This is a genomic window from Pseudoalteromonas sp. (assembly GCF_036960685.1).
GTDB lineage: Bacteria > Pseudomonadota > Gammaproteobacteria > Enterobacterales > Alteromonadaceae > Pseudoalteromonas.
Window position 1 is genome coordinate 1 of record NZ_JBALXK010000028.1, and the last position, 54,515, is coordinate 54,515.

At 41.0% G+C, this 54,515-nt stretch carries 48 protein-coding genes; 28 read left to right on the forward strand and 20 right to left on the reverse strand.

Annotated elements, in window-relative coordinates; translation table 11 throughout:
* Positions 1-398 precede the first annotated feature (398 nt).
* From V7783_RS18225 to V7783_RS18255, 7 genes are all read right to left on the reverse strand, one after another.
* The gene (locus tag V7783_RS18225) at positions 399-1,265 is read right to left on the reverse strand and encodes a sugar phosphate isomerase/epimerase family protein (protein ID WP_335679927.1); all 867 of its coding nucleotides are present in this window, start codon (positions 1,263-1,265) and stop codon (positions 399-401) included.
* A 71-nt stretch (positions 1,266-1,336) separates the two neighbouring features.
* Positions 1,337-2,089: a gluconate 2-dehydrogenase subunit 3 family protein gene (locus tag V7783_RS18230; protein WP_335679928.1), complete on the reverse strand. Its 753-nt coding sequence runs from the start codon at positions 2,087-2,089 to the stop codon at positions 1,337-1,339.
* Positions 2,089-3,768 carry a GMC family oxidoreductase gene (locus V7783_RS18235; protein ID WP_335679929.1) on the reverse strand — a complete coding sequence of 560 codons (1,680 nt, stop codon included), beginning with the start codon at positions 3,766-3,768 and terminating at the stop codon, positions 2,089-2,091. The genes V7783_RS18230 and V7783_RS18235 overlap by 1 nt, the downstream gene beginning before the upstream one ends.
* Before the next feature lie 2 nt (positions 3,769-3,770).
* Positions 3,771-4,463, reverse strand: a complete 693-nt coding sequence (locus V7783_RS18240; protein WP_335679930.1) for a 3-keto-disaccharide hydrolase — start codon at positions 4,461-4,463, stop codon at positions 3,771-3,773.
* A 36-nt stretch (positions 4,464-4,499) separates the two neighbouring features.
* Complete coding sequence (locus V7783_RS18245) at positions 4,500-5,717, reverse strand: MFS transporter (RefSeq protein ID WP_335679931.1); 1,218 nt, start codon at positions 5,715-5,717, stop codon at positions 4,500-4,502.
* A gap of 15 nt (positions 5,718-5,732) precedes the next feature.
* Complete coding sequence (locus V7783_RS18250) at positions 5,733-6,788, reverse strand: sugar phosphate isomerase/epimerase family protein (protein WP_086996723.1); 1,056 nt, start codon at positions 6,786-6,788, stop codon at positions 5,733-5,735.
* Positions 6,789-6,795: 7 nt separating this feature from the next.
* Entirely contained in the window at positions 6,796-7,956 is a 1,161-nt protein-coding gene (locus tag V7783_RS18255) for a Gfo/Idh/MocA family protein (protein ID WP_335679932.1), read from the reverse strand.
* 162 nt (positions 7,957-8,118) lie between these two features.
* On the opposite strand from V7783_RS18255, the gene V7783_RS18260 reads away from it, so the two are divergent.
* Positions 8,119-8,844 (forward strand): AraC family transcriptional regulator, encoded by a 726-nt coding sequence (locus V7783_RS18260; protein ID WP_335679933.1) that lies wholly within the window; start codon positions 8,119-8,121, stop codon positions 8,842-8,844.
* On the opposite strand, the gene V7783_RS18265 is transcribed toward V7783_RS18260, so the two are convergent.
* Positions 8,841-9,716, reverse strand: a complete 876-nt coding sequence (locus tag V7783_RS18265; RefSeq protein WP_335679934.1) for a BadF/BadG/BcrA/BcrD ATPase family protein — start codon at positions 9,714-9,716, stop codon at positions 8,841-8,843. The two genes, V7783_RS18260 and V7783_RS18265, sit on opposite strands and share 4 nt — an antisense overlap.
* Entirely contained in the window at positions 9,709-10,449 is a 741-nt protein-coding gene (locus V7783_RS18270; protein WP_335679935.1) for a copper homeostasis protein CutC, read from the reverse strand. The genes V7783_RS18265 and V7783_RS18270 overlap by 8 nt, the downstream gene beginning before the upstream one ends.
* 400 nt (positions 10,450-10,849) lie before the next feature.
* On the opposite strand from V7783_RS18270, the gene V7783_RS18275 reads away from it, so the two are divergent.
* Entirely contained in the window at positions 10,850-13,642 is a 2,793-nt protein-coding gene (locus V7783_RS18275; RefSeq protein WP_335679936.1) for a TonB-dependent receptor, read from the forward strand.
* A 137-nt stretch (positions 13,643-13,779) separates the two neighbouring features.
* Here V7783_RS18275 and V7783_RS18280 read toward each other — a convergent pair whose 3' ends face one another.
* Positions 13,780-14,130, reverse strand: coding sequence for a DUF2200 domain-containing protein (locus tag V7783_RS18280; protein ID WP_335679937.1), 351 nt, complete (start codon positions 14,128-14,130; stop codon positions 13,780-13,782).
* Positions 14,131-14,316: 186 nt separating this feature from the next.
* Between V7783_RS18280 and V7783_RS18285 the strand changes: the two genes are divergently transcribed.
* The 4 genes from V7783_RS18285 (at position 14,317) to V7783_RS18300 (ending at position 17,348) form a co-directional block, all read left to right on the forward strand.
* Positions 14,317-15,594 carry an RNA polymerase sigma factor gene (locus V7783_RS18285; protein ID WP_335679938.1) on the forward strand — a complete coding sequence of 426 codons (1,278 nt, stop codon included), beginning with the start codon at positions 14,317-14,319 and terminating at the stop codon, positions 15,592-15,594.
* A gap of 106 nt (positions 15,595-15,700) precedes the next feature.
* Complete coding sequence (locus V7783_RS18290) at positions 15,701-16,561, forward strand: YciI family protein (protein ID WP_335679939.1); 861 nt, start codon at positions 15,701-15,703, stop codon at positions 16,559-16,561.
* Between the two features lie 29 nt (positions 16,562-16,590).
* Positions 16,591-16,962 carry a YciI family protein gene (locus V7783_RS18295; RefSeq protein ID WP_335679940.1) on the forward strand — a complete coding sequence of 124 codons (372 nt, stop codon included), beginning with the start codon at positions 16,591-16,593 and terminating at the stop codon, positions 16,960-16,962.
* 32 nt (positions 16,963-16,994) lie between these two features.
* Positions 16,995-17,348, forward strand: a complete 354-nt coding sequence (locus V7783_RS18300) for a DUF1428 domain-containing protein (RefSeq protein ID WP_335679941.1) — start codon at positions 16,995-16,997, stop codon at positions 17,346-17,348.
* A 42-nt stretch (positions 17,349-17,390) separates the two neighbouring features.
* Here V7783_RS18300 and minE read toward each other — a convergent pair whose 3' ends face one another.
* The 3 genes from minE to minC are packed head-to-tail and all read right to left on the reverse strand — an operon-like array spanning position 17,391 to position 19,181.
* Positions 17,391-17,660, reverse strand: a complete 270-nt coding sequence (minE, locus tag V7783_RS18305; RefSeq protein WP_335679942.1) for a cell division topological specificity factor MinE — start codon at positions 17,658-17,660, stop codon at positions 17,391-17,393.
* Position 17,661: 1 nt separating this feature from the next.
* Positions 17,662-18,471 (reverse strand): septum site-determining protein MinD, encoded by an 810-nt coding sequence (gene minD, locus V7783_RS18310; protein WP_064664930.1) that lies wholly within the window; start codon positions 18,469-18,471, stop codon positions 17,662-17,664.
* Positions 18,472-18,476: 5 nt separating this feature from the next.
* Positions 18,477-19,181, reverse strand: coding sequence for a septum site-determining protein MinC (gene minC, locus V7783_RS18315; RefSeq protein ID WP_335679943.1), 705 nt, complete (start codon positions 19,179-19,181; stop codon positions 18,477-18,479).
* Between the two features lie 155 nt (positions 19,182-19,336).
* Between minC and V7783_RS18320 the strand changes: the two genes are divergently transcribed.
* Both V7783_RS18320 and V7783_RS18325 read left to right on the forward strand, forming a co-directional pair.
* Complete coding sequence (locus V7783_RS18320) at positions 19,337-19,618, forward strand: YcgL domain-containing protein (protein WP_335679944.1); 282 nt, start codon at positions 19,337-19,339, stop codon at positions 19,616-19,618.
* Between the two features lie 4 nt (positions 19,619-19,622).
* Positions 19,623-20,639, forward strand: coding sequence for a lytic murein transglycosylase (locus V7783_RS18325; RefSeq protein ID WP_335679967.1), 1,017 nt, complete (start codon positions 19,623-19,625; stop codon positions 20,637-20,639).
* A 577-nt stretch (positions 20,640-21,216) separates the two neighbouring features.
* Here the strand turns inward: V7783_RS18325 and V7783_RS18330 are convergent.
* On the reverse strand, positions 21,217-21,894 hold the full coding sequence (locus V7783_RS18330) for a hypothetical protein (RefSeq protein ID WP_335679945.1): 678 nt from the start codon (positions 21,892-21,894) through the stop codon (positions 21,217-21,219).
* 427 nt (positions 21,895-22,321) lie between these two features.
* Positions 22,322-22,930 carry a TetR/AcrR family transcriptional regulator gene (locus V7783_RS18335; protein ID WP_335679946.1) on the reverse strand — a complete coding sequence of 203 codons (609 nt, stop codon included), beginning with the start codon at positions 22,928-22,930 and terminating at the stop codon, positions 22,322-22,324.
* 94 nt (positions 22,931-23,024) lie between these two features.
* Between V7783_RS18335 and V7783_RS18340 the strand changes: the two genes are divergently transcribed.
* Complete coding sequence (locus V7783_RS18340; protein ID WP_335679947.1) at positions 23,025-23,906, forward strand: SDR family oxidoreductase; 882 nt, start codon at positions 23,025-23,027, stop codon at positions 23,904-23,906.
* A 230-nt stretch (positions 23,907-24,136) separates the two neighbouring features.
* On the opposite strand, the gene V7783_RS18345 is transcribed toward V7783_RS18340, so the two are convergent.
* Complete coding sequence (locus V7783_RS18345) at positions 24,137-24,679, reverse strand: GbsR/MarR family transcriptional regulator (protein ID WP_335679948.1); 543 nt, start codon at positions 24,677-24,679, stop codon at positions 24,137-24,139.
* A gap of 229 nt (positions 24,680-24,908) precedes the next feature.
* Here V7783_RS18345 and adhP point away from each other — a divergent pair, with 229 nt between their 5' ends.
* A complete protein-coding gene (adhP, locus tag V7783_RS18350; RefSeq protein WP_335679949.1) occupies positions 24,909-25,919 on the forward strand; it encodes an alcohol dehydrogenase AdhP in 1,011 nt (336 codons plus the stop codon).
* Positions 25,920-25,975: 56 nt separating this feature from the next.
* Here adhP and V7783_RS18355 read toward each other — a convergent pair whose 3' ends face one another.
* Positions 25,976-28,387 carry a TonB-dependent receptor gene (locus tag V7783_RS18355; RefSeq protein WP_335679950.1) on the reverse strand — a complete coding sequence of 804 codons (2,412 nt, stop codon included), beginning with the start codon at positions 28,385-28,387 and terminating at the stop codon, positions 25,976-25,978.
* Between the two features lie 189 nt (positions 28,388-28,576).
* The gene (locus tag V7783_RS18360; protein ID WP_335679951.1) at positions 28,577-29,845 is read right to left on the reverse strand and encodes a Xaa-Pro dipeptidase; all 1,269 of its coding nucleotides are present in this window, start codon (positions 29,843-29,845) and stop codon (positions 28,577-28,579) included.
* A 146-nt stretch (positions 29,846-29,991) separates the two neighbouring features.
* Between V7783_RS18360 and V7783_RS18365 the strand changes: the two genes are divergently transcribed.
* From V7783_RS18365 to V7783_RS18375, 3 genes are all read left to right on the forward strand, one after another.
* Positions 29,992-31,809 (forward strand): DUF885 domain-containing protein, encoded by a 1,818-nt coding sequence (locus V7783_RS18365; protein ID WP_335679952.1) that lies wholly within the window; start codon positions 29,992-29,994, stop codon positions 31,807-31,809.
* 90 nt (positions 31,810-31,899) lie between these two features.
* Positions 31,900-32,397, forward strand: coding sequence for a YcgN family cysteine cluster protein (locus V7783_RS18370; RefSeq protein WP_335679953.1), 498 nt, complete (start codon positions 31,900-31,902; stop codon positions 32,395-32,397).
* Complete coding sequence (locus tag V7783_RS18375; RefSeq protein ID WP_335679954.1) at positions 32,397-32,912, forward strand: RNA methyltransferase; 516 nt, start codon at positions 32,397-32,399, stop codon at positions 32,910-32,912. Before V7783_RS18370 ends, V7783_RS18375 begins: the two co-directional genes overlap by 1 nt.
* Positions 32,913-32,947: 35 nt before the next feature.
* Here V7783_RS18375 and V7783_RS18380 read toward each other — a convergent pair whose 3' ends face one another.
* Positions 32,948-33,703, reverse strand: a complete 756-nt coding sequence (locus V7783_RS18380; RefSeq protein WP_335679955.1) for a hypothetical protein — start codon at positions 33,701-33,703, stop codon at positions 32,948-32,950.
* A gap of 196 nt (positions 33,704-33,899) precedes the next feature.
* On the opposite strand from V7783_RS18380, the gene V7783_RS18385 reads away from it, so the two are divergent.
* The 13 genes from V7783_RS18385 (at position 33,900) to V7783_RS18445 (ending at position 53,008) form a co-directional block, all read left to right on the forward strand.
* Complete coding sequence (locus tag V7783_RS18385) at positions 33,900-35,171, forward strand: sugar MFS transporter (protein WP_335679956.1); 1,272 nt, start codon at positions 33,900-33,902, stop codon at positions 35,169-35,171.
* A 391-nt stretch (positions 35,172-35,562) separates the two neighbouring features.
* Positions 35,563-37,452 (forward strand): methyl-accepting chemotaxis protein, encoded by a 1,890-nt coding sequence (locus tag V7783_RS18390; protein ID WP_335679957.1) that lies wholly within the window; start codon positions 35,563-35,565, stop codon positions 37,450-37,452.
* A gap of 225 nt (positions 37,453-37,677) precedes the next feature.
* A complete protein-coding gene (locus V7783_RS18395) occupies positions 37,678-38,298 on the forward strand; it encodes a DsbA family protein (RefSeq protein ID WP_335679958.1) in 621 nt (206 codons plus the stop codon).
* A 215-nt stretch (positions 38,299-38,513) separates the two neighbouring features.
* Entirely contained in the window at positions 38,514-39,266 is a 753-nt protein-coding gene (locus tag V7783_RS18400; protein WP_335679959.1) for a DUF3450 domain-containing protein, read from the forward strand.
* Between the two features lie 9 nt (positions 39,267-39,275).
* Complete coding sequence (locus V7783_RS18405; protein ID WP_335679960.1) at positions 39,276-40,643, forward strand: MotA/TolQ/ExbB proton channel family protein; 1,368 nt, start codon at positions 39,276-39,278, stop codon at positions 40,641-40,643.
* Between the two features lie 3 nt (positions 40,644-40,646).
* Positions 40,647-41,174 carry a MotA/TolQ/ExbB proton channel family protein gene (locus V7783_RS18410; RefSeq protein ID WP_182717242.1) on the forward strand — a complete coding sequence of 176 codons (528 nt, stop codon included), beginning with the start codon at positions 40,647-40,649 and terminating at the stop codon, positions 41,172-41,174.
* Between the two features lie 50 nt (positions 41,175-41,224).
* The gene (locus V7783_RS18415) at positions 41,225-41,635 is read left to right on the forward strand and encodes an ExbD/TolR family protein (protein WP_064664908.1); all 411 of its coding nucleotides are present in this window, start codon (positions 41,225-41,227) and stop codon (positions 41,633-41,635) included.
* Positions 41,636-41,644: 9 nt separating this feature from the next.
* Positions 41,645-42,250, forward strand: coding sequence for an energy transducer TonB (locus tag V7783_RS18420; RefSeq protein WP_283709268.1), 606 nt, complete (start codon positions 41,645-41,647; stop codon positions 42,248-42,250).
* A gap of 18 nt (positions 42,251-42,268) precedes the next feature.
* Positions 42,269-43,576, forward strand: coding sequence for a tetratricopeptide repeat protein (locus V7783_RS18425; RefSeq protein WP_335679961.1), 1,308 nt, complete (start codon positions 42,269-42,271; stop codon positions 43,574-43,576).
* A gap of 309 nt (positions 43,577-43,885) precedes the next feature.
* Positions 43,886-46,684, forward strand: coding sequence for a hypothetical protein (locus V7783_RS18430; protein ID WP_335679962.1), 2,799 nt, complete (start codon positions 43,886-43,888; stop codon positions 46,682-46,684).
* An 80-nt stretch (positions 46,685-46,764) separates the two neighbouring features.
* Positions 46,765-49,398 (forward strand): TonB-dependent receptor domain-containing protein, encoded by a 2,634-nt coding sequence (locus V7783_RS18435; RefSeq protein WP_335679963.1) that lies wholly within the window; start codon positions 46,765-46,767, stop codon positions 49,396-49,398.
* Between the two features lie 227 nt (positions 49,399-49,625).
* Positions 49,626-50,768 carry an aspartate-semialdehyde dehydrogenase gene (gene asd, locus V7783_RS18440; protein WP_335679964.1) on the forward strand — a complete coding sequence of 381 codons (1,143 nt, stop codon included), beginning with the start codon at positions 49,626-49,628 and terminating at the stop codon, positions 50,766-50,768.
* Positions 50,769-51,049: 281 nt separating this feature from the next.
* Positions 51,050-53,008: a methyl-accepting chemotaxis protein gene (locus tag V7783_RS18445; protein ID WP_335679965.1), complete on the forward strand. Its 1,959-nt coding sequence runs from the start codon at positions 51,050-51,052 to the stop codon at positions 53,006-53,008.
* A 35-nt stretch (positions 53,009-53,043) separates the two neighbouring features.
* Here the strand turns inward: V7783_RS18445 and V7783_RS18450 are convergent, their stop codons facing one another.
* A complete protein-coding gene (locus tag V7783_RS18450; protein WP_335679968.1) occupies positions 53,044-53,853 on the reverse strand; it encodes an ion transporter in 810 nt (269 codons plus the stop codon).
* 102 nt (positions 53,854-53,955) lie between these two features.
* Between V7783_RS18450 and V7783_RS18455 the strand changes: the two genes are divergently transcribed.
* Together V7783_RS18455 and V7783_RS18460 are read left to right on the forward strand one after the other, a co-directional pair.
* Positions 53,956-54,177 carry a hypothetical protein gene (locus V7783_RS18455; protein WP_064664900.1) on the forward strand — a complete coding sequence of 74 codons (222 nt, stop codon included), beginning with the start codon at positions 53,956-53,958 and terminating at the stop codon, positions 54,175-54,177.
* Positions 54,170-54,442, forward strand: a complete 273-nt coding sequence (locus V7783_RS18460; protein ID WP_335679966.1) for a hypothetical protein — start codon at positions 54,170-54,172, stop codon at positions 54,440-54,442. Before V7783_RS18455 ends, V7783_RS18460 begins: the two co-directional genes overlap by 8 nt.
* Positions 54,443-54,515: the final 73 nt, after the last annotated feature.

Genomic DNA, 54,515 nt, shown 5'->3' on the forward strand with positions numbered 1-54,515 from the left:
GTGACCAAGGTGATTATTATGCCTTGATCTGATCACTACATATTCTATAAGTTCAATTTATAATGATCTTGCCGTGGATGTGTAAATAGATTTTAGGAACTCGTGTATTAAGCGAGTTCCTAGGGTCTGTTTATCTTTGCGGATTAAAATTTGTTCAAACTAGGAGCGGTTTAATCACGGCGCGAGGTTTGTAACCTAGTGGGCTAAGTCAAAACCGAGCAACAAAGAGTAAATCGCCCCTAGGCAGAACCCGAAGGGCAGTGCCTGTTTGGCATTGATGCTGCGTTATCGCCTATTTATGGGGAATAACCACACCACATAGGCGCTGCCTTGCCTGAATACCAAACAGGCTGCTGCAAATTTAACCTTGAAAGGTAAACAGACCCTAGTCTTCAGTCTCACATGCTGTGAAGTATTTTATCTAAGTTGGCTTTTGATTTAGCAACGCTTTGTAAAGGCGTTAAACCAGCAGGGTATTCTTCTTGCTCTACAACCAACCACTGCGTGCCGCCATCGGTTATGAGTGCCTGAATTATTTTTTGCCATGGATAATTATTTTCCCCGAATATAGGGCTTAAGCCGTCATTTTCGTGGGTACGAACTTTTAAATGTGTCGCGTAGGTTCTACCTGCGTATTTCTTGATGAAATAAAGCGGTTCTTTGCCTGCGTAATGCACCCAGCCAATATCAAGTTGTAATGGCAAATTAGTGGGGGTATTACTGGCAATTGCATCCCAGTAGGTTGCGTTGTTAAATTGTTCGAACTCTCTATTATGATTATGAAAGCCAATTTGCATCTCATATTTTTGCGCGATTTCGTTCATTGCTGTTAATTGTTTTGTTAGTGACATAATACCTTTAGGATCCCATGCACGCTCATCCCACGGCACGAATAAAGTAGTGACACCGAGTGTTTTATAAAATAATAAGGTTTCCATCAAGCGGGTGTCAGTTAAAGCATCAAAGCCAATATGCGCACTGCTGGCCACTAAATCTAAGCTTGCGAGTTTGTTTTTAAGCGCCCGAGGGTTATTTTCATAGGGGCCAAAATCACCAGCAAACTCGAGTCCTTGAAATCCCATGTCAGCAAGGCTTGTGATGGTTGCGTTAAAGTCTGCTTTTAATGCCTCTTTAACCGACCACAATTGAACGCTTACTTTAACGGAGTCGCTCGTATTAGCGGTGGCAGGTGAAGATTGTAGTGCGAGTATGACTAAAATGCTTGCGACAGCATTAATTAAGAATGAATACATGGCTTTAAACATAATAAAATACCTAAAAATAAGCAGAGATCACTCCCTGCTTTGGTCTGGGCTAACTAACAATGTGTTGTGGATCAATCCTCTTTGTAAGCATATTCGCTTAAGCCAAGCTCATCTAAAATATGCTCTAAATGGGCTTTAGCCTCGGTTGAAGGGCCAGGGTAATCACCTGCAATCGGCACATTGCCTAAATAGCCGATATCTTTACAACCTTGTGGCGTACAAAAGAACGCAGCCAAAACTAATTCCTTAAAGCGATTGAATGCTTTAGCAATACGCTGGAAATGCTCTGGCGTATCGTCATTATAATAAGCTATATCATCCAATATAGCGTGTTGCTGTGCGTTATTGAGGGTGCTGTAAAGCTTATCGAAACGGATTTTAGATTCATCATCAATCCACGCTAATGCATGTAAAATAGTAACACGATCTTTTTGTTGGCCATGATAGGGCGCGCTGACCCACTCATCGATAACACTTGGCACATTAAGCTCCGATGCGCTTGGGATATTGCCTTCTTTAGGCACTAGCAGATCAGATAAAATAGCCACTAAAGTCAGCTGTGACTGAGTTAAAGTTAACGGCCAAGGCGATGCCGGTGGCATTACTAGGTTAGGGTCGGTGCCATAGCCTTTTGCTGTAATGGGGGCTATTTCAATATCAGGCCAATGTCCTGAACTGGTTGGCGTATCTTCAAGTACTTTAGTACAACCTGTGGTTAAACCAACAGTTGAACCTGCAGCAAGTAAGCCCAACCACTTAAGTGATTCTCGGCGTGTCATACCAGAAATATATTTGTATGAATCCATACGGTCGTTGGTGTTCATTACAATACTCCTTCACTGATCTGTTTAGCTAACCAAGTTGAATTACGCATCGCCAGTGTCATAATCGTTAAGGTACAATTTTTATGCGGGTTAGAAGCGAACACGCCGGCATCCATAACAAACAAATTGTTGCAATCCCAGGTTTGTCCCCACTGATTAGTTACCGAGTCTTTTGCTGAGCTGCCCATACGGGTTGTGCCAACTTCATGGATAATTTCGCCGCCCTTTGAAATCGCTTGCTCAGCAGAAGGTAATTTGCCTACTTTGGCACCCATGTTTTCAAGGATTTGCTTCGCTGTTTTTAAACCATGCTCAATTTGCTTAAGTTCTCGATCAGACCACTTAAAGTGAAATTTAGAGACAGGGATACCCCATTTATCTTTTACTGTTTCGTCAATTTCCATGTAGGTATCTTTATTAGGTAGCATTTCGCCGCGCAGAGCAAAGCCAACGTATGAGCCATAAGCATCACGTATTTGTTGCTTTAATTGACTACCATAACCTTGCTTATCACCGGATACACCGGCTCCTGGTTGGTTAAAGCCACTGCCTATTTCAAAGTGATAACCACGCGGGAAATCAAGTTCTCCTTTGGCTTGGGCTTGGTGTCCCCACCAAGGAATAAATAAATGATTGGCGGTGTGGCCATCTTCGTTATAACGCGGGCGGCCTTTTAGTGCAGGAATTTGCGCGCCTAACCAAGCACCAGTTGAATCCATTAAATTACGACCTACTTGATCACTTGAATTAGCTAAACCTTTAGGGTGCTTTTTGTGTTTAGAATTAAGTAGAATTCGTGCTGATTCACAGGCGCTGGCCGCCAAAATAACGACATCGGCATCAATAGCGTGTTCTTGCGCAGAGTGCTTGTCTATATAACTTACACCAGTAACTTTGCCATCATCATTCACAGCCACCGATTTTACCATTGCATCTGTGATCACTTTTAAATTACCTGTGGCTTGTGCCATCGGTAATAAAGATGTGGTGGTTTGAAAAGCGGCACCAATTGAGCAACCCGCGCCACATGGAGTGGCGTAAAAGCAAGCCATCCGATCATCTTTAGGGCGAGTTAATACCGCGCGATGCATAGGAGCGGCGGTAATGCCAAGCTTCTTCGCTGAGGCTGCAATTAATAATTCTGGCACGCGGGGCTTCGGTGGCGGCTGTAATACACCCTCAGGTGAAGGAGGCATGTCATCTAAGCCGGTGTTAGTGCCACAAATACCGACTAACTCTTCGGTAATATCGTACCAAGGAGCGATATCTTCGTACACAAATGGCCAATCAGCACCTTGGCCGTCACGGCTTTTACCTTTAAAGTCATGTTCACTAAAACGAAGTGAATAGCGACCCCAATGGTTAGTACGTCCGCCGAGCATGCGTGCACGCCACCATAAAAACTCTGAGCCTTTCGCGCTAGTATAAGGCTCATCGGGTACCTGCCAACCGCCATCAACAGTGGCATCATAAAAACCAAAATTTTTATCTTTAGTACTGGTTGCCATTAATGGCGCTTCACTGTTGCGGCGAAACATAGGGCTTTCTGTTTTCGGGTCGTAATTACGGCCCGCTTCGAGTAATAATACTTTGTGGCCAAGCTTTGTAAGAGTATAGGCGGCCATTGCACCACCGGCACCTGAGCCGACAACTAACACTTTATGGTCAAATGTTGACATAATTACAGCTCCTTAATTTTTATATTTTTGAACCACACTTTGTCACCATGATCTTGCAGGCCAATACGGCCTTGTTTTGCAGTAGCAAAATCTGACCATGTTGCAAATTTACTGTTTTTAACTAAGGTATTCCACGTGCTGCTGCCCACTACAATACTGGCCGCGCTTACTCCATTTTGCCAAACCTGTAAATGGTTGTTGAGCATTTTGATGCGCACAGTATTCCATTGCATTGCAGGTTTATGCGCTGCTGCAGGAGCTGTTAGCAAGTCATAAATTGACCCCGATAAATGAGAGTCGATTTTGGTATCTGAATGGCGCTCATTATCAATAATTTGGATTTCAGGCGCATGCGAGTAAATATATTTACCCAGTTCATCGGCTAGAACAAAAATGCCGCTATTACCAACTTCACTGATTTTCCAATCAAGCTTTAAATCAAAGTTTTTGTAGTTCTTTTTAGTTAATATGTCACCACCGCCTTTGGTAAGTAACATAGCACCATCGTCGATAGTCCATTTTGGGCTGAGTGTATCGCTTTTAAAATTGCGCCAATGAGACATATCTTGGCCGTTGAATAGTAATTGCCAACCAGCATTTTGTTCTTCTTTAGAAAGTTGGTTATCAATATTCTTAGCAAATGCAGTGCTAGTGAAAGCTAAAGCAATTGATAATGCTGAAAGTGATTTAAGCATAAAGTACCCCTTTATTTTGTGTGCGATGTATTGCTATTAAACGTATTTTTCTACATTTTTATGTTTTGTTATAAACAGGTGAAGCCCGATAAATACAACTATTAATACAATTGGAAAGATTAATAGGTTTTGCAAAACAGCCTGACCGGCAACGACTTCTATTTGCTCTGCTGAGATCTGTGTTTGTTGAGCTTGCTGTTTCGCAGTGTCAATCCAATAGCCTATTACTGGGTTCCACAGACTCATTGCGAACATGCCTGCGCCACCGATTAATGACATGCCTAACGCCCCCGTTTTTGGTGTGTACTCAGCAACACAGCCAATCATGGTAGGCCAAAAATAAGTAACGCCGATGGCGAATAGGGCGGCGGCAAAGTAAATTGCGCTGCCTTGTGCTTGGCTCATTAAAAATATGCCAATAGTTGAAAATACAGCTGAACCTAGTAGCACGCCCGACGGGCTAAAGCGATGCACAATAGGGCCTGCAAAGAAGCGACCCAGCGCCATTAATCCGGTGATTAGCGCGAGAATAACCATAGGTGAGGCACCCGACGAGCCGAGGATTTGTTCAATCCACTGCTGAGTACCAAACTCGGTCACTGCGGTTAGGGTCATGCAAATAATTAAAAACAGATATAAAGGCGAAAGTAAGTGTTTTAAGTTACTCGAAGTTGAGTTTTGTTGAGCATCAAATTGTGGAAACTGCGCTTTTACCATCATCAGGCCATAGATAATGGTTGGTACTAGAATTAACGCCACTTGCCATTGCCAACTCAAACCAAAAGAGGTCATCGCGTTTGACGCCAGTGCACCGATGACAATGCCGCCAGGGAACCAAACATGGAAGCGGTTTAGCATAGTTGTGGTGTTTTTTGGGTACATTTGCGCAATAAGCGGATTACATCCAGCTTCAACTGAGCCATTGGCAAAGCCAATTAAAAAGGTTGAGATCAGTAGCCCCCAAAAACCTTCGGCGATGATAGTTAAAAGCAGCCCCGCTAAGTGACAAACAAATGCTAAAGCCACTAATTTCTTAGCGCCAATGGCATTGTAAATAATGCCTCCGAGCATAGTCGCAACCGGAAAACCCAGAAATGCCATCGCATTGACCCAGCCTAACTGAGCGCCAGTTAAACCAAACTGCTCGCCTAATTGCCCTAAAATTCCGGCTCTTATTGCAAACGTCATTGATGTAACAATGAGTGCAATACAGCAAAGCCGAAAAATAATACGGTGGTTATTGTTATTATTCATTGTGTGTGTTCCTGTTTATTTAATGCCTAATATCCGCTTATTACGCTCATCATTGGTTGCCAGTGCAGTAAAGTCATCAAATGCTTTAGCTGTTGGGCGGATCAGATGATCTTGAATAAATTTAGCGCCTTCACGGGCGCCATCTTCTGGGTGTTTAATACAGCACTCCCACTCTAAAACGGCCCAACCATCAAACCCATATTGGGTTAATTTGCTAAAAATACTCTTAAAATCAATTTGGCCATCACCTAACGAACGGAATCTGCCAGGGCGGTCTTGCCAATTTTGATAGCCGCCATAGACGCCGCTACGACCATTTTGATTAAATTCCGCATCCTTGACGTGGAATGCTTTTATACGCTTGTGATAAATATCAATAAACGAAAGATAATCAAGTTGCTGTAATACAAAATGGCTTGGATCATAAAGAATATTTACCCGAGGATGGTTATTGGTCGCCGCTAAAAAGCGCTCAAAAGTAATCCCATCATGTAAATCTTCACCAGGATGCAACTCGTAACAAACATCCACTCCCATTTCATCAAAGTAATCGAGTATTGGTAGCCAGCGATTAGCCAGTTCAGTAAACCCAGCCTCGACTAGACCTTGTGGTCGTTGCGGCCAAGGGTAGAAAGTATGCCAAAGCAACGCGCCAGAGAAAGTAACATGGGTGTTCAACCCTAACTGTTTACTCGCTTTGGCGGCCATCATCAGTTGAGATATAGCCCACTTTGTTCTGTCAGCGGGGTTGCCGCGTAATTTCTCGGGCGCAAAGTTATCGAACATTTCATCGTAAGCTGGATGTACGGCAACTAATTGACCTTGTAAATGCGTAGATAGCTCTGAAATTGTAAGCCCTGCTTGTGCTGCAATACCAGTCACCTCATCGCAGTAATCTTGGCTTTGAGCTGCTTTTTCTAAGTCAAACAGCTCGGGATTTGAGGTGGGGAGTTGAATTGCTTTATAGCCTAAACTTGCCGCCCACTGACAAATACTTTTAAAGTCGTTAAAAGGTGCCTCATCACTGATAAATTGGGCTAAAAATATTGCCGGGCCTTTTATGTTATTCATAGTTTGCTTATCCAATTTTAAATGTTTGCCATTTCGTGTCTTGGCTTGATGCCTCTACAGCATTTTCAATAAATGCCATGCCACGAATGGCTTCTTTAATACCCGGTACGTCATAGTCAGCGTTACTTGCTAGGCCACCTGCTTTTTTCGCGTCGATCTGCTTTGCAAAATTGACATAGATATTGGCAAATGCCTCAAGGTAACCTTCGGGGTGACCGGCGGGGGCACGTAAAGCACCTTGAGCGGCTTGGCTTTTTAGCGCCACTCCTGCTCGCAGCAAAGTTGTTGGCGCATTATGACTTTTTAGCCATAAACTGTTGGGTTCCATTTGCGACCATTCGATACTGGCTTTATCGCCGTAAATACGCAGAGTAAGATTATTTTCTTCGCCAAGAGCAACTTGGCTGGCTAATAACACACCTTTGCAACCTGTGTTAAAACGCAGTAATACCGTACCATCGTCATCAAGGGTGCGCCCTGGTACAACGTGGTTTAAATCTGCGCATAACGCTGTTATTTCCAAGTTACTGACATATTCAGCTAAGTTTGCAGCATGGACACCAATATCAGCTATACAGCAGCTAATACCTGCTTGTTGTGGATCTAAACGCCATTTTGCTTGTTTAGCTTGCTCGTCTTCATTGCTCGAAAGCCAACCTTGACTGTATTCCACAATTACTTTACGAATAGTACCCAGCTCACCTTGAGCAATACGATGACGTGCTTCTTTGATCATCGGGTAACCCGTATAAGTGTGGGTTAAGCCATACAAGCAATCACTTGATTGCACGATTTGCTCTAATAACAAGGCCTCTTGTAAATTCAAGGTCGCGGGTTTATCTGATAAAACATGAAAGCCGCTTTCAATGGCAAGCTTTGCGATGGGAAAATGCAAATGATTAGGGGTAACAATGGCGACAAAATCAATGCGTTGATCTGCAGGTAACTTAGCTTCTTCAATAAACATTTGCTGATAACTGTCATAACAGCGGCTGGGATTAATACCTAACATCGCTGCTGTTGCTTGGCTACGGGCTGGATCTGAACTAAAAGAACCCGCAACTAACTCAATTAAGCCATCTAAACGCGCTGCAATACGATGAATAGCACCAATAAATGCACCTTCAGCACCACCAACCATGCCCATACGGATCTTTGTTTTATTCATTAAAAGTTCCATTTCAGTCACTGACAACTGAAGTTAGTTAATATCATGTTATTAATAATAGGGAATGCCTGGCAGTAGGGCTAATATAAATTCGGTTGACAATGCAATAAAATCGGCGTTTTATATATTAGTAACAAATTCTGATTTTTAGAGATTTATAGTATGGATGTTGAGACGATTATTGATAAGGCAGGTGTAAAGCAATTGATTGCTGCATTTGATTTATTACCTGATATTCTATTTTGGGTAAAAGATAAAGAAAGTAGAATTTTACATGCTAATCAGCACTTTATTGAGCACCAAGGCTATAAATTATTAGAGCAAATATTACTGAAAACCGATTTTGATTTTTCTTCAAAGCACCTTGCATTTCAATATGTGAATGACGATAAACGCGTTATGAACGGCTATATTGTCACCGATCGATTGGAATTAAATCAGACCTCAAATGGTGAATTAGCTTGGTTCTCAACGTCTAAAAAAATGATCTGTGATGATGACGGCAATCTACTCGGTACGTATGGCATTACACGCCATTTACAGAAAACCTCCAAGGCGCTTTCTCATGTAAGAGCCATTGAAGGCCCGGTTAATTATATTCGAGAACACTACCATAGAAATATCTGCGTTGAAGAATTAGCCGAACTTGCGCACTTATCCGTAAGTGCACTAGAGCGCCGTTTTAAAAAGCACTTAGCGAAAACACCGAATCAATTTATTAATGAGATCCGCCTCGAAAATGCACGTAAGTTATTAGTTGAAACACGTTTACCTATTTCACAAATAGCGTATCAATGTGGTTTTGCTGAACCTAGCTATTTTAGCAAGCAATTCAGACGCTTATTTGGTGAAATTCCATCGCAAATGCGTGCACATATTGAGCGTTAAATGTGCATTTTGGCTAATTGAATTGCACCTTGCTCAGGAGAATACTGTGCATCACAAAGATAGCGTTGTGCTTTACTTGATAACCAAGGCGTAATTACTTTTGCGGTGCCGCCCATTAAGGTAATACGTTGATAGCCAAGCTGAGCTAAATGGTCGATATAGCGGGTAATAAATTGCGCGGCTTGCGTTAATATAATATGTGCTACGGGATCATCTTGCATCTTGAACACCAAAGGAGCAAAACTTGCAAAGTAGGCCGGTTTTTCGTTGAGTGCAAGCTCAGTAAGCGAGCTGCTAGTGTCACAACCCAGCTCGGTAAGTAGACATTTAATTAATGGGCTTGAAGGAGACATCGCGTCTAATACTTCCAGTGCATACCTAAATAAACTTAAGCCAATCCAACCACCGCTAGCTCCATCACTTAAGAGTAATCCATGACCTCCTAATTCAATGACAGCATTATCTTTTATAGCGCCTGCACAAAAACCTGTGCCTAATATGATAATTGCACCACTGTTATCGCCATGCGCACCTTGGCAGGCGATATGTAAATCAGTCGAAAAATTAAACTGTGCAAATGGGGGTTGCCATTGCGCCATTGTGTTTTTTGCGCTATTGATCCCCGCACCAGCAAGACCTGCATAAGCGTTAATCCTAGCAATGGCAGTGGCTGGTAAATTGGCTTTTTGCAACGCAAGTGCCGTAGCCGCAAGGATTGATTGTTGAGCAACAGAAACTGAAGTGGCAATATTTGCAGGGCCACTTTGCGCATGCGCAAGTAATACACCGCAGTCGTTTTCGAGTCTTACCTGGCATTTAGTGCCGCCGCCATCAATACCTAAAAACAACGGGGTATGAGATTGATTAGTCATGTTTAGTCTGCTCGTTATGCGATTTTTGTAAAATTGAGTTAATTAATACTGGATCCACTAAAGAATCACTATTAAGTACGCCTGAGTAAGTATGCAATGAGAGTGAATCTTCACTGCCAAGCTGCCATAAAATATGCGCGTTTTGTGGTGTTACACCGCCGCCTATTACTATCTCGATTTGTCCTTTAGCGTCAGTAATGATGAACTGTAACTGCTCGATCCCTTGCATTACATTTTTATTTTCAATCCAGGGGGTGCCATTGGTTAGAATACGGTCAATCCCGAGTTCGCTTAAAATGCGGATCGCTCTACGTCTATCAGCAATACAATCGAAAGCGCGGTGAAAAGTGGTGGCCAGTTGATAGTGTTTAGCGCACTGAATCAATGTTGATGTAGCTGCTACATCAAGTTGATTGCCAACAATTGCGCCAAAAACGACTCCTGTGGCACCTAATTGCGCTGCGCGCGCTATCTCGCTAGTCATCGTTTTAAGTAACGCAGCGTCAACGTTAAAGTGATCCGCGATTGGCCTAACCATGACAAGTAACTCACCATTTGCGGGCAATGCTTTTGCTGCAATTTCAATTTCACCTGCCGCTGGACTTAGCCCATCTAGATGCATTGCAGCACACAATTCGATGCGCCGTGCACCTGCTCTAAATGCTGTTTTAACATTATTCGCTAAATTTATATGATCATCTGCATTTAAACAAATTTCTAAATTTTTACCCATCGAGTAATTCCATAATCTTGAGCTGATTGATTTCGATAAATTATTTAACATTCAAATTGTAATTCAAATAATAAAATATAGCATTAAAATTCAATCGGTTAACTTTTATTTTTGCGTGTTTTTTATACTGTAAAAATGTGTAACTAACTAATTCTTCAGTTTGTAACTATAAATGAGCTGACTATAAATTGGATCTGTTTTTTAGCTAAACGCCGATTTTGTCCTGCTAGCAACCGAATTTCTATTATCACTTTCTTTAACAGAACCCTATTCTGGAAATGCACTTTAACAGGCTATTAACCCTCTGCGAAATGATCTGAGTATTACGGATTCGTTTTTCGTTAAGGGCTTTAATGTGAATAAATATAACCAAGCACACACAATAATAAAGGAAATTGGCATGAGTAATACTAGAACCAGTAATGGAGCGCGATTTAGTGATAATTTTAAAAAAACAGCACTGTGCATAGCTGTATTGGCATCAAGTAATATAGTAATTGCTCAAGAGCAAGAAGTAGATAACGAATTTGAAGTAATCGAAGTTCGTGGCATACGCTCATCAGCAGCACAAAACCTTGCAATTAAAAGACTATCTACAGCAAATGTTGATGCAATTACAGCGGAAGACATTGGTAAGTTCCCAGATAAAAACGTCGCAGATTCGTTACAGCGAGTTCCTGGTGTACTCATTGACCGTGATGGTGGTGAAGGGAGTAGGGTCAGTATTCGCGGAACTTCCCCTGATTGGACGTTAACACAACTCAATGGTAATTACCTTGCTTCATCAGATACAGGCGTACCGAGTAGAAGCTTCAATTATGCATTATTACCATCGAGCATGATCAGTAGCGTGGAAGTTTATAAAAGTGCAGAAGCTCGCATTGATGAAGGAGGTATTGGCGGAACAGTGATTTTAAATACACGTAAACCGCTAGAGATGGAGGCAAACTCTGGTGCTTTGAGTGTTGAAGCAACGTATGATGATGTTTCTGAAGATCTACAGCCACAGCTTAATATATTGTATTCATGGAAGAATGATGATGAAAATTTCGGTATTTTAGCAGGTTATACACGCCAAGATAGAACCGTTACTACGGTTTCTAATGTTGCGTCAGGCTGGCGTTTTTATTCAGATACTGTTGAAGGCGCAGACCAACCTGCAATTGTAGATCAAGCAACTGGAGAGGTTTACAACAATGTATGGGCACCATCGGGCATGCATGTAAAAAATGCTAATCAAGATCGCACACGTGATGGTTATCAGCTCGCTATCCAATGGATGCCAACCGATAACTTAGATCTAAATTTTAACTACTTTGGTGCTAAGCTTGGTTATGATCAAACTGGTCAAGAAGTGTTTTTTGCTGAATGGAATGATAACCATAATCCATATTTCGGGGTTAAGTTAGATGGAGACACTGTAGTAGCTTATGGCAATGCAGACAATGGTTTATTAAATGAAAATAATTGGGGGGATGCTGATGTTAACAATGGAGTTCCAGTAAGGCGTGGGCTTTTATCCCCCCAATTGACTGCAAGAGAACGTTTTGGTGAATCACAATCAAACTCTTTTGATTTTGATGCGACTTATTATGGAAATGGTTATTCACTTTCAGTCCAAGTGGGTCACACCGAAGCTAAAGGTGGCACATCCAAAGAAACTTACGCAAACATAGATGCTCGCCAAGGTTCTGTAAACAGTTGGTTTTTTAACATAGAAAATGGTAGACCTAGCTACGATGTTTCCACTGATTTATCAAAAGATAAACAAGCATACCAATACTATGATTGGTTTGATTCTTATTCATCAGAAAATAAAGACTCTGAAAATTACATTCAATCGGATCTTAAAATAGATTTTGATGGTGATTTTTTTACCAGTTTTTTTGTCGGAGCAAAGTATCGACAGCATGAAATTAAGGGTATCAGGAATAATTTTCGTTGGGATGATGGCATCGCTGATAACGGTGGTTACCGAGGTTATTTACCTGGCACTGAATGGTTCCATAATCCTGACTTTCACCCAGACGCAGAAAGCTTAGTAAGCGATACCATAGTTGACAACAGTGCCGGTAATACAGGTGCTTTTGATTTTCTTGCCTTTGATTTCGCTGCGTTAGACCAGTATCTTTTAAATAACTTTAGCCCAACTGTAGTTCCAACATTATCAGGAACCTATACCTTAGAAGAAGATATTTGGTCGGTCTATGCACAAAGCAATTTTCAATGGCGTGATCTTAGGGGTAACTTTGGGGTTCGTTATGTTAATACTGAACTAAGTACTTTAACGTATGATGATGTAATAGGCCAAGATAGTAATGATACAGTTCCCAATGACCGCTCAAGTGACGATGGGGAGTGGCTCCCTAGTTTGAATTTAGCATGGGACATGAACGATGATATTGTTGTGCGTTTTGCTGCAGCACGCGCTATGTCACGTGTTAGTTATTCTGATTTGAGTCAAGCTGAGTCTTACGGGCCACCAGTTAATATAAACTCCCCTGATTCTTGGACTGGCCGTGGTAGAGGCACTTCGGTTAATACAGGTTTAGATCCTATGCTCTCAGATCAGCTCGATTTAGGAATCGAGTGGTATTATGCTGAGGGATCAGCTTTAGGTGCTACTTTATTCAATAAAGATATTTCTAACCTACCTATTTCTTCTCTCGAAATTGTTCAACGCGAACATGATTGCTGTAATGGACCGATTGAGGTCGAAATGAATACTAAAGTGGGCGGAGGTGAAGCTCAGTCAACTGGTATAGAGCTCTTTTTCCAGCATTCATTCGAAAGTGGGTTTGGTGTTTTAGCTAACTACACTTTTACGGATACTAGCACCAGTGAAGTTACCAATGAGGGCCAAAAAACAGATGCTGAAATTCCTGGTACTGCCAAGCACCAATATAATTTTTCTGTGTACTTTGAGAATGATGACTTTAGCGTCAGGGCTTCGTATAACTGGAAAGATGACCGTGCTAATGGAATTCATAAAGGTTACAACATGTATACGAAAGATTATGGCCAACTTGATGTGAATGCAGCTTATAATTTAACTGAACAACTGTCTTTAACAGCTTCTGTGGTTAACTTAACTGAGGAGGTTGAAGAGGGGTATTGGAAACAAGAGAATCGGTTTACCTATAACCAGTATTCAGGAAGAAGGTTTTATTTAGGTGCTAATTATAATTTCTAAATAGCTTAACTTGGAAATGCAACAAGTTATATACTAACGGGCACTTTAAAAAGTGCCCGTTTTAACTTATATCAGCAACTTGGTTTTGTTGTAACGGGAGATGATCAGTTTGAGTATCATATGCAATGGTGTGAAAATTAAACCCGTAAAATTTTTCCCAAGGTTTTACCTTTAGCCAATTCATCTATGAGTTTGTCGAGATAGCGGATGTCTTGCATGGTGGTCTGGGTTATCTCTTCTACACGTACACCACAAATGACTCCTTTGATCAGCTTACGTGCAGGGTTTAGTTGTGGGGCTTGTTTGAAAAATGTTTCAAAATCAGTGTCGTTAGCAAGCAGGGTTAATAATTGTTCTTCACTATAGCCAGTTAACCAAAAAATAATACGATCTACTTCTGCTTTGCTCCGGCCTTTTCGTTGTGCCTTATTTATGTATAACGGATAAACCTTAGCAAACGCCATATTGTAAATTTTATGATTTTGCATGTTAATCCCCACTTTCTAATCTGTCTTGATCACTATCTCATAAATTCCGCCGTTTATGCTAGCGTGTTTTATGTTTGAAAATTGTGCTTTGCTGCGCTACTGTTTTGGGTAAATGAGTAGCTTTTCACTGGCATTAGCTGTGAAATTTCAGCGCGTCAATTTTAAGCTTAAAGAGCTAGGCGATTGATGAATATAGAAAATACACCAGCCACAAATGAAGCAGTTAAAAACAAGCTAGCAGCTATATATCGTGATGAAGGACGACGCATATACGCGACCTTGATCCGTTTATTAGGGGACTTTCAGCTGGCAGAAGAAGCACTTCATGATGCTTTTAGCACGGCGCTTACACAGTGGCAATCAGAGGGTATACCAAATAAACCAGCGAACTGGCTTGTTTCTACTGGTCGTTTTAAAGCAATTGATCAGTTACGGCGACAACATCGCCATAGTGAAATTGTGGCGCAATTAGCAAATGATTGTTCTGAACAGACAGTTGTTACTAATGAGTTTGCTCTATCAAACGAAATAGATGATACGCTGATCTCAGATGATCAGCTGCGCTTGATTTTTACCTGTTGTCACCCTGCAATAGATATAAAAGTACAAGTTGCACTAACGCTACGTGAGGTCTGTGGCTTAACAACGGAAGAAATTGCCAGTGCATTTTTAACCTCTGTATCGACCATGGCACAGCGTATTGTGCGTGGTAAACAGAAAATTCGTGACGCTAACATTCCCTTTCAACTCCCCTCAAAAGAAGAACTAGAGAGCAGAGTTGAGGCTGTGCTATCTGTTATTTATCTGGTGTATAACGAAGGTTATTCATCCTCTGCTGGTGAAAGTGTCACGCGTTCTGAGTTGACCATTGAGGCGATCCGCTTAGCACGGCTACTGCAGTCATTATTAGCCGACACAGAAGTAACGGGCTTACTTGCCTTAATGTTACTTAACGAGTCACGTAGCAATGCGCGCACTAATAAAGAGGGCGATATTATTCTGTTAGCAGAACAAGATCGTAGTCTATGGAACCAAGCTCAGATCCAAGAAGGAGTAGCGCTTGTGCAAAGCAGCACAGCTAAACGTGAATATGGCTATTATACTATTCAAGCCGCAATTGCAGCTGTTCATGCCCAAGCGTTAGATGCAAACAACACCGATTGGGGGCAAATATTGGCTTGGTATTCTTTGTTATTACAAGTTGCACCTTCACCTGTTATTGAGCTCAATCGTGCGGTTGCCGTCGCTATGCACCATGGCCCTGAGGCCGCAGTGTTATTAGTTGAGCAGCTATTACAGCAAAAACTGATGCAAAAATACCATCTTTGTTATGCAACGTATGCCGAGTTTTTAGCACAACTTGGGCGTAAAAGTGAGGCGCGCGTAGCACTTGAACATGCTTTAACTCTTACCAAACAAATCCCTGAACAGCGAATCCTAAAACGTAAATTAGCAGCCTTATAAAATATTTATAAAAAATTTTTAATACTTGTCGATTTTATGTTTTGCCATTCGATTACTACATGAAGTGCTATTTTTTATTCATGTAAGAACACAAGGAGTATGCAAAATGAAAGTTATGGTGATAGTTAAAGCAAGTAATAGTTCAGAAAATGGTGAATTACCCGATAAAGCGCTGTTAAGTGCTATGGGTGATTATAATGAACAACTCGTTGCTGCGGGTATTATGGCCTCAGGAGATGGCTTAAAACCCAGCAAAGAAGGGGTTCGTGTACGTTTTAGTAATACTGAGCGGATTGTAACTAAAGGACCCTTTGCAGAGACGAATGAGCTTATTGCTGGTTACTGGGTCTGGAATGTGAACTCGATGGATGAGGCAATAGCTTGGGTTAAAAAGTGCCCTAACCCGATGAATGAAGAGTCAGATATTGAGATCCGACCTTTTTATGAAATGGCTGATTTCGCAGCAGTAGACACTGATGGCAGTGTTGCTGAGCAAGAGCATAAATTACAACAAAGTATTGTAATGCAACGAGCTAAAGCGAGTTGTTATCTATTTTTCTCAGGTCGGTGTGAAGAAGCATTAACCTATTACCAAACTCACCTAAATGCAAAAATAGATATGATGTTTCGCTTCAGTGATAGCCCAGAGCCTATTCCTGAAGGAGCCATTCCCGCTAATTTTGACGATAAGATAATGCATAGCGAATTTACAGTTGCGGGTATGAAAGTTTTAGCAACTGACGGCTGTAGCGATACCCAAGATGATGGGGTTAATTATTCTGGCTTTAATTTAACTCTAACAATTGATTCGGAGCAGACCTTGCGCAGTGCATTTGCCGCCTTAGCTGATGGCGGCCAAGTAAGAATGCCATTAGAGCAGACTTTTTGGTCACCTTTGTATGGTCAAGTAACGGATAAATTCGGTATTGGTTGGATGCTAATGTTACCTTCGCCAGATAGTAACTAATTGAAATTATAAAATAAGCAGGTGATGATATGAAATATGTGGCATTGGTTTATTATGATGAAGCAACAATGCAAACTTTATCGCAACAGCAATGGGACGAATTAAATCAAGAATGCATTGCTTGTGGTGACGCTTTGCGTGAACGAAATTATATGCTGGGAGGGGAGGCGTTACAGCCAACCACAATTGCAACCACATTACGAGTTCGCAGTGGCCAAGTAGAAATAACCGATGGCCCGTTTGCTGAAACAAAAGAGCAGCTCGCAGGTTTTTACTTATTAGATGTAAAAGACCTAAACGAAGCGATACAAGTTGCCAGTAAAATACCTCCCGCCCGCTATGGCAGTATAGAAATAAGGCCGGTTAGAGAGCTGCAAGCAACTGATAATCTTGGTTACTAACACTGTGGGTAAGTTAATGAAGGAGAACAACGATGAGTTATATTGACGGATTTGTCTGTGCAGTTCCTACACATAGACAAGCTGAATATGCAGAGCATGCTGATAAAGCGGCAGAAGTGTTTAAACAATGCGGTGCAATTGAAGTAATTGAAGCCTGGGGGGATGACGTTCCTGATGGAAAACAGACGTCATTTCTACAAGCCGTAAAATGTGCAGACAATGAGACCGTGGTGTTTTCGTGGGTTAAATGGCAATCAAAAGCCGCCAGAGATGAAGGCATGGCTAAGTTTATGCAAGATCCAATCTGCGATTTACAACAAAACCCTTTACCATTTGACGGTAAGCGCCTTATTTATGGCAGTTTTAAGGCGATTGTTACACGCTAATCGAGTGTGCAAAATAAAAAAGGGCGCTTAAAAGCGCCCAATTTATTGTGATTTTTTCTCTTCGTCAGGTAAGGTGACGTTGAGTTCTAATACCGCTAAGTCATCTTCGTTTTGATCGAATTGAACTTGCACAGCATCAGTGTTGATGTTTACGTATTTACGAATAACATCAAGTATATCTTGCTTTAATTGTGGTAAATAATCTGGCGTACCACGCTGCGAGCGCTCATGCGCAACAATGATCTGCAATCGCTCTTTTGCTAATGACGCTGTGTTTTTCTTTTCTGAGCGGAAGTAGTCAAGTAGTGACACGTTAACCTCCAAATATCCGTTTGAATAAACCTTTCTTCTCTACATCCAAGAAGCGAAAATCAACAGTTTCGCCTAATAAACGATTAATCGCATCTGCATAGGCTTGGCCTGCATCAGATTCAGTATCAAGAATAACAGGTTGACCTGAGTTTGATGCGCTTAAAACCGCTTGTGATTCTGGAATAACCCCAAGTAAAGGAATAGAAAGAATATCTTGTACATCTTCCACTGATAGCATTTCACCTCGAGACACACGGTCTGGGTTATAACGGGTCAGTAATAAATGCTCTTTAATATTTTCAAGGCCTTCTTCAGCGCGTTTAGATTTGCTATGCAAAATACCTAAAATGCGGTCTGAATCGCGTACTGAAGAGACTTCAGGATTGGTCGTTACAATTGCTTCATCAGCAAAGTACATAGCCATCATCGCGCCAGCTTCAATACCTGCCGGAGAATCACATACAATGTAATCAAAGTCTTTTTTCAACTCGTTTAATACACGTTCTACACCTTCACGGGTTAGTGCATCTTTATCACGGGTTTGTGAAGCTGGAAGTAAAAATAACTTTTCAACACGCTTGTCTTTGATAAGTGCTTGATTAAGGTTTGCTTCGCCATTGATAACGTTAACAAAATCATAAACAACACGGCGCTCACAACCCATGATTAAATCAAGGTTACGTAGCCCAATATCAAAGTCAATAATGACTGTTTTATAGCCTTTTAGAGCTAAACCTGTGCCAATAGCAGCACTTGATGTAGTTTTGCCTACACCACCTTTACCTGACGTAACGACAATTACTTTTGCCATAAGATTTATCCTTTAACCAAAGCTGAAATTTCTAATGATTCATTTTTTTGTTGGATTTGTGCAGCGTTGCCCCAGAACTCGCCTTGCAGGGAGTCGCTTATCCAGTAATTGCCATTAATAGAAACAAGTTCTGCTTCTAATTTTTGGCAAAAAATACGGGCTTCGTTATAACCTTGAGCGCCTGCAATTGCACGGCCGCGTAATGTGCCATAAATATGTACATTACCGTCAGCAATCACTTCTGCACCATGACTTACTGCACCAAAAACAATTAAGTCACGGTCTTTAGCATATACTTGCTGACCAGAGCGAACAGTGCCATTAATGACCTGCGCGGGTAAATAAACAGTTTTCTCAACAATAGATGTATTACTTTGTTGTTTAACCTGTTCACTCTTAACGTCTTGTGAATAATTTAAAACAGAAAGCCCGGCAGCTTTAGCTTGTGCATGTTGCTCATCAGAGCCGTTACATACACCCACAGCATTAAAGCTCATTCGTTCTATTAATGATTTTAAATGTACAAAATCAACAAGACTATTTTTTATCTCGATTAAATTTACAACAATAGGTGCACCCTCAAAAAAACGAGGGGCTTGGGCTATTTTTGTATAGAGTTGTTCTGCTAAAAGGTTAATATCAGTACTATAAAGATGTAAAACTGATAACGTAAAAAGATTCCCTTTAAGCTCAAAAGTTTGGTCCGACATACACGCTCAATTGAATTGTATGATCAGAAATCAATTTTAGATAAACACAGGCTGAATAAGGCCTTAATTGAAATTTCCAATCTAATTTTTCTAACTTATTATAAGTCTCATGTTATAGTGTGCAGCACTGTTAAGCAAGATTTTAAAGGGTCAAAATGCTGACTGCGGTATATAAAAGTACGAAAAAAGCGGATACCTTCCTTTTTGTAGAAAAAAGAGATGATTTTAGTAAGGTTCCGGAGCCTTTAATGGCTATGTTTGGTAAACCACAGTATGTGATGCTAATAAATTTGGCTAAACGTGTGCAGTTAGGTGTGGCTGATTTAGAGCAAGTTAAGCAAGCGTTAACTGATAATGGGTTTTACTTGCAAATACCACCACCGCAAGCAAACTTATTAGCTGAGCATAGAAAACAAAATGGAGTTGAAAGTGACTAAACATATAATGACAAAATTGGCTGCTATTTTATGCAGTGCCTGTATTAGTACATCGGCACTGGCCAAGACTCAAGCACAGTTTGATGAATATGTAGCAGGTTTAAAACAAGAAGCTGCGCAAAAAGGCTATGATAGCCAATTAATTGAAGATGCCTTTGCCACTGCGCACTTTAAAGAAAAAGTGATTTCAGCAGATAAAAATCAACCTGAAGTAAAAGAAACCTTAGAAACTTATTTACCTAAACGTGTGCCGCAATGGAAAATTGACCGTGCACGTAAATTATACGCTGAAAATAAAGAGATCTTAGAGCAAGTAGCAGCTGAGTTTGGCGTACAAGCACGTTTTATTGTTGCTTTATGGGGCCTTGAAAGTAACTTTGGTAAAATCCAAGGTGGTCACAATGTAATTTCATCAGTAGTAACGTTAGCGTTTGATGGCCGCCGTGAAACCATGTACAAAAACCAATTATGGGCGGCATTGGATATCCTTAAAGAAGGGCATATCAGCTTAGATAAATTCAAAGGCTCATGGGCCGGCGCAATGGGGCAAACGCAATTTATGCCTACGTCGTTCAATGCTTACGCGGTTGATTACGACAAAGATGGCCGCAAAGACATTTGGACCACTCAAGCTGATGCCTTTGCATCAATTGCTAATTATTTAAAACAAGCGGGTTGGAATGACGACCTTACATGGGGTCGCCAAGTGCAACTACCAGATGGTTTTGATCAAAGTTATGTTTTACAACGTGGCACAAAAACACGCACTCAGTGGCTTGAGTATTGGGCTAAATCAGAGCGTTCATTAGCTGATTGGCAGGCACTTGGCCTTCGTAAAATGGACGGCACTGATTTACCATCGGTTGACGTCACCGCAGCCTTAGTTATGCCAGATGACATGGGCGGTCGTATGTATTTAGCGTATGACAACTACAAAGCACTGATGCACTGGAACCGTTCATATTACTTCGCCACCAGCGTTGGTTACTTATCAGACCGCATTGGTTATCCAGCGATTTAGTCAGTAATTAGGTGACTAGGTTCTAGGTACTAGGCGCTAGGGGAGATTGCTGTAAGCGTGAGTTTATCTCGCGCTTTGCTTTGTAAAGAATATATAAGTTAGCTAGGAGTGATAAGCTTTAAGTTGTAAGAAAGGTGTCAAACTTGGCTTCGTAGGTTTGATAGAGTGCAACGAAACCCAATGAGTAAATACCCTGTCAGTCCGCATGTAGGCTCTGTATTAACAAAGCTTTCTTAGCTCTTTTTTATTATGTTGAAAACCCTTAAGTCATTTATTCACAAAGAGGGCAAGAGACGCTGCGCTTAAGAGTAGACATTAAAATTTATAAGTAACAGGGTAGAAAATAGACTGCTTTGTGTCATAAGCACAGGGTTAAAAAACTTTGATGTCTGAAGACAAGATTTGACCCCTTTGTTTTACACTAGGCAATAACTACTTAGCTTCACAAGGTTTAGTGTCATTGAGGGATATTTGGATCAATATTCATTACGGGAGATGAACCGCCCATTGCACTTCCTATTAATAAAAAGCGCATGATGGGTGGTGTGGGGGCTGGAGGAGAGCTCCGGCTACCCGATTATGAATACTTTTTGATTACAGTGTCTTTACATGCATTGAATAAAGGTTTAGCCAATTCAGGTATTTCAATAAAGGGCCTAAATTTTTTATTGAATGTCATGAGAGGGTTATGTCTTTGACCTGTTACATAATCCATTTCCATACTCAATAAATACAAAGCTCTTAATGAATTACTAAAATCGTCTTCAAAATTTTGTTTTCGTTTATTAATTTTTTCCATAAAAGAGACAGGGTCAGAGATGTTCATTTCATAAGATTTATTATGAACTAAACTATTTCTCGCTTTTATCAACTGTTTAAGGGAGTCAAATGCGGCACAGGATTTATCAATAGATTTTCCACAAACTAATTTTGGAATCACAACCCACTTTGAAATGACATCTAAACTTGCTAAGTGTTTATTAAAGTAACTATCCCCAAGTTGTGCGCCTGCATAATTATTAATTGAAGCTTCTACACACATTGCTGAAAATACGATTGCTTTTATTGCTGCTTGTGTAGCTTTCCCATCTAAGATTGATTTTTCTTCTTCACTAAGCTCTTCATCATTGATCTGTTCTATTCTGAGACACTCACAATATTCAGTTTCAGCAATTTTAAAATACGTCCCTCCTAACACTTCAGTTCTGGCACTAAAATTTCTAGGATGTTCAACAACTAGCTCATCATTATTCATAGCCAGACTCCATGTATTCATAACAATTTTATAGTGCGCGTAGGGCGGCTCTTTCTGCTCCGACCACACTCATATGTATACTTTACACAGTTTTAACAAATTAGCTAAGATATTACTATCATTAAGTTTTCTAAAATCTTTAAGCAAAGCTAAATGGAACAATATTCTCGCGTCGCTCATATCTTTGAATATCTGAGCAAACAACGTTTTACTACTTAATTAGCTATTATCAATAGTCGGGTATTGCTCACAGTCGAACTTAGTTAGAGCACTATGAGTTCAGCCGAGCTTTGCTATGAATATCAAATTCGACACTAACCAAAATAAATACACATACTGATGCGAATTATTGTGCTGATTTGAGTCAGAAAGTTCTCTTTTCAACCTTTGTTGAAAAAATGTCTTAAAACTGAACTAGCTGGCGTAGTCATTCCAGCACAGAAAAAGCGACTAATAATATCTTTTTTACCGTTTCAGGGGCCACACCTCGAGCTAGTTGTGTCGATGCATTGCTTAGCTGCGCGTCAATATAAGTAGCAACAAATTCCGATGACATGTCCACAGAAAACTCTCCCTTAGTCTTTGAACGCTCTACCCATTTCTTGAAAAAAACTAATCCCTGCTTTTCAAGAAAATCTATTTGCGCTTGTGTTTCTTTTCCCAAATGTACTCGTGATTCGCGCATTTTTATAAAAAGACAGCCATTGGGAGATTCATCATGACAATTAACTGAAGTGGCAAACGATATAAGGTTATCAAGGGCCTCTCTAAATGGAACGTCACTATTTAGCATCTGCTGCACAGGCTCTAACACTTGCTCCTGATACCTAATCAGGACAGCTTTCATCAAGCCATCTTCATTAGAAAATTCACGGTAAAGACCAGGTTTAGATACACCCGATCTTCTGCAAATTTCATTAAGGGATAAATTACCTATATTGTCTTTCCAGTAAGAATCCATTGCCACATCTAAAACATGATCGCGATCTAAGGTCTTTGGACGCCCTCTAACGGGCTTAACTGTATTTGAATTCATTTGGTACCACTCGGTATTTTAATTTGACAGGCTGTTCTTTACGGTTTATTGTACCGGCTGGTATTTAATTAGGCAAAGCAAATAGGAAAGAATAATGAACGAAACACAAAAAAGCATCGTTATCACAGGTAGCAGCAGTGGATTTGGTCAAAAGTCAGTAAAAGATTTTGCTGATAAAGGCTATCTAGTGTTCGCTACTATGCGCGGCCCTGAAGGCAAAAACGCTGTAGTAAAAGCCGAATTAGAAGCGTATAGCGATTCTATTCAGGTTGTTGATATGGATGTTACTAACGACGATTCTGTCAAAATCGCTATTGCGAGTGTGCTAGATAAAGCGGGAAAAATTGATGTGTTACTAAACAATGCTGGTGTAATGTATCTTGGCATTACAGAAGCATTTAGCATTGATCAAGCTCGCGAGCAGATGGAAACCAACTACTATGGCGCTATGCGTACTATTCTGGCAGTTTTGCCTGCGATGCGTGAAGCTAAGTCTGGCCTGATCATCAACACCTCATCAATGGTTGGCCAAATTTCAGCGCCGTATTTCTCTACTTACGCAGCGACAAAACATGCTTTAGAAGGCTACCTCCAAGGTTTACGCTACGAAGTAGCACCATTCGGCATCGATGTCGCCATCGTACAACCAGGGCCATTCCCTACAGGTCTAAGTGCATCAGGGCAACAACCATCACGCACAGACATACTTGGCAGCTACGGTGAATTGGCAAACATTCCTGCCGCTATGTTCGAGGAATTCGGTAAATTTATGCAGAGCGATCAAGCGCCTAATCCACAAATGGTGGTAGATGCTTATTTAGCGCTAGCAGACATGCCTAAAGGTAAACGACCAACACGCACAGCTGTTGGTTTAGTTTGGGGTGTAGATGAAATAAACGCAGCTAAACAACCTATCCAAGATCGTGTTTTGACAGAAATGCAACTAGACAAGGTGCTAGGTGGTGTTGACGTATAATTTTAGTCATCAGGGGGCAAGTTGTTTTGCCCCTTTGCTTATCAAGTTACAATAAAATGAATTATTTATCTGCGAGCTTACTGGCACAACTTATTTTTTATTCACCACTGAGCACACAGAGGCACTTCGCGCTGCACAGAGTAAATTTTGCTTTATCATTCATTTCTCTGGCACTCTGTGGTTAAATTTTCTTGAATCTTGAACCTAGCACCATAAAGCTCGCTAACTCTTCACTTCTTCAATATCTTATCTTTAAAGTCGAGTACTTTACCTATGCCTGAGCCCAGCTTCATTAAGCTTTGTAGCTGTTCTGGGCTTAAGCGCTGTAGCTCTGATGACCATTTTGTGACTGTTTCGAGCAGGTCGTGAATTTCATGCATTTGCTGTTGAGCAAACTTTTCATCGTCATTGTTTGCAGGCTCTAGCAGGTTATCTCTGAGTAGACTTAAGGTCGGGTCTATTTCACGTTTTTTGCGCTCTTCAAATACGCGGTTGGCCATATCCCAAATAGTACCGGCTGGGGCGTAATATTCTTTACGGTCACCAGGAATATGATGCACTTTTATCAAACGCCAAGATTGCAGTTCTTTGATCCCCATGCTGACATTACCACGAGAGATGCTTAAGGCATCGGCTATTTCGTTTGCTGTCATAGGCTCTTTAGTGATGATCAATAGCCCACACATTTGCCCTATGGTGCGGTTAAAGCCCCAACGGCTACCCATCTCACCACAGTGCATTACAAAAGCAAAATTCTTATCTGATAATGTCATTGCTGCTCAAGTTTCAATAAATAATGAAAGCTATGCTAGCACGCTGGAACGCGATAGCAAGTGCTAAGCAATCCTTTAGCGTTTATCACCGAGTTAAGTAGGAAAACTATTCGAGCAAAGTTTGATTTAGATTAATATTTGCGCAGAAAGATTCAGTTAAGTTGTAGTTGAAAGCATGACAAATATTAGCCGTTATTTTACTGACTCTCTCACTAACGAAGGAATGAATATGAAAGCTGCAATTAATACCCAATACAAAGGCCGTTTAGAAATTACTGATTTACCCATCCCTGCAGTGGGGACAAATGATGTATTAGTAAAAATAGCCGCATGTGGTGTGTGCCACACGGATTTACATGCCTGTCATGGTGATTGGCCGGTAAAACCAAAGATGCCATTAGTGCCAGGTCATGAGGGCGTGGGTGTAATCGAGCAACTCGGTAGCAATATTACTCATTTACAAGTTGGTGATCGTGTTGGTATCCCGTGGCTATATAGTGCCTGTGGGCATTGTGAATTTTGTTTAGATGGCAAAGAAACCTTGTGTTTATCGCAACATAACACCGGTTATTCAATTGATGGTGGTTATGCTGAATATTGCTTAGCGCATGGTGATTACGTGGTTAAGATTCCCGAGGGGTTAGGTTTTGCAGAAGCTGCGCCGCTATTTTGCGCAGGTGTTACAACTTATAAAGCATTAAAAGTATCAGGCGCAAAACCTGGGCAATGGGCTGCCATTGTTGGGGTAGGTGGCTTGGGTCACCTTGCTGTACAGTATGCAAAAGCGATGGGATTAAATGTAATTGCCGTAGATACAGGCAAAGAGAAACTTGCTTTAGCAAAACAGCTAGGCGCTGATATCACGCTCGATTTTAAAGAATGCGTGCCGAGTGAGGCTATTTTTGAGCAAGTAGGCGGAGCGCATGCCGTAGTCTGTACTGCAGTGTCAAAAGCGGGGTTTGAACAAGCCTATAAAAGTGTTCGCCGTGGTGGCAAGTGTGTATTAGTGGGTTTACCTCCGGAGGAAATGCCATTGCCGATTTTTGATACTGTGCTAAATGGCGTGTCAGTAGTGGGATCAATTGTTGGCACTCGCAAAGACTTACAAGAGTGCTTAGAGTTTGCAGCCCAAGGCAAAGTTAAAGCGATTATTGAAGAGAAACGCCTTGAGGATATTAATGACATTTTTGACGATATGCTCAAAGGTGAAATTAATGGCCGGATTGTAGTGACTATTTAATAAGCAAGGGTGTAAAGCGCACACGTTGTGCGCTTTAAAAATATACTTATGCTAGCTTACAGTTTATAACTCAACGTTAATTTAGCATTGCGTTCTTCGCCTGGCATGCCGCCTAAAAACATCGCTTTTGAATAATACACTTTATTAAACAGGTTGTTTAAGTTTAGCTGTAAGCCCCATTTATCGGTGTTGTAACTCAGTGCTGCATCATAAATGGTATAACTTGGCACATAACCATCAGGGATGCCGAATGATGACGAGTTAGTACTGCGATCATCAACATACTTAACACCGGCACTTAATTTTAGCGGCTGAGCTAGTTCAAACCACTGAGCACTGTATGTTAACCATGTGCTTGCTGTTACATAAGGTACACCTTTTTGACGTGCAGCAAATGAGCTCACATTTGGATTTTTCTGCTCACGTGCATCTTGATAAACACCATTGATATTCACTTTCCATTGCTCATTTAAATAGGCATTTAAATCAAGCTCAACACCACGGGTTTTTTCTTCGCCATCAAAAAAGCTTTCAGGAATTGATGGATCAGGTTTCGTGTCATCAAACGCTGGGTTTGCATACTCTAAGTTAGTTCGCGCGGTATCGAATACGACTAGTGAGGCGAGTAGCTGATCGTCAAAGCCTTTCATTCTAATACCTAAATCAGTACTCAGTGACTCAGCATCTTCACGGTCGGCTTCATTACCTGCCACAGAGCCTAAAACGCTATACGCAGTGCGGCCTTTTGAATGATTAATGAAAATAGAAACATCATCGCTTGGTTTATACGTCGCGCCTAAGTTATAGGTTAAGCCGTTATCTGAAGTGCTAGCTTCTGGGGTTGCAGCAGCTGCACTGGCGCGGTAACGGGCATCAACACCTAAATGTTCATATTTTTGAGTAATTTCGTTGTATGCCACACCAATACGAGTTGTGAAGGTGTCATTGATATAAGCAACATGTTGCAGCCCTAAGCCCCATGCTTGCACTTTTTTACTGTAATTACTGGTTTTTAGCGGATCGTAATCATTAAACTGGCCATCACTCCAATTGGGGTTACGGATATCTAAAATATAAGGTAAAGAGCCTTGATAAGTTACATCGCCATTTTTATCTTTTAAGGTGTAGTCTTTATCCCAAATAGAGTATTGCGTAAAACGGATATCACGGTCTTCGTAGTTTGCATTGACTAAGAATTCGTTATCAATATCACCTAAACTAAAGTCATAGCGTAAATCTGCAAAGTATTGCCATGACTTTTCATCAGCCTCTACTTGGCGATATTCTTGGCGCCGTGCTGCAAATGGATAAAGTACATCATCAACCACCAATGGTGCACGAGGATCGGCATTGATCACACCGTTGCGTTGCCAATACACATAATTATAGGCACCTGTTTGTCTGGCAAAGCTTGATTCATAATTACGGTACTGTAATTGTTGATTTAAAAATAGATCATCCGTTAAATAATAATTATGAGTGAGTTTAAAGCGTAGCTCTTCACCTTCATTATCTTTTGCCATCGGAGATATAATACCGCGATGACCAAATTTATACGGCGTTAAACCATCGTTAGCGGCAAGTGAATTAGCCAGTTGTTCACGCTGTGCATCAGATAATTGCAGCCCTGCAGAGGTTGGATCGTTAACTAAATCATCCGCAGTCGCTTGGCCGGCGGTTTTACCATTTACCGACTGCGCATTATAAATACGGATAGGGTGGCCAATTGAATCAACTGCAATGGCATCTTTAATATAAGCGGCTGAGATCATAATATTTTGGCGGTCACTAACTACATATTTTAATGCGCCGTAGATCTCATCACGGTCATCTTTTAAATCACGATAGCCGTCACTGCGTGCGGTTTTTGCATTCACTCTGTATGCAAGGTTATCTGTGATCGCGTCAGTACTATCAAACGATAGCGAGTAAGTGTTCCATTGGCCTACTTCAGCTTGAACTGTGTGCTTAGCTTCAAACTCTGGTTTCTTTTCAATTAGGTTTATCACACCACCGGCGCTGCCCATGCCATATAAACCGGTTGCAGGACCTTTTAGTACTTCTACTGCTTCAACGTTGGTTAATGAGCGAGTCGGGTTAAAGGTGTTGCCTAAACCTGCACCACCGTACATACCATCGTAGGTGTAGTTTGCGCCTAGGCCACGGATCACTAAGTTATCACCTATACCATAGTTATTTCCGGCTTGCGTTACGCCACTAATGTTACGGGCTAAATCTTGTAAGTTATCTACACCTTGGGAATTTATCAGTTCTTGGTCAACCACCACGATTGGTGCAGGTGTTTCCATTAACGACATATCAGATTTAGTGGCTAAACCAGAGTTAAGTACCACAGAGTTTTGCTTTTGATAAACGGAGATACGTTCTATATCTGATTGCTCTGCAGCTAAAGTGCTATAAGACGTTAAACAGGCGAGGGTAAGTAGTGAAAGTTTATGGGTTGTCATAAAATGTTATCATTGAATTGTTTTTCGCAATGATAATGTGTTGCATTTGTATTTCAAGTGTTAATTACCTAGAACGGGCAAATTATTTTTATTTATGCAAATTTGTTACTTCCTGTTTTCTGCTGATTTACATTGACGTGTTGTAACTACTTAAAATGAGTGAGGGGGCATTACGCCCCCAGCTATTAATTATTTATACTTTGTTCCCGCTTTCATTACGAATTCAACATTCTCTAAAAGAGAAATATCTTGTAATGGGTTGCCTTTAACGGCAATGATATCTGCTGCAAAACCTGTTTTAATTTGCCCTAGTTGGTTTTCAACTTTTAGCAGCTTAGCGCCATTGATCGTTGCTGCTTGAATTGCCTGTAGTGGCGTCATGCCAAACTCAACCATTCTCGAAAACTGCTTGGCATTATCGCCATGAGGATAAATAGCCGCATCAGTACCAAACACCATATTTACGCCAGCTTTTACTGCGCGGCTAAAGCTATCACGTTGCTTTTTAGAAACTTGGCGCTCTTTTGCGAGGTTTTCTTCAGCAACGCCATTTTGCTCGCCATAGGTTAACGTATATTCGGTATTATAAATATCCATTGAAAACCAGGTACCATGTTTTTTTGCCAGCTTAATCGCTTCATCGTCAACAAAACTTACATGCTCAACACTATCTACACCGGCGACAATCGCCGCTTTAATCCCACTGGTGCCATGTGCATGAGCTGCAACAGTTAAGCCACGCATATGGGCTTCATCAACAATCGCGTTCATTTCGTCTTGGCTATATTGTTGAATACCGACTTTCGTACCTTTTGAGAACACGCCACCTGTAGCACAAAACTTAATAACATTGGCACCGTATTTGATGTTTTCACGGACTTTTTCGCGCACTGCCCAAGGGCCATTGGCAACGCCTTCTGCAGTATATTTCATTTCCGGTGGTAGGCGATTATTGTCACAATGGCCACCCGTTACCCCAAGCGATGGACCCGCAGCCCAAATTCGTGGGCCAACAATATCACCAGCATTAATGCCGTCACGTACTGCAATCACGCTATAACCTTCGGCACCCACGTTACGTAATGTGGTAAAACCAGCCATCAGTGTTTTTTCGGCAAAGTAGGCTGCTTTAATTGCTTTGCGTGGCACTGATTGACCAATGCGTTCACTGCGCGGTACGGTCGGATCGCTAGTTAAATGCACATGCATATCCATTAAGCCCGGCACAAGGGTTAGTTCAGGTAGCTCAATATGTTGATCACCCGTTTGTAACTGTGGTGCTGCACCTTCAGATATCTTAGTGATAATCCCTTCATCAATTTGAATAAGTGGGGCATTAATTAGTTTGCCATTATTAACATCAAGCATCGCTTTAGCTGAAAGGTAAGTTGTTGCCTGAGCACTAAAAGCACTGGCAAGCAGCACGCTGATTGCGGCGGACAATGATAATTTATTCATTTATTTTCTAATTTTTGATTATTTAATATGGCAATGTAGCAAGCAGTTTTTCGGCTGTAAACAAAACGCGCTGACTATCGCATTTTCTTTATTTAGCTTAGGTAACGTCGCATAATCGTTGTTAATACTTACACTCAGGGAAAATCATGAATAAATTTAAGTTAACCATGCTTGTTGCAGGCGTGATCAGCGCATTAGCTGGATGTTCGAATACAACTAATAACAATGAACTTAAGCAATCAGCAGTAACTACGCAAGCGTCACAAAGCGCAAACCAACAACTAAACACATTGGTAGAGCAGTATTTTGTTGAGTCACTGCAATTTTCCCCACTGTTTGCTACGTATATTGGTTACAGTAAGTATAACAATCAATTTATAGCTCCGATCAGTGAGCAAAACAAAGCCACACAACAGGCTTTTTATAAAGCATATCAACAACGTTTAGCTAATATAGATAAACAGCAATTAACGGGGCAAGCGTTATTGAGTTACGAAATACTCGAACGAGATTTAGCCCTGACAATCGAAGGCTTTCAATTTCCAAGTTATTTACTTCCTATTAATCAAATGTCTGGAGCGCATAATGATTTAGCCGGTTTAGGCTCAGCACAAAGCGCACAACCATTTGTGACTTTTCAAGATTACGAAAATTTCATCAGCCGAGCTGAGGGATTTGTGACATGGTTATCATCTGTACAAGAGGCAATGCGCCAAGGCATAAAGCAAGGGGTGGTATTACCTAAACCACTGGCTGAAAAATTATTACCGCAGTTTCAGGCGCATGTTGTTAACAGTGCCGAGCAATCTCTTTTTTACAGCCCGATAAAGCAGCTGCCAGCTAATTTTAGCACTGAGCAAAAGCAACAACTCACTCAGCAGTATAGTGCGCTCATTAAGGACAAATTAGTCCCTGCTTATGCAAAAATGAGTGAGTTTTTAGCCACGACGTATATCCCTAATAGCCGTGACTCTGTCGGTTACAGTGACCTGCCTAATGGTAAGGCGTGGTATGAATACCAAATAAAGCAAAACACCACGTTGAGCTTATCTGCTGATGAAATTCACGAGATTGGTTTGCAAGAAGTGTCACGCATCTTAAACGAAATGAAAGCAGTAAAAGAGACCGTTGGCTTTAAAGGTGACTTAACAGCGTTTTTTAACCATTTACGTGATTCAGATGAATTTTATTTTGATACGCCAGAGCAGTTAATCGCCGCTTATGAAGCAGTGAAAACAAAAATCGATGCTCGCGTACCTAAATTATTTAACATAGTGCCTAAAGCTGATTATGTAGTAAAGGCAGTAGAAGACTTTCGTGCTGAGTCAGCTGCTGGGGCATCTTACCAAGCACCGGCGCCGGATGGCTCGCGACCGGGTATTTTTTATATCAATACCTTCAATTTAAAAGCGCAGCCTAAATTTTTACTGGAAACTTTATCTATTCATGAAGCAGCGCCAGGACATCACTTTCAAATTGCTTTGCAGCAAGAGGTTGAATCACTTCCTGAATTTCGTAAATTTGGTGGTTATACGGTATTTGCCGAAGGGTGGGCTTTATATGCAGAAAGCTTAGGTAAAGAGCTGGGTTTATTTACCGATCCGTATATGTGGTATGGCCGTTTATCTGATGAGCAATTACGTGCCATGCGTTTGGTACTTGATACCGGTTTTCATGCCAAAGGTTGGACTCGTCAGCAGGGTATTGATTACATGCTAGCGAATTCATCAATGGCCGTTTCTGATGTGGTCGCTGAAGTTGAGCGCTATATTGCTTGGCCTGGGCAAGCATTGTCTTACAAGTTAGGGCAATTTAAAATTCAAGAACTGCGCGATTACTGCAAACAAGTGTTGGGCGATAAATTCGATATTAAAGAATTTCATACGCAAATACTGATTGATGGTGCACTGCCAATGCCAATTATAGAAGCAAAAATAAAACGTTGGGTTGAAAAGCAGCAATAAACCACTAAAACTGCGTGTAAAGCTATTGGGCTTTGCGCGCAGTTGTTGATTACGCTAAAATGCGCGCTCAATGGGGCGCTGAGTTTTACTATGTTAGAAAAGCAATTTTGGCTTGAAAAATCACTTGAGCAAATGTCACAAAATGAATGGGAAGCGATTTGTGATGGCTGCGGAAAATGCTGTTTAAATACGTTAATCGATAGCGATGATGACGACGACTTTACAGTAACCGAACAACTGCGAGAAGGTGAAGAGTTACTGTTTACCAGTATAGCTTGCCAGTATTTGGATGATCAAAGCTGTGGCTGTAGTGATTATGAAAATCGTCAAACTCTGGTGCCAAGTTGTGTCAAATTAACCAAAGAAAACTTGGCGAGTATTTTCTTTATGCCACCAAGTTGTAGCTATCGTCGCTTACATGAAGGGCGCGGGCTAGCTTCTTGGCATCCGCTGCTTAATAACGGCAGTAAAGAGAAAATGCATCAACTGGATATTTCTGTGCAAGGTAAAACAGTAAAAGATTGCGACGTAGATTTTGATGACTTTGACTTGTATGTTGCGCAGTGGCCTATGAAGGATTGTGATTAATGACAGATTTAGTTGCAACAATTGGGCTTATTAATCCAAAAAGCCCGACAAATGTTGGTGGCGTGTTAAGAGCCGCAGGTTGTTATGGCGCACAGCAAGTGTTCTTCACCGGAACGCGGTATTTAAATGCTAAAAAGTTTCATACAGACACTAAAAATGCATTACAACGAATTCCTTTAACCAGCGTCGATGATCTGGCAAAAGCTAAACCTGATGGAGCAACGGTGGTGGTCATCGAATTAATTGAAGGAGCGACGCCGTTACCTGAGTTTGTTCATCCAGAAAACGCATTTTATATTTTGGGTCCTGAAGATGGCTCTATCAGTAAAGATGTCCTGAACTGGTGCGACGAAGTGGTGTATATTCCAACCATAGGTTGTATGAATTTAGCCGCCACTTGTAACGTGGTACTTTATGACCGCTTAGCAAAACTCGGTGGTGTGGCAAGTTCGGACACCACGATAATTCAAAGTCGTGACACCAATAATAAAATGAAATGGCAAAAAGTGCCTTAACACTTTTTGCTTCTATTACCCTTAACACAGTGCCTTTAAAACTGATAGCTGGCACTTAAAATAGGGCCATGGGTGATGGTTTTGTAGCTAAAGTAACTGCTATCGCCTTCATCCCCAGTGTTGTAGTCAACATATGTCCCTTTGTATAACAAGGATACATCCCACTCTTCATTTAAATGGTAACTTACCCCAAGTTTTAGGCTACCAGTTAATTTAGCGGCAAGACCAAACCCACCAACATCCCCTGATGAGGAAAACAGCCAGTTGCTATTGATCGGTTTATCGATTTTAAAACCAAGAATAATATCTATCCAGTCTTCATCTCTATCAACTAACGAGGTTTGCGGAAAATTATTTGGATCAAGCTTGAATTGATAAGTGTTATCCCAGCGGCGCAAGCCTACGTAGTTTATCCATTCGCCCACACTTGGACTTGATTGTTTATAAGCAACGGCGACTTCCAAAACTCCTTGCCTAACTCGCGCATTAAGTACACCAAGCTTTGCTTGTTGGTGCGACTTACTTAAATCCATATATGCCCAGTCAGCCATTACTCCCCAATTAGATTGATGAAAAGCTTCAAATCGCAGCATAAAAGCGCTGTCTAGGTTGTTTAAAATCGTGTCAAAATCGACGGCTAATGGCGCGTCGACTGTGCCAATAGTTGAGTCTCCATCGATACTCGTTACCATCAAATAGGGTTCAACTTTAAACTGCCACTGCTCAGCATAACTATGACTACTAAATACACAGACTAATCCAATCATCGGGGCAAGTAATTTTTGCTTCATACGAGTTCCTATCTCAAAACACAGTTGGCAGAATTAAATTATAGCAACCATTTAGCAGCTTGCAGAAAAGAGAAATAATAAACTGTTAGTGAGTATTAAATGTAATTATATTGTGGAACGTTCCAAGTAATAATATGTGATCTTCTTTTTAGACTGTGTAAAATCAATTGCAACTTGTTAATGGAGTGAAAATCACGTGAGTGAAATAAATATAAATAAAAGCTTTGTCACCGAACAGTCGCAGCAAAATAAAAATTACCTGTTACCTTTAACCGCAATGACGACCCTGTTTTTTCTCTGGGGATTTATTACTGTTTTAAATGATGTATTGATCCCACGCCTAAAAGGGGTGTTTGATTTAAGTTACACAGAGGCAATGTTGGTGCAGTTTTGCTTCTTTGGTGCTTATTTTATTGTGTCATTACCTGCTGGTATGTTGGTCAATAAATTTGGTTATAAAAATGGCGTGCTTAGCGGTCTGATCGTCGCATCAATAGGCTGTATGTTGTTTTACCCTGCAGTGGTTGTACATGAATATTGGCTGTTTTTAACCGCATTATTTGTACTTGCTGGTGGTATAACTGTATTGCAGGTATCTGCTAATCCTTATGTTGCTGCACTGGGTCCTGAGAAAACGGCATCGTCACGCTTAAACCTAGCACAAGCACTTAACTCATTGGGAACAACTATTGGTCCTTATGTTGGTGGCATTTTATTCTTTGGTGCTGCAGGCTCTTTAACGGCTTCGGCGGCGACGGCAGAGTCAGTAAAAATCCCTTATTTAATTTTAGCTGCTGCGCTGTTAACCATTGCAGTGGTGTTTGCCTTTTTAAAACTACCGGAAATAAAATCGCATAAAGAAGAAGTAGATTGTAAAACCAAAGGCCACTCATTAACCCAAGCACCACATTTAGTAATGGGGGTTGTGGGGATTTTTTGTTATGTAGGTGGTGAAGTGGCCATCGGCAGTTTTTTAGTTAACTTTTTTGGTGAGGCACACATTGCTGGTTTAGAAGAGCACGCAGCCGCTGCTTTAATTGCCTATTACTGGGGTGGAGCAATGGTAGGGCGGTTTATCGGTTCAGCCTTGTTACAAAAAATAGCGCCTTCAAAAGCCATTGCATTTAACGCGATTGCAGTCATTGTTTTACTGCTAGTGACTATTTTCACGCAAGGTAATTTCGCATTATATGCGGTACTGTCGATTGGCTTATTTAACTCTATATTATTCCCGACTATTTTCTCAGTGGCGATTGCCGGTCTTGGCGCATTAACGAGTAAAGGCTCAGGCTGGTTGTGTTTGGCCATCGTTGGTGGCGCGCTAATACCGTTAATTCAAGGCGTTGTTGCTGATGTTGTGAATATTCAGATCAGCTTTATCGTACCTGCATTATGTTACATTTTTATCGCTTGGTATGGATTGAATGTTGTGAAGCTTACTGACAAATGGCAACAAGTAATTAAGTAAATTTAGTTCTGTTAATGATGATACCCGAAAAATGCACTTACAGCCTGTAAGTGCATTTTTTTGCTCTACTCAATAGTATTGTGTTCTTTGCATCCGCGTTTCAATACGTTCATTTCACATCTTTAAAAGTAAAATAGTGTGACATTACCTATTTACTATTGAATACGTATTCACAAACCTAATGCAAAAAATATATAGGAACGATCCAAATTGGTTGCCGGTTATGTGTGTATGAGCAATTTGTGTTTTTAGTCAATAATTACCAGATGTTTTTATCATACTTTTGTCGTGTTTTTGTCCGTAAAATAGCGACTATTACCGAATAAATAAGACAAAGAGCCTTATTTTTGCTAAAAGTAACTTGCTAACAATAATAAAAAATAGGTATGTCATGCAAAGCTCGCTTAAATTTACCACTAAGGTAACCATTGCAGCGTCAGTTGTACTTGTGTTGGTATTGGGGTTATTTACTATAAATAACTTTATTTCAATGCGTGCGCAAACACAGCAACAATTGTCTTTAGTATTGCAAGAAAGCTCGCAATCCGTTTCTCAAAATATCGCAAATTGGCTCAACAACAAACTGGCTATCGTCAAATCGGTGGCTAAAACCCATCAACAAAACGATACCAAGGTATTAACCCTAAGCCAGCTTAATACTGCCGAAATGGCGGGGCACTTCAAAAATACTTATATAGGTAAGCCCGATGGTACATTTGTACTTAATGACCAAACTGTGGTGCTACCTGCCGATTACGATGCAACAACCCGGCCTTGGTATAAATTAGTTGAAAACAAAACCACCACAGCTTTTACCACCCCTTATATTGATGTAACCACCAATGAACTGACTATCTCTGCGGTCGCGCCGATTTTAAATAATGGCAGTTTTAGTGGTGTTGCGGGGGCTGATATTGATATGGAAACAATCACTAAAATAGTTAATGAGATTGATTTTTTAGGGTTTGGGTATGGGTTTTTACTCGACAGTAATGGCCGTATCTTAAGCCACCCTAATACAGATTTTAATGATCAAAACATGGCTAGTTTGTTTGGTAAAAGTTTGCCATTAAATCCTGAGTTCGTTGAGCTTGAATTTAACAATGACGATCATTTGGTGTCATTTACACGCATTAAAGGCATTGAAAATGTTGATTGGTACTTAGGGGTTGTGATCAACAAGGATATTGCGTTTTCATCGGTTGCTTCATTTCGAAACATGGCAGCAATTTACATGCTGCTGGGGATTGTTGCGACTATTTTCATGATGCAATATTCACTGCGCTATTTAATGCGCCCTATGCAGCGTTTAAACGACGCAATTAAAGACATTGCGCAAGGTGAAGGGGATTTAACTCGTCGTTTAGACATTGAAAATGATGACGAATTTGGTGAGCTATCACGCTATTTTAATGCTTTTATAGATAAAATTCACACCTCTATCGACCAGGTTAAAACCACTACCGTGGAACTAGAGCGTTCAGTGGAAAGTTTAGTTGAGCAAACTCAATCAACATTAAGTATGTACAGCGATCAAACAAAACGTACAGACAGTGTCGCTACCGCCATAAATCAATTGTCATCCAGTGCAGTGGAAATTTCCAGCAGCGCGAGCCATGCATCCACGCTTGCAACCGATGCAAACACTCAGTCGGAGCAAAGCCAAGGCTCGTTAAACGATAATATTAATGCCATCGGTGTGCTTTCTAAAAATATGCGCCAAGCACAGGACATCATTAGTCATGTCGCTGAGCACTCGGCAAGTATTGGTCAGGTACTTGAGGTGATCAAAGGGGTCAGTGAACAAACTAATTTACTTGCACTAAATGCGGCAATTGAAGCTGCCCGCGCTGGTGAAGCAGGGCGTGGGTTTGCTGTTGTTGCGGATGAAGTAAGGCAACTGGCTCATCGGACTCAACAATCAACACAAGAGATTGAAAACACAGTAAGCCAATTGCAACAAGGCTCAGCCAGTGCTGTTAAGGTGATGAAAGACAGTTTAGTAGAGAGCGACAATAGCGTAAAACAAGCCCATGTAGCCGGTGATAAAATGGCGGCAGTGACAACTGCAATTAAAGCGATTGATGATGTAAACCACAGTGTTGCCAATGCTACAACAGAGCAGAATGAGGTTATTCAATCATTAGATAATGATATTCATACAATAAGTGAGCTATCACAACAGGGTCAGCTAAATTTAAATAATACCTTGGCAGAATGTACGCGCCTAAAACAACAATTTGATGAACTTGAGAAAATGGTACTACGCTTTAAAGTATAAGGTCTGTGTAGTAACAGTCTGTAGTAATAGTTCTAAATAGATAAGACAACGGATGCCAGAACTAAAAACTAGCCAACCCAGTTGGCTAAAGTTAATACATATTGAAAGTGCTTACTGTGCAGAATAGCAGTACAGAGATGCAGTACAGAGAAGCAGCGCCGCGCTTTCATCATGGCAAACGCGAAGGCAAAACAAAGTTGTTGCAGGTAATAATTAAGGCTAAAGATGAATAATAAGACTCAGCTTATCTATGTTTACGACCCTATGTGTAGTTGGTGCTGGGGTTTTAAAGAATGTTGGCAAACGATTCATGCTGCGCTGTCAGCCGAACTTGAGATTATTCTCAAGGTGGGTGGACTTGCAGGCGATTCAGATCAGCCAATGCCGGAAGATATGCAACTCTTTTTACAGCAAACTTGGCGGCGTATTGCTGCTGCAACGGGGGCTGAGTTTAATTTTGATTTTTGGACACGCTGTCAGCCTCGTCGTAGTACATACCCTGCTTGTAGGGCTGTGATCGCCGCGCGACACTATAATAAAGAACAAGCAATGCTTGACGCCATTCAACAGGGCTATTACTTGCAGGCACAAAATCCTTCCGATATAAGTACGCTGGTACGTTTTGCACAGCAACTGGATATCGACAGTGCCGCATTTTCAACTTTGTTGCAAAGCGCACAGCTTGAACAGTTATTTCAACAAGAGCTGATGTATGTGCAACAGCTCCCGGTGCAAGGCTTTCCCTCATTAGTGTTGCTACATAACCAGCAGTATTATGCTATTGCTGTTAATTATACTGATGCGGATCAGGTTATAGCTCGCATTCGTAGTGTACTTGCCTTGTAAAAATCCCCCTGATCACCTTATCAGATAGTACTTTCAGCTCTGCCAACTTACCTAGCTAACACTGCCTTATGCTTTGCAATTGGTGTTATTTATTGCCTTTGTCATAAAACAGACTTTTTAGCGCAACACCTTTGTCATTTTTCATCTATAGAATCTCGTTCATTGATATTAAGCAACTAGCAAATCCGCTAATTTAACGAGTAAAGGTGTATGCGATGAAAGGCGTTAAACCATTGATATTAGCTAGTATTGTAGCCATGAGTGCGACAGTGCAAGCAAATGATCTAAATAAGGTTATCGATAAAAGCAGTGAAATTAATCAATCAGCTGCGCAATCACAAACAAAAATAGACAAGATTGCAGATTCAATGCAGGGGCGTTTACAGCAGTTTAAAACTCTCAATAAAGAAATTGATGGTTTAACTGTTTATAACGCGCAACTAAGCAAACAGCTTAGTAATCAAATCAGTGAAATGGAAGCTATTAACCAATCAATGGATCAGGTTTCTATTATTGAGCGTCAAATTACCCCATTAATGTTACGCATGATCACAGGCCTTGAGCAATTTGTAGCGCTTGATGTGCCATTTTTAACTGACGAGCGTGAAAAGCGCATCGCCTCATTAAAAGACATGATGAATCGTGCTGACATCAATTCAAGTGAAAAATTCCGCCGTGTTTTAGAAGCATATCAAGTTGAAGTTGATTACGGCCGCACTATCGAAGCGTATACCGCGTTATTAGATGTTGATGGTAAAGAGCGTGAAGTAGACTTTTTACGCATTGGTCGTTTAGAGCTAATTTACCTTACTCGTGATGGTAAACAAGCAGGCACATGGGATGCAACTAGCAAACAGTTTGTTGCCCTTGATGATTCAACCATCAGCCAAATTAGTAAAGGTTTACGTATTGCACGTAAGCAACTTGCCCCAGATATGTTAACACTGCCAGTACACGCTGCGGAATAAGAGGTTAAAATGAAACTTTTCACAAAAATGACCAAAATTGCTTTATTAAGCGCCACTCTGGGCTTTGTTGGTAATAGCGTTGCTGCAGATGCAATGGATTTAGACTCACTATTAAAAACACTTGAGCAAGGCAAATCAGCGCAATCTGCTCAAAATAAACAACGTGAGCAAGAATTTGCCGCTCGTCAAAATGAGCAAGTACAGACCTTAAAAGACACGCAAGCTAAACGCAATCAAATGCTGGGTGAGTCTGAACGTCTAGAAACCCAATTTGAAGAAAATGAAATCAAACTGGCTAACCTTACTGATACTTTATCAAAGCGCATGGGCTCATTAAAAGAGTTGTTTGGTGTGCTGCAACAAGTAGCAGGCGACTCTAGTAATAAATTTGCTACCTCAGTGGTATCTGCACAGTTACCTGGGCGTGGCGCATTTATGGATGATTTGGCTCAAAAAATGGGTTCAACATCACAACTTGCGTCAATTGAAGACATCGAGAAAGTGTGGTTTGAATTACAACGTGAAATGACTGAGCAAGGCAAAGTATCACGCTTTACTACCGATGTTATTGTTGAAGGCGGTAACAAAGCTAAGCAGGAAGTAGTTCGCGTTGGTGCGTTTAACCTAATTTCACAAGGTAAATACCTTGAGTACAACACCACAACAAACACAATTAGTGAACTTACTCGCCAACCTGTTGGTCGTTACACGTCAACAGCCAGTGATTTACAACAGGCAAGTTCAGGTACGGTGCAATTCGCACTTGACCCAACGGGTGGTTCAATCCTTGGTTTATTAGTTCAAGCTCCTGATACCACAGAGCAAGTTCATCAAGGTGGTGCAGTTGGTTACGTGATTTTAGGTGTTGGTTTACTGGCATTACTTATCGCAATTGAGCGTTTTATTTCACTGATGTTGATGGGTGGCAAAATTCGTCGCCAACTAAAAGACTCAGTGCCGCGTGATGACAACCCATTGGGTCGTGTAATGAAAGTTAAAGATCAATATCCTGATGTTGCTTATGACACACTTGAGCTTAAATTAAGCGAAGCAATCTTACGTGAAATGCCAAAAATCACCCGCAACTTAACGCTTATCAAAATTATCTCAGTGGTAGCACCGTTGCTCGGTCTACTGGGTACTGTTACCGGTATGATCAATACCTTCCAAGCAATTACTTTGTTTGGTACAGGTGACCCGAAATTAATGGCGGGTGGTATTTCACAAGCACTTGTTACTACGGTACTGGGTCTGGTTGTGGCAATCCCTACGGTATTTTTATACACCTTACTTAATACTCGTTCAAAAAACTTACTGCTTATTTTACAAGAGCAAAGCGCGGGTATTATCGCTGAGCGTAGCGAAAAGGGAGCGTAACCCATGGTGCTATTGATTGACTCAATCAATGCTATCCGTGATTTTCTCGACACCGGTGGCCAAGTTTTATTGGTCATCGGAGTGTTAATCTTCGCGATGTGGTTATTGATACTCGAGCGATTTATTTATTTCTTTAATGGTTTTCGTAGTTACAAACATGCAGTGAAAAGTAGCTGGACTTCTCGTATTGAGCGCAACAGCTGGAATGCAGAGCAAATCCGCCAAGCGACGATTTCTCGCGCTGGGATGAAGCTAAATAGCAATTTAGCGCTGATCAATGTGATGGTTGCTTTATGCCCTTTGCTTGGTCTACTCGGCACGGTAACAGGGATGATAGAAGTATTTGATGTGATGGCAATTACTGGAACTGGCAGTGCGCGTTCAATGGCATCAGGAGTATCAAAAGCGACTATTCCAACTATGGCCGGTATGGTCGGTGCGTTATCAGGCGTATTTGCTTCAACCTACTTACAGCGTAAAGCAAAACGTGAAGTTGCTTTACTTGAAGACAGTATGGTTTTGGATCATTAAAACAACAATTTTGAGTATGTGGCGCAAGTCACATACCGTAGGAGAATAAAATGAGAGCCCCATTAGGAAGCCTTTTTCAAGAAGATGAAGCTGAAGAAATAAACATGACACCTATGCTTGATGTTGTTTTCATCATGCTTATCTTCTTTATTGTAACTGCCTCTTTCGTAAAAGAAGCTGGCATCGACGTTAATCGCCCGGAAGCGGCAACCGCGGTCAAAAAAGAACGCGCTAATATTTTAGTGGCAATATCTGACAAAGGTGAAATCTGGATCAACAAACGTCAAATTGATGTACGTGCAGTACAGGCGAATATTGAGCGATTAAAAGCTGAAAATCCACAAGGTAGTGTGGTTATTCAAGCGGATAAAAAAGCCACTACAGACACCTTAATTAAAGTAATGGATGCTGCGCGCGCTGCTGGTGTGTTTGATGTGTCTATTGCGGCTCAAGAAGCGTAAGGGTTAACAATGCGTTATTTAGTAGCATTAATAGTAGCCGGTGTTGTCACCTTTATGCTGTTTTTAGGCATGCAGGCGCTGATCACCGGCGGTGAAGGAGCGATGACAGAGCCTGCCAAAGGTAATGTGCTTGATTTTGTACGCCTGAAAAAAGAAGAAACAGTACAAAAGAAAGAACGTAAACCGCAAAAGCCACCAACACCAAAAGAGCCGCCACCGCCAATGGAATCACCGCAAATGCAAAACAGTGATCCTAATGCAGCAGCGTCTAATTTTGACTTTGGTGCCAGTGTAGATGCAGATGTCAGTCTCAGTGGCGGGTTAGCACTTGATTCAAGCGACGGTGAATATTTACCGATTGTTAAAGTGGCTCCAGTTTATCCGCGCAGAGCATTATCACGTGGAATCGAAGGATATGTGATTGTTGAGTTCACAGTAACCAAGCAAGGTACAGTCCGTGACGCAAAAGTTATAAAAGCTGAACCTGAATCATTGTTTGATCAAGCAGCTATGGATGCGGCACTTAAATTTAAATATAAACCACGCGTGATCGATGGTGAAGCGGTTGAAGTTGCGGGTGTACAGAACAAAATTTCTTTCCAAATTAACGGCTAGAAACAGAGGATTGCGATTATGAAATTATTAAAAACAGCATTAGTGTGTACTTTTGCGATAGGAGCCAGTGTTGCGCTGCCAAGTTTAGTCTCCATGTTACCAGGAGTCACGCTTGCGAGCGTTTACGCACAAGAGCAAAAAACCACTAAAGTGCCTGCACTACGTGAAAAAGTATACAGCCAACTAGCGCGTGCACAAAAGTTAGCGGACGATGGTGATGCCAAAGCGGGACTTGAAGCGCTAGATAGTATTAACGACCGCTCTTCGAGTATGAACTCCTATGAAATCGCCATGATGCATAATTTTTATGGCTTTATTTATTACAACGAAAATGATTTGCCTAAAGCAATTGCATCATTTGAAAAGGTGATAGCAGAAGAAGGTATTCCTGAAACGTTACGTTTAAGCACTACTTTTAGCTTAGCGCAATTAGCGATGGCAAACAGTGATTACAATAAGGTAATTGATTTCTTAGCTAAGTGGGATGCAATTAATACTAAGCCTAAAACTGATGCCTATTATGTACTTAAATCGCAGGCATATTATCAGTTAAAAGATTACCAAAAAGGCATTGATAATATTAACTTAGCGATTGCCCAAAGTGATAGTGAAGGCAAGGTGCCAAAAGAAAACTGGTTAGTGTTGCAACGCGCCATGTACTACTCACTTAATCAAACTGACAATGTAGTTGCGGTACTTGAACGCATGGTAAAGCTTTACAATAAGCCAGAATATTGGGTGCAACTTGGCGGTATGTACGGTGAAACGGGTAAAGAAAAACAACAACTAGCCGTACTTGAAGCCGCTTACCAGCAAGGTTTTTTAACGTCAAAATCAGATTTACGTCAACTTGCCCAAGTTTACTTATACAACGGTTTAGCGTTTAAAGCGGCTGATGTGATGAGTAAAGCGATTGAATCAGGCGTTGCTGAAAAGTCTGCGAAGAATTATGCATTCATCGCAGAAGCCATGGTCCAAGCCAAAGAAGATAATAAATCAGTTACATACTTTGCTAAAGCGGCAGAGCTTTCGGATCACGGTAAGTACGATCAACGTATGGCTGAAGTACTTGTTAACTTAGAGCAATTTGAAGATGCCGCTGATGCAGCCCGAACAGCGCTTGATAAAGGCTCACTCGATTTTGAGTCAAATGCGTACGTTGCTTTAGGCATGGCGCAGTACAGCATGCAAAATTTTGATGCCTCTATTTTAGCGTTTGAGCAAGCAGAAAAGCATAAGAAATCGCAGCGATTGGCTGAACAATGGATCAAATATGTGAAGCGTGAAAAGTTACACGCGGAAACATTACGCACAGCATTGTTATAATTTGCCACCGCAATTATTGTAATTTAACCCTCCCAGTTTGATTACAAAACACGTTTTATAATCGCAACACCAAAACCGCCTTAGGGCGGTTTTTTTCGTGGTAATTTATCCTAACAAATTGTTATTTAATTAAATTACATTGTCATTTTATGTTTATTAAAGTGTAACTGTATTGTCACACAGCTCCCGTAAGGTAGTGCTCGTTGAAAAACTCAAGTGACCTTAAAGCATGACTTTCGTGTTTTAACGTGACTTGGGTTTTTACTTAATGCGCTAATAAAATAATTAAATATCTTAACGGAGTGAACAATGAAATTATCTGGTTTATTTAAGGTCAGCCTTTTGGCTTCTGCAATTACACTCGCTGGTTGTGGCGGTGGTGATATTAACATTAATGTTGAAGAAACAGTAACACCACCTACACCTACGGATCCAACTACACCACCAGTGACAACTGATCTTCCAGGTGAATATAGCCAAAGTCTTTCTACTGAAGTTTCTACTGCTTTAGGACGTGATGTGACCGTTCAAGTGCTTTCTGGTGAAATTACTGAAGATATTACATTAACAACAGATGCTTTCTGGGCACTTGATGGTGCAGTGTTTGTTGGTAAAGATAAAGCAGACAGTGCAACCCTTACAATTGAACCTGGTGCTGTGGTATTTGGTAATAATGGTTCAGACTACTTAGTAGTAAGTCGTGATTCAAAAATTGAAGCAACAGGGACTAAAAACGATCCAATTATCTTTACATCAAAACAAGATGTAATGGGTGAAGCAACGGCTGCTGGTCAATGGGGCGGCATGGTTTTACTAGGTAATGGTATTTCAAATAAATGCCCAGCTGAAGGTGATTGCGCACTGCAAGTTGAAGGTGTTGAAGCTGGTGCCGTATTTGGTGGTACTGATAATGCGGATAGCTCTGGTACTTTAAAATATGTTGTTGTTAAAAACGCCGGTTATGAACTATCAACGGGTAATGAGCTAAACGGTATTACTTTTGGTGCCGTAGGTTCTGGCACAACCGTTGATTACTTACAAGTACATAATAACTCTGATGATGGTGTTGAGTTCTTTGGTGGTGCAGTAAACTTAAAACATGTTGTTTTAACGAGCATCGACGATGACAGTATCGATTGGGATAACGGCTACCAAGGTAAAATGCAGTTTGTGTATGTTGAGCAAGATAAAAACTCAACGGACGCTAACCGCGGTATTGAAGCTGATAATGACGGAAAAACGCCTTCAAAAGAACCTAAATCATTACCTATCATTTCTAACTTAACCATTATTGGTAATAACTTTAAAGGTGAAGACGAAGCTGAAGGCATCTACTTACGTGAAGGTACTGGATTGCATTTGTATAATACTGTGATCACCGGTTCTGATGAAATGGGCGAGTGCTTAGAAATAGAAGGTATTGCGCTGGATGATAACGGAGATGCATTATTCTCAGACAGCGAAACCGTTAATAATGCTAATGATGGCACAATTTTGATGCAAAACACTTTTATGTCTTGTACCAATGGCGAAAACTTCAAAAATCCGAAAGGTGCAGATGGTTCTACGTTGCTAGAACTTGAAACGTGGTTTACTAGTCAACCAGGCAACGTTATTAACGACAAGCCAATGCTAGGTGTTAATGGTCAACCAATTGCGGGTTCTCCTTTGTTAGGTGCTGGTCAAGATGTTGCAAATACTGTTGATGCATTCTTTGATACCGTTGATTTTGTTGGTGCTTTAAATGATTCTGACGATTGGCGTGAAGGTTGGGCATTTGGTTATGGTGGTGGCGAAGTGACAGCACCTCCTGCAGTTGCTGGTTGTCCTGCAGGTACGACTTCCATTTCACCAGCGGATAACGTAACGACAACATGTGAAATATCTGGCCGTATAACGTCAGACTTAACATTAACAGCGGGTAACTTATACGCAGTTGATGGCGCTGTTTTCGTTGGTAATGATAATGCTGACTCTGCAACTTTAACTGTTGAGCCTGGCGTTACTGTTTATGGCCGTAACGGTAAAGATTATATTGTCATTAGCCGTGGCTCTAAAATTGAAGCCAACGGTACTAAAGATAAGCCTATTTCATTTACTTCAAGTCAAGATGTTGCTGGTCAAGCAACGGCAGCAGGTCAATGGGGCGGTTTAGTCCTATTAGGTAATGCTCCATCTAATAAATGTCCAGAAACAGGCGAGTGTGCGCTACAAGTTGAAGGTGTTGAATCCGGTGCTGTTTTTGGTGGTACTGACACAGCTGATAACTCTGGTACATTACGATATGTTCGCGTTATGAATGGCGGCTACTTACTGTCACCTGGTAATGAAATTAACGGTATTACGTTTGGTGCTGTAGGTTCTGGTACTACTGTAGAGTATTTACAAGTGCATCAAAACGCTGATGACGGTGTTGAGTTCTTTGGTGGTAATGTTCAAGCTAAATACCTTGTGCTAACGAGTATTCAAGATGACAGCATCGATTGGGATAATGGTTTCCAAGGTAAGCTTCAGCACATCCTTGTTAAGCAAGCTGCAGATAACTCAGATGCTAACCGTGGTATAGAAGCCGATAATGACGGTAAAACACCATCTAAAATGCCTAAATCAAATCCAATGATTGCTAACTTAACCATTATTGGTAATACCTTTAAAGGTGAAGACGACGGTGAAGGCATGTACTTCCGTGAGGGAACGGGTGCGCAAATCTATAACACGATTGTAACAGGCCCAGTAGGCATGGGTGAGTGTCTAGAGATTGAAGGTATTCCATTAGATGAAAATGGTGCACCAATATTTACTGAAAGTGAAACAGTTAAAAATGCACAAGATGGCACCTTAATGATTAAGTCATCGGTTATCGCCTGTTCTGAGAACTTCAAAGACCCAAGTGGTGTTGATTTTAGCGTAGAAAACTGGTGGACAGCGACGTTAGGTAACTTAGTCGCATCAGGACAAACTGACGTAGTTAATGGTATCTATACTATTGATACAACAACTCCTACAGATGTAAACGCTGTAGATAGCTTCTTCGATACTACATCACACATTGGTGCTGTATCGAGTGATAATGACTGGACAGCTGGCTGGACAGTAGGTCTGGAATAACACAGTAAGAATGGGTGCTAGCACGTAGTACTAGCACCTTTTTTAACACTTTCTGTAACTTATTTCAGATAGAGGTAAACATGAAACAGTTTTCTAAAAAGTTTTGCTTATCCACACTTTCCGCAGCAATTTTATGTAGTTTAAGCGTTTCAGCACATGCTGCTGAAGCCGAAGATGAGGCTGTACTTGAGGAGGTTGTGGTTAGCGCAAGTCGTTTAAAAGGCACTGCAACAGCCGTGCTTGAAGAGCGAAAACAACAAGCATTTGTTGCCGATATTATGGGTGCTGACCAAATATCTCGTAGTGGCGATAGTGATGCGGCATCTGCGTTACGCCGTGTAACGGGTTTAACTTTAGTCGATGGTAAATTTATTTATGTACGTGGTTTAGGTGAGCGCTATTCAAGTACTCAGTTAAATGGTGCAGCAGTGCCAAGTCCTGATCCGACCCGCTCAGTGATCCCGCTTGATTTATTTCCATCAGGAATTATTGAAAGTTTGTCTGTGCAAAAGTCTTATTCTCCTTCTATGCCAGCCTCTTTTGGTGGTGGTAATGTGGATATACGCTTAAAAAGCATTCCAGACCAATTTGTTTTTGATGTATCAGGTCAGCTTGGTTATAACACCAATAACTTTGATGATGGCATTGAGTACAATGGCGGGTCGAACGACTGGTATGGTGTTGATGATGGCACCCGTGAAATACCAGATTCAATCATGGATATTTATAACTCTGGGCAATCATTAGATGATCTCACACCAGAGCAAAGTCGTGTTTTAGCACTTGATTTAAACCGTGATTATGACCCGCAAACAACAAGTGTAAACCCCAATACTAAGTTTACAGCAACACTGGGTAATAGTTTTGAGTCAGGTGATTGGCGTTACGGCTTTTTATCAGCGGTTAGCTATGATAACAAATATTTTGTTGGCGAAGAGTACCAAGGCGAAGACTTCCGTTTAGGTGAGAACAGTGCTGCTATGGTGCGTGGTTACGATAAAATCATTGCCACTGAGCATAATGTGAAAATGTCTGGAATGGTAAACTTTGGTATTGAGTATAATAATGCTCATCGCATTGACCTAAGTACGCTGATTTTACGCGACACCGAAGATAAAATTCGTGATCGTCTAGGTATTGATGAAAATAATAACCAGTCTGATAATAAGCGTATTCGTTCTTACGATGTAAGATATGAGGAGAGAGAGTTAATAGTAAACCAAATCAAAGGCATGCATACATTCGATTTTCTCAACTATGCAGGTTTTGATTGGAAATATTCAAACGGCCGCTCAAACCGTTATGCGCCAGGAAATATGCAGACGCGGTTCATTGTTAATGATGCAAACGAAGATGGTAATTATGATTTAGTTAATGAAATCGCATTAACCAATGCCACAACGGCTGCTCGTTATACATTCCAAGATCTTAATGATGAAGTAGAAAACTACGGGTTTAATTTTACCTTCCCAATCATGTTAGATGGTGTGGATATAGAATTAAAATCAGGTGCAGATTATGTCTCTAAAGAGCGCTCGGCTTCGAATCGTCGCTTTGACATAAACACTCGCGCATTTAAAGACCTTGATTTAAATGGCAATGAGCTGAATACGATTCTTTCTGATGATGCAATAGCTAACGCAGAACTAAATCTACCCATACTTAATGATACAACGTTTGCAGGTGATGATTACCGCTCAGCACAAAAAACAGATGCTTATTATTTTGAAGCTGATTTTTTCTTCAATAATAAATGGCGTGTGACAGGTGGCTTACGTTGGGAAGATTTCAGGCAAGTGTCAGTGCCACTTGACCCGTTTACTGGTGGCTTAGATCCTTCAATCGATTATGATGATTTAGGTAACTTAGCGTTTCAAGAAGATGATATTTACGGTGCGCTTGCATTCACTTATATTCAGGACGACCAAACACAATGGCGTTTAAGCTATGGTGAAACGGTTGTACGTCCTGATTTACGTGAGATATCTGAATCAACTTACATTGATCCGTTAACTGAATATCCTGTTGGCGGTACGCCTGGACTGCGTACAACGCAAATCAAAAATTACGATTTCCGCTGGGAAAACTACTTTGATACCGGTGAAAACTTCTCCGTTGGTCTGTTTTATAAAGACATGATCGATCCAATTGAGTCGGTGCAATCTCCTTCTCAAGATGGACCGCCACTTGTACGTATTGCCAATGCCGAAGATGGCTATGTTGCAGGTGTGGAGTTTGATTATCTTAAAGATTTCGCTTTCTTAGGTGGTTTTTGGCAAGATGTATTTATGAGCGGTAATGTTACACTAAGTGACTCTGAGATAAACCTAGACCGCCAAGCCATAGTCGATCAAACTGGTGTATCTGCGGCGATCACGAATACTAAACGTCGTTTAACGGGACACTCTAAATATGTTGTGAATATGCAGCTTGGCTATGATGCACCATCAGGTGAACATGCTGCAACATTGGTTTATAACGTATTTGGTGAGCGTATTATTATCCCTGGTATAGAAGGACAAGATGATTGGATGGAACAGCCATTCCACTCAGTTGACTTGAATTATACTTACTACCCTGATTTTAACTCAAGTATTAAGTTTAAAGTGCTTAATATTTTGGGGCAAAAATCAGAAATTGAATCTGCTGGTACGCTAACTCGCTCAAAAGAAAAAGGGACTGAGTTCTCTGTTGAGTACAAATATCAGTTTTAAGTCAATTTAGCCTAGGAAGGCGAATATAAAAACTTACAATAATTGCCCTACCTTGTGTAGGGCTTTTTTTGTGCCGTTATTAATTTCAGAATTAAAAAAAGCATATGAAATAATTTTAAGTTAGCTGTTATTGACTAGTTTTGCAGGGTATAGGGTGCTAGATTAACTGTTCTAAAAATTAAATCTCACGCAATGAATTTTAATTTTTAATGAATTAGGTATTTCTTATGACTCAAACAGTGGAACAAACAATGAAAAAAGTAGGATTAGTCGGATGGCGGGGCATGGTTGGCTCTGTATTACTAGAGCGTATGCAACAAGAAAATGATTTTGCTCATATCGACACCACTTTTTTTACCACCTCGCAAACAGGTCAGCTTGGCCCAGATTTAGCAGGTCCTGCAAAGCCATTACTAGATGCAATGGATTTTGACTCACTGGCAAAAATGGACATCATCATTACTTGTCAAGGTGGGGATTACACCAAAGCTGTGTACCCACAATTACGTGAAGCAGGCTGGGACGGTTACTGGATTGATGCAGCGTCTGCTCTTCGTATGAGCGGCGACAGTATTATTGTACTTGACCCTGTCAATAAAGATGTGATTGAACAAGGCCTTGAGCAAGGCGTTAAAACGTATGTGGGTGGTAACTGCACAGTTTCATTGATGTTATTAGCGCTGGGTGGTTTATTTGAGCAAGATTTGATTGAGTGGGTAAGCCCAATGACTTATCAAGCAGCCTCAGGTGCCGGTGCTCGCAATATGAAAGAGCTGATCGCGCAAATGGGCTCTATCCACGCAAGTGTGGCTGACAAATTAGCCGATCCACAAGCGGCTATTTTAGAAATTGATAAACTCGTCACGCAGCAAATTGCATCAAGCGATTTACCACAAGATCAATTTGGCGTGCCACTGGCAGGGAGTTTAATTCCTTGGATTGATGTGCCAATGCCATCAGGCCAATCTAAAGAAGAATGGAAAGCGCAAGTAGAAGCGAATAAAATTTTAGGTTCATCAAAACAGCCTGTGCCTATTGATGGTTTATGTGTTCGTATCGGTGCAATGCGTTGTCACTCACAAGCGATGACCATTAAGCTTCGTGAAGATATCAGCGTTGAGAAAATTGAACAAATTTTAGCGTCACACAATGAGTGGGTTAAAGTGATCCCGAATGAGCGTGATATTACAGCTACAGATTTAACACCGGTTAAAGTGACAGGCACATTAAGTATTCCAGTAGGGCGTATTCGTAAATTAGCGATGGGGCCTAAATATATTAGTGCTTTTACCGTTGGCGATCAGTTATTATGGGGTGCTGCAGAGCCACTTCGCAGAATGTTGCGTATTATTGTTGACGGCCAAGGTTAAGATTTTTTGATTATTAAAGCGGGTGTTATGAGTTTATAGCGTCCATAAAACTGCTTTAAATTTATAAAAGCACTGAATGCGATTGCGTTTAGTGCTTTTTTATTGATTGGCTGTCTTAGCTTGGTAACTGCACCGCTACAAAGTTATTTTACTCGGCGACTGTAAGCACATCACAAATACCTGATCCGAAGGGGGTTTAAGGATTTTAGTGGTTTTGAAATCATTTACTTGCTGGCAATGCTTTTCGCGCCTATATTAATAAAAAAGTTGGGGCGTACTGAATGAATATTTCAAGAAAACTTAAGTTGTCGTTTGCGTTAGCAATCGTGTTACCACTATTAATTATTGCTTCACTGGTTATTACTCAAACTCGAAATCAAGCACTCGATAACTTTGAAATGCTCAGCGACCGCGAAGCAAGTCAAGTTGATAATGCTATGCAGATGTTTTTCTCTGAAATTGAAAAAAACGTCGACTTTTTAGCCTCTCATCCTGATGTTGTATCCGCACAAAAAGATGTCAAAACCTATGTTTCATCGAATTCAGCTACGCAGCTTATGCATACTCAAGGCACTAGCACGGAAGCTAATGCTTATCACCTATTTAATCACTTTGGTGAAACTCACTCTGGGCTTGCTTATATTTATATGGGCAATGAGCAAGGCGGCTATATTCAGTGGCCAGAGGGGGAAGTAAATGCCAAGTATGATCCTCGCCAAAGACCTTGGTACACGGCTGCTAAGCAAGCCAATGGCAATGCTATTCGCACCAACGCCTATTATTGGGAAATAGATGACACTGTCATTGTCTCAACAGTCAAAGCAATTAAAAATAACGGGCAAATAGTGGGTGTGCAGGGCATGGATGTGTCTTTGCAAGGACTTACCGATATTATCGCAAATATAAAACTTGGCGAAACCGGTTATCTGATGCTGGCAGAAGACAGTGGCAATATTTTAGTTGACCCTAAACACGACAATTATCGCTTTAAACAGTTAGGTGAAGTTGCAAATGGCACATACAAAGTATTGGCAAATAACCGCGATGGCCAATTTGAACTTAATTTAAATGACACCGTTTATTTAGTAAATATTTTCAGCTCGAATAAACTTGGCTGGAAATACATTGCCTTGGTTGAAAAATCAGAAGTGATGGGACCCGTTAACACGATGACATGGACCATTTTGGGGCTCAGCCTATTGTTGATTGTGGTTTTTATCGCGATTGCCAGTTACATCTCTAAATTAATTGCCGGTCCAATCGTTGAAGTGAGCGATGGCCTAACTGAAATTTCGCAAGGTGGCGGTGATTTAACCAAGCGATTAGTGATCAAAACCAAAGATGAAACGGCAAAACTTGCTAATAGTTTTAATTTATTTTTAAATCTGATTGCGGAGCTGGTTACGCAAATCAACGAGTGCGCTAAAGATGTCTCTGATGCATCGCAGCAGACCTCTTCACAAGCAGGGCAGTTAACAGGGGCGACCTCACAGCAGCAGCAAGCACTGGAAATGGCTGCCACAGCAATTAACGAAATGGCCGCGACCGCCAATGAAGTGTCGGCAAGCTGTGCTAATGCGGCGGATCTTGCAATGCGAACACAACAAGCGTCAGAGCTTGGTCAATCGGTGATCACACAAACGGTGCAAAGTGTTGAACAACTCTCAGTGGTGATCACTAAAGCCAGTGCTGATATTTCGCAACTTGACGCTGAAAGTGAAAACATCATGTCTATTTTGAATGTTATTCGCGGTATTTCAGAGCAAACAAATTTACTGGCGCTCAATGCTGCAATAGAAGCAGCGCGAGCAGGAGAGCATGGCAGAGGCTTTGCTGTTGTAGCCGATGAAGTACGCGCATTGTCGCAACGTACTGCTGAATCAACGCAAGAGATTGCATCACAACTTGATAAGCTACGTAGTATGTCTGCGCAAGTGTCTAGTGAAATGAATCGCAGCCTTGAAAGCACCCATAAAACGGTGGAGTTATCGCACTCAGCACAACAACAGTTTGCTGAGATCACCACATCGATTGCAACTATCAGTGATTTAAATACACAAATAGCGACCGCTGCAGAAGAGCAGCAACATGTTGCAGAAGACATCAACCGTAATGTTACTGAGATAAAACATGTTGCCGATGATGTTAGTGATATTGCGAATGCGACACACGAAAATGGTGATAAAATGAATCGACTTTCGTCAGTATTAACTGAGTTGGTAGGAAAATTTAAAGTGTAATTAATAGGAGGCCAGCTAAGCTGGCCTATTTTTTACTATGAGCGTTGATTTTTTATCAGTTGTGTAAGCTCTGCAACTTGTGCCTTGAGCTCATTAACTTGTCCTTGGGTTGCAGGCAAAGAGTCTACATCTGCTTGCTCTTCTCGGGCATTGCGATGCTCTTCTGACATTACTTCAAGAATTGCGCCGACCATCATATTTAAAAACACAAAGGCGGTTAGGAATATAAACGTCAGGTAATAAATCCAGCTCAGTTTATAGACCGCCATGGTTTCATACATTACGTCGGTCCAATCTTCAAAGGTCGCAATTCTAAATAGCGTTAGCATTGAGATTGATACATCACCCCATAGTACTTGGTTTATATCTGCAAATAACATACTGCCTGTAGCGGCATAAATATAAAAGATCACAAACATTAATAAGGCGATATAACCCATTTGCGGTATCGCTTTGAGCAATGAGTTTACTAATAAACGCAGTTCAGGGATCATTGACACTAATCGTAGTACACGGAATATACGCAACAGGCGAGCAATAAATATGGTTGATCCCGCAGCTGGGTATAAGCTACCTACAACGATAATGAAATCAAAAATATTCCAGCCTTTGCTAAAAAAGTCTTTAATGCCCTTACTTGCTACATAGCGAATAATAAGTTCGATTAAGAAAAACACGGTGATGCCAACATCCATCCAATGCAACGCAAACTCTACAGTTGGGTGTAATGAATAGGTATGCGCACCAACGGTCAGTGCTGAGACAACAATAACGGCAATAACAAATGATTGAAATATTTTACTTTTATCGATACGCTGGAACAGCTCTTGTAACTGCGACAACATCATAATGAGCCCTTAACGGTTAGTGATATAAAACGTCTGCAATATACAGTAAAATCGCCAAGGATGAATTACTTTTCCAGTTAAAAATGTAAGGAATTTTTAATGCTTTTTAATAAGCTAAAATATGTCATCGGTGCTGTGATAGCACTTTTCTTAACCGCTTGTAGTACCGATGCGCGATATCACGAAATTCAATCTGCCCGACTAGGAGAATGTAGTTACATGGCAGATAAAGAGTACCATGAGTGCGTAAAGCGCCAGCAAGATAGCTACGACGAATATAAAAAGAGCAGAACAACTGAGCACGCAGAAAAAAATGACTAAAACAGAAAAGCAATTGGACAAAGCACTTCGTAAAGCTCTAACTATTGCTTGTGAAAATATAAAAGATCAGTGTACTGGTTTTAGTCACTTAACCCATGCCGTTAATCTAAAAAAAACACATGACAGCTTGCATGTGAGTTGTTTTTTTATCGATGATCTATCACTGTCAGAGGCGACTGAACAGCAACAATTATCCGCTATTGAAAATGAGATCAAAGCACAGCTTTCAGCCATTAACATTAAGTCACCGACAATAAGCTTTTGAGCGAACTTACTTATGATTAGCGTATTTTCAAGTTTATCTAACAAGCAGAAACAATACAGTTTATTAGCACTTG

Excerpts from the sequence above, each read along its gene's own strand:
- V7783_RS18225 (WP_335679927.1), bottom strand. The coding sequence starts at position 1,265 with ATGTTTAAAGCCATGTATTCATTCTTAATTAATGCTGTCGCAAGCATT.
- V7783_RS18230 (WP_335679928.1), bottom strand. The coding sequence starts at position 2,089 with ATGAACACCAACGACCGTATGGATTCATACAAATATATTTCTGGTATG.
- V7783_RS18235 (WP_335679929.1), bottom strand. The coding sequence starts at position 3,768 with ATGTCAACATTTGACCATAAAGTGTTAGTTGTCGGCTCAGGTGCCGGT.
- V7783_RS18240 (WP_335679930.1), bottom strand. The coding sequence starts at position 4,463 with ATGCTTAAATCACTTTCAGCATTATCAATTGCTTTAGCTTTCACTAGC.
- V7783_RS18245 (WP_335679931.1), bottom strand. The coding sequence starts at position 5,717 with ATGAATAATAACAATAACCACCGTATTATTTTTCGGCTTTGCTGTATT.
- V7783_RS18250 (WP_086996723.1), bottom strand. The coding sequence starts at position 6,788 with ATGAATAACATAAAAGGCCCGGCAATATTTTTAGCCCAATTTATCAGT.
- V7783_RS18255 (WP_335679932.1), bottom strand. The coding sequence starts at position 7,956 with ATGAATAAAACAAAGATCCGTATGGGCATGGTTGGTGGTGCTGAAGGT.
- V7783_RS18260 (WP_335679933.1), top strand. The coding sequence starts at position 8,119 with ATGGATGTTGAGACGATTATTGATAAGGCAGGTGTAAAGCAATTGATT.
- V7783_RS18265 (WP_335679934.1), bottom strand. The coding sequence starts at position 9,716 with ATGACTAATCAATCTCATACCCCGTTGTTTTTAGGTATTGATGGCGGC.
- V7783_RS18270 (WP_335679935.1), bottom strand. The coding sequence starts at position 10,449 with ATGGGTAAAAATTTAGAAATTTGTTTAAATGCAGATGATCATATAAAT.
- V7783_RS18275 (WP_335679936.1), top strand. The coding sequence starts at position 10,850 with ATGAGTAATACTAGAACCAGTAATGGAGCGCGATTTAGTGATAATTTT.
- V7783_RS18280 (WP_335679937.1), bottom strand. The coding sequence starts at position 14,130 with ATGCAAAATCATAAAATTTACAATATGGCGTTTGCTAAGGTTTATCCG.
- V7783_RS18285 (WP_335679938.1), top strand. The coding sequence starts at position 14,317 with ATGAATATAGAAAATACACCAGCCACAAATGAAGCAGTTAAAAACAAG.
- V7783_RS18290 (WP_335679939.1), top strand. The coding sequence starts at position 15,701 with ATGAAAGTTATGGTGATAGTTAAAGCAAGTAATAGTTCAGAAAATGGT.
- V7783_RS18295 (WP_335679940.1), top strand. The coding sequence starts at position 16,591 with ATGAAATATGTGGCATTGGTTTATTATGATGAAGCAACAATGCAAACT.
- V7783_RS18300 (WP_335679941.1), top strand. The coding sequence starts at position 16,995 with ATGAGTTATATTGACGGATTTGTCTGTGCAGTTCCTACACATAGACAA.
- minD (WP_064664930.1), bottom strand. The coding sequence starts at position 18,471 with ATGGCAAAAGTAATTGTCGTTACGTCAGGTAAAGGTGGTGTAGGCAAA.
- minC (WP_335679943.1), bottom strand. The coding sequence starts at position 19,181 with ATGTCGGACCAAACTTTTGAGCTTAAAGGGAATCTTTTTACGTTATCA.
- V7783_RS18320 (WP_335679944.1), top strand. The coding sequence starts at position 19,337 with ATGCTGACTGCGGTATATAAAAGTACGAAAAAAGCGGATACCTTCCTT.
- V7783_RS18330 (WP_335679945.1), bottom strand. The coding sequence starts at position 21,894 with ATGAATAATGATGAGCTAGTTGTTGAACATCCTAGAAATTTTAGTGCC.
- V7783_RS18335 (WP_335679946.1), bottom strand. The coding sequence starts at position 22,930 with ATGAATTCAAATACAGTTAAGCCCGTTAGAGGGCGTCCAAAGACCTTA.
- V7783_RS18340 (WP_335679947.1), top strand. The coding sequence starts at position 23,025 with ATGAACGAAACACAAAAAAGCATCGTTATCACAGGTAGCAGCAGTGGA.
- V7783_RS18345 (WP_335679948.1), bottom strand. The coding sequence starts at position 24,679 with ATGACATTATCAGATAAGAATTTTGCTTTTGTAATGCACTGTGGTGAG.
- adhP (WP_335679949.1), top strand. The coding sequence starts at position 24,909 with ATGAAAGCTGCAATTAATACCCAATACAAAGGCCGTTTAGAAATTACT.
- V7783_RS18355 (WP_335679950.1), bottom strand. The coding sequence starts at position 28,387 with ATGACAACCCATAAACTTTCACTACTTACCCTCGCCTGTTTAACGTCT.
- V7783_RS18360 (WP_335679951.1), bottom strand. The coding sequence starts at position 29,845 with ATGAATAAATTATCATTGTCCGCCGCAATCAGCGTGCTGCTTGCCAGT.
- V7783_RS18365 (WP_335679952.1), top strand. The coding sequence starts at position 29,992 with ATGAATAAATTTAAGTTAACCATGCTTGTTGCAGGCGTGATCAGCGCA.
- V7783_RS18370 (WP_335679953.1), top strand. The coding sequence starts at position 31,900 with ATGTTAGAAAAGCAATTTTGGCTTGAAAAATCACTTGAGCAAATGTCA.
- V7783_RS18375 (WP_335679954.1), top strand. The coding sequence starts at position 32,397 with ATGACAGATTTAGTTGCAACAATTGGGCTTATTAATCCAAAAAGCCCG.
- V7783_RS18380 (WP_335679955.1), bottom strand. The coding sequence starts at position 33,703 with ATGAAGCAAAAATTACTTGCCCCGATGATTGGATTAGTCTGTGTATTT.
- V7783_RS18390 (WP_335679957.1), top strand. The coding sequence starts at position 35,563 with ATGCAAAGCTCGCTTAAATTTACCACTAAGGTAACCATTGCAGCGTCA.
- V7783_RS18395 (WP_335679958.1), top strand. The coding sequence starts at position 37,678 with ATGAATAATAAGACTCAGCTTATCTATGTTTACGACCCTATGTGTAGT.
- V7783_RS18400 (WP_335679959.1), top strand. The coding sequence starts at position 38,514 with ATGAAAGGCGTTAAACCATTGATATTAGCTAGTATTGTAGCCATGAGT.
- V7783_RS18405 (WP_335679960.1), top strand. The coding sequence starts at position 39,276 with ATGAAACTTTTCACAAAAATGACCAAAATTGCTTTATTAAGCGCCACT.
- V7783_RS18410 (WP_182717242.1), top strand. The coding sequence starts at position 40,647 with ATGGTGCTATTGATTGACTCAATCAATGCTATCCGTGATTTTCTCGAC.
- V7783_RS18415 (WP_064664908.1), top strand. The coding sequence starts at position 41,225 with ATGAGAGCCCCATTAGGAAGCCTTTTTCAAGAAGATGAAGCTGAAGAA.
- V7783_RS18420 (WP_283709268.1), top strand. The coding sequence starts at position 41,645 with ATGCGTTATTTAGTAGCATTAATAGTAGCCGGTGTTGTCACCTTTATG.
- V7783_RS18425 (WP_335679961.1), top strand. The coding sequence starts at position 42,269 with ATGAAATTATTAAAAACAGCATTAGTGTGTACTTTTGCGATAGGAGCC.
- V7783_RS18430 (WP_335679962.1), top strand. The coding sequence starts at position 43,886 with ATGAAATTATCTGGTTTATTTAAGGTCAGCCTTTTGGCTTCTGCAATT.
- V7783_RS18435 (WP_335679963.1), top strand. The coding sequence starts at position 46,765 with ATGAAACAGTTTTCTAAAAAGTTTTGCTTATCCACACTTTCCGCAGCA.
- asd (WP_335679964.1), top strand. The coding sequence starts at position 49,626 with ATGACTCAAACAGTGGAACAAACAATGAAAAAAGTAGGATTAGTCGGA.
- V7783_RS18445 (WP_335679965.1), top strand. The coding sequence starts at position 51,050 with ATGAATATTTCAAGAAAACTTAAGTTGTCGTTTGCGTTAGCAATCGTG.
- V7783_RS18450 (WP_335679968.1), bottom strand. The coding sequence starts at position 53,853 with ATGTTGTCGCAGTTACAAGAGCTGTTCCAGCGTATCGATAAAAGTAAA.
- V7783_RS18455 (WP_064664900.1), top strand. The coding sequence starts at position 53,956 with ATGCTTTTTAATAAGCTAAAATATGTCATCGGTGCTGTGATAGCACTT.
- V7783_RS18460 (WP_335679966.1), top strand. The coding sequence starts at position 54,170 with ATGACTAAAACAGAAAAGCAATTGGACAAAGCACTTCGTAAAGCTCTA.